Source organism: Streptosporangium sp. NPDC003464 (assembly GCF_053588315.1).
This window is the reverse complement of record NZ_JBSFPS010000019.1, coordinates 1-56049: the sequence shown is the minus strand read 5'-3', so window position 1 is coordinate 56049 and position 56049 is coordinate 1. Positions and strand designations below refer to the sequence as shown.

Here is a 56049-nt window from a genome sequence, read left to right as displayed (position 1 = left end):
CGCTATCTGGCAGAGTGAGCGACATGGCCGGGGCGAGCGGTGACGAGCGGGGTACGACGGAGCGGGTGCTCACCCTGCTCGGGCTGCTGCAGCAGCGTCAGGTCTGGACCGGCCCCGAACTGGCCGACCGGCTCGGGGTCACGGCGCGCACGGTACGGCGTGATGTCGAACGGCTGCGCGCGCTCGGCTATCCGGTGCACGCCGGCCAGGGCGTCGGCGGCGGCTACCGACTCGGCCCGGGGAAGGACCTGCCGCCGCTGCTGCTCGACGACGAGGAGGCGATCGCCACCGCGGTCTCGCTGCTCGCCGGCGCGGGTGGCGCGGTCGCCGGCGCCGGCGACGCCGCGCTGCGGGCGCTGGCCAAGCTCGACCGGGTGCTGCCCACCCGGCTGCGGCACGAGGTGCGCGCGCTCTCCGGCTCGGTGGAATCCTTCGGCGGCGGCGGCCGCACGCCGGTCGACCCCGAGGTGCTCATGACACTGGCCAGAGCCTGCCGCGACGAGGTCGAGGCCGGCTTCGACTACCCGTCCGGGAACGAGGTGCGACGGCGGCGGGTCGAGCCCTACCGCCTGGTCGCCTCCGACCGGCGCTGGTACCTCCTCGCCTATGACCTCGATCGCGACGGCTGGCGCAGCTTCCGCGTCGACCGGATGACCGATGCGACTGCGCGGACCTGGCGCTTCCGCCCGCGCGCGGCGCCCGACGCGGCGACGTACGTGCAGGAGAGTGTGGCGAGCCGGGTCTACCCGCACCAGGCGCGCTTCCTCGTGCACGCGTCGGCCGACACGGTGCGCGCGCAGATCCCGGCGTCGGCGGCCGTCGTACGACGGCGAGGGAGCGCGCTGTGCGAGGTGCTCAGCGGCGCCGGCAGCCTCGACTCCGTGCTCATGCACGTGCTCCTGCTGGGGCACGACTTCGAGGTGCTCGACCCTCCGGAGCTCGGGGGGCGCTGCCGCGCGCTGGCGGAGAGACTGCTGTCGGCCGGTGCGTCGATCTCACCGGCGCCGTGAAGTCCGGGATGCCGTCAGCCCGGCTTTCGGGCCTCGATGAGGAAGCGCTGCGAATAGGCCACGAAGGGTCCGTGGCGCTCCATGAAGTCATGGAGTTCGGCCAGCCGGTCCCGGTAGGCGTCCACGGTGAAGCCCGGGACGATCCAGATCACCTTGCGGAGGAAGTGGACGACCGCCGCGATGTCGTGGAACTCCATCCGGAGCGCTTCCTGGCGCAGGTCGACCACTTCCAGGCCGGCCGCCTCCGCCTCGGCCACGGCCCTCATCGGGCTCCGGGACGGGTGGACCGGCTGCGGTCCCATCATGAAATCGGTCAGTTCGCGGACCGAACCGGCGCCTACGTCCTGGGAGAGGTAGGCGCCGCCCGGGCGCAGGACCCGATGGATCTCGTCCCAGCGGGTCGCCACCGGGTGCCGGCCGACCACCAGGTCGAAGCGGTCGGCGGGGAAGGGCAGGTCGTCGGTGTCACCGACTTCGACGACGGTGGCGTTGAACCTGGCGAGGTTGCGGCGGGCGATCTCCAGGTTCGGCGGCCAGGACTCCGTCGCCGCCAGGAACGGTGGGGCGACCGGGATCGAGGCCAGCACTTCACCTCCGCCGGTCTGGATGTCGAGCGCGGCCTCGGCCTCCGCCATCCGTTCGGCCAGCAGTTTCGCGTAGCCCCAGGACGGGCGCTGCTCGCTCGCGCGCCCGGCGAACCAGGAGAAGTCCCAGCCCTCGGTCGGGACGGCTGAGCCCTCGGCCAGAAGATCCTCGAACGTCGACATGGGGTGAGGATGGCAGACGGCCGTGAGGTCCGCACCTGATTAGATCTTGGGCTCCGGCCGGACGGGCGAGATCGGTCAGTCGTGATGACGGAGGGCTGCTCTGCCCCTCACCGTGGTCCGGGTCACTCCACCCACTCGTAACCCGAGTAGAGGGTGCCGCCGAACCAGAGATAGCGGCCGGCGGCGTCGACATAGCGGTAGGTCTGCGCCTGCGCCTTCGTCTGGTGCCAGCCGGGACCGCACGGGGTGTATTCCTTGTACACCGAGGGTCCGGTGAGGCCGAATTCGTTCACGCCCGTCGTGCCGTAGACCCAGTCCGCGGTCGCGCACACCTCCCACACGCTTCGGGACTCGTTCCACTTCTGCACCTCCAGCCGGACCCTGGCCTGCATGACCCGCCCGGTGACGCAGTCCGCCGCGAGCGCGTAAGCCGTGGCCGACGCGATGTTCCCCGACAGCTGACCGGGTACGCGGTGGTCGATGCCCGCATCGGCCTTGACGCAGAAGGTGGCCCCCTGCTCCACCGTGACGTGGGTCTGCTGGGTGTACGCCTGCGCCGACTGCGGCACCGCCACGGTCAGCAGCAGGAAGAGTGCGGACAGCGGGCCGAGGAGCAGGGCTTTCCGTCTCGACATGGTGTCTCCGTCAGGTCGTCGGATGGTTTCCGGTGATGGATCCGGCGTGCGGCACCGGCGGCGCGGGGCGAGGCGGCCGCCGGGGAACACCGGCCGGGGAGGGCCGTCGTCCTTCCAGGCCGGCGATCGTCTTCCAGGCCGGGACCGCGCCCACGTCCCCGTTCCGCGGTCGGATCCGCTGTGGTCTTCAACCCGGAGGACCTGTCCCGGCCGGCCCCGTTGTCGCCTCCCAGACTGCGTTGCGGCCCGCTGGTCGCGGGACCCCGCAACTGTGTGATACGAGGCCCAGAAATACCCCCATTTGAGGGGTTGTGCGGACATATCCGAACGTTCATGCTCGAGCGATGGAGTCAGCCTTACGCGGCGCGGCGGCCCGGCACACGTTCGAGCGGATCCAGCGGTTGACTCGGACAGGCGTCGCCGACAGTGAGTTCCTGGCCAGACTCTCGCACCTGCTGCGGGAGATCGTCCCTTTCGACGCCTCGTTCTGGACGGGGGCCGATCCGGTGACGATGCTCGCCACCTCGCCCTCGCGGCTGGAGAACCTGGGCTCGGGTGAATACTGCGACCGGTACTGGGAGAACGAGTTCTTCGTCGAGGACGTCAATCACTTTCACACGCTGGCCGGTATGCCGACTCCGACCGCGTCCCTGTATCGCGTCACGGGCGGGCATCCGGCGCGGAGCTCCCGCTACCACAACGTGAACCTCTTACAGGGGCTCGGTGACGAGCTGCGGTGCGTGTTCCGGGCCGGCCACGACGTGTGGGGCTACATGTGCCTGTGGCGAGCCGCCGACGCGCAGCCGTTCACCCTCGGAGAGGAACACCTGATCGCCGGCCTCTCCGCTCCGATCGGCGAGACCTTCCGGCGCTCGGCGCTGCTGCGACAGGACCCGGTGATCGGGGTGCCCGACGGCCTCGGGCTGCTCATGTTCGACCGGACCGGAGCCCTCGAATCGCTCAACGAGCCCGCGGAGGCATGGCTGCGACGGCTGCCGTTCACCCGGTTGAGCCACGACGATCCCGGCGCCACCCCCATACCCGCCGAACTGCGCTCGGTGGTGAACAAGGCCCGTGCCGTCGCCGCCGGGCGTGACACGGGTATCGCCCGGGCCCGGCTGCAGGTCGGTGGCCGGTGGGTGGTGATCCACGGCTTCGCGCTGCGCGAGGTCGGCAGCGAGGTCGGCCGGACGGCTCTGGTGATCGAGTCGGCCAAGGCCGCGGAGATGGCACCCCTGATCGTCAGGGCGTATCAGCTAGGGCGACGGGAACAGCAGGTCATCCGCCTGATCGCGGCGGGCCTGACCACTGCCGAGATCGCAGCGAGGCTCTCCCTGTCCACCCACACCATCCGCGGCTATCTCAAGCAGATATTCGAGAAGGTCAAGGTGTCGACCCGCGGCGAACTCACCGCGAAGATCTTCGCTGACCACTACAAGGAGACGATGAACCCGGACTTCGCCGTCGACCTGTGACGGCCTGCCGGCGGGGAACGACCGCTCCGCCGCCGTGGTCGGCCGGTCACCCGGCCACGAGGCCCCGCCTTCCGGCCGGCCGGGGCTGCACGCCCTGGCCGGGCCCGCCGTCGATCAAGCCCCTGCGTCCTCGCCTTTCCGGCATATTCCGGCTGCCGCGGCGCGTTGATCAGATCGCTGTCGTCGGGCCAACGGCCATGTACGGGCACCAGTCCCCATGCGGCCCCTGTGCCGACGGCCCGACAGCAGCGGTCATGGGATAGTTCATTAATTGAAGCGATGCGGGGTGCGGGGGGAGTCGTGGCGGAGATGCGAATCGAGTGGCCGGACCCAGAGGGTCAGGAGATCGTGGAGCGGCTGTTCGCCGCGGATGCGGCTCTGCGCGCGCACTTTGAGCAGGTCGTCGCTGTTGTCGGGCTCACCGTGCCTCAGGCTCACACGCTGATTCAGCTGCAGGAGCCCCAGCGCATGGGGATGCTGGCCGGTCACCTGCATTGCGAGCCCTCACACGTGACCGCGATCGCCGACTCCCTTGAACAGTGCGGCTTCCTACGCAGGGAGCCGGACCCCGACGACCGCAGGGCCAAACGACTCACCCTCACGACGTCTGGGCAGGAACTCAGGGGCCGACTCCTGAACCGCCTGTTCGAGGGGGCACCGATCATCTCGGTGCTCGACGCCGACCAGCGGGCCAACCTGCTCTCGATGCTCCGTACGGCCCAGTCAGCAGCCGGCCCCCGCACCCAGCGCTGACTTTCGGCTGCGGCCGGCGACGGCTCTCGTGCCCCGCTTCCGTCAACGGCGGAGCATCCATGTGCCGGCACGGCCACGTAGTCGCCGATAAGCGAACAAGGCCAACCTAGGGCGCCGAAGTGGCTGTGGCCATCCCCGGTCATGGCACGGAACTCGCGTGCCGCCGGCCTCGGCCCTTGCCCACTCGCAGCCACGGCGGCCGGATGTGCAACCGGACAGCGAAACTCCACCGTGCCGCGTCCTCTCCGAGCCCCGACGCAGCTTGATCTCCTCCAGCTCGGCCTTGGCTGCTTTGCGTCGGAGACCACCCGGCCGCACAGCATTTCAGCCAGGTCGTCACGGCCCCGCATCCATGTTGATCTCGGCATGGATGGTGGTGGTCATCATCCAACGTGAAGAAGGCCGACAGCTCCAGCGAGCAGAACCGTGCCCGTCTTCTGAACGCACTTCACCGCCGGCACCAGCGCGAACAACGACTCTGGGCTCGCGGTCCGCTCTCACGCCCAGACGATCTCCTCGCGCCGCGCTGACCACCTCAGCCCCCCGATGCGGGCCCCTGTCTGCGCCCGGAAATAATTTCTGCTAGAACATAGTTCACTGACTGAAGCATATTGCAAGGAGATCCCGTCCATGTTCATCGTCACCGCCGCCCTGTCCGTCCTGCTGGCCCTCGCCTTCGCCGGAGCAGCATTTCCGAAGCTCTCCGGCAAGGACGCCATGGCGGCTCAGCTCCACAGGCTCGGGGTGTCGGCTGGGCTCATGCGCGTCATCGGCGCCCTGGAGGCCCTCGGAGCCGGCGGCCTGATCGTCGGACTGTGGATCGGGGTCCTCGGCGTCGCGGCGGCGATCGGTCTGGCGCTCCTCATGGCAGGCGCCGTCGTCACCCACGTCAAGGCCCGCGACACCGCCAAGAACACCACTGGATCGCTGGTTCTGCTGGTGCTCAGCGCGGTCACGGCCGCCCTCGGGCTGGCCGCCCTCTGAGGAGGCCATCGGCAGGGCCGACGCCACCGTGCCCGACTCGTCCCATCCGCCATACAGAACGAAACACCGATCAAGGACTGTGATGACCCCACCGACCATGACCGAAACCGGCCTCGAAATCGACATCCGGTTCGAGCGGCCCGCGACCGAGGTGCAGCTTCAGCGGACCGCGGCGGCTCTCCGGGAGAAGGGCCATGCCGTCGAGGTCGTCGACACCGTGGCCGAGGCCCGTGCCGTCGTCAACCGGCTGCTGCCCGCCGACAGGAGCATCTACACCGTCTCCAGCGAGACGCTGCGTACGTCAGGGCTGGACGATGACATCAACGCATCCGGCAGGTTCGACACCGTACGTCCCGAACTCATGCGGCTGCACGAGGAAGGACGATTCGACGAGATGCGCCTTCTGATCACCCATGTCCCCCAGTGAGGACTTCATGTCCCGTCGGATGGATTTCCCGCCGATGCGGGATCCGCACGGTCCCCGGACAGTCCCACATCAGAAGTACGCGTCGTTCGAAGACCTGACCCGGTCGGCTGACAGCAGAGCCTCGATCGGCGGACGGACAGGAGCCGCACCGTGTTGAGACGGGTGCCCTACAAGTGGCTGGTCGCCACCGCGTTCGTGTTCGGGCTGTTCATGGAGATCCTCGACATGACGGTGCTGAACACCTCGCTGCCCGCGCTCGGCCGGCACTTCGGCGCCGGGACCGAGACGCTGCAGTGGCTGGTCACCGGCTATCTGGTCAGCATGGCGGTGTTCATCCCCGCCTCCGGGTGGGTTGCCGACCGGTTCGGCACCAAGCGCACCTTCCTGTTCGCGCTCGCGGTCTTCACCGCCGCCTCGGCCTGGGGTGGTTTCACCGGCTCCCTCGGTGAGCTGATCGTGGCCAGAGTCGTCCAAGGCGTCGGCGGCGGGCTGCTCACCCCGGTCGGCACCGCGATGCTGTTCCGCGCCTTCCCACCGGCCGAGCGGGCCAAGGCGTCGGCGGTGCTGTCCATACCGACCACTGTCGCCCCGGCCTTCGGCCCGGTGCTCGGCGGGTGGATGGTCGACAACATCAGCTGGCGGTGGATCTTCTTCCTCAAGCTGCCGATCGGCGTGCTCGGTCTCCTCTTCGCGATGGTGGCCCTTCGCGAGGAACGCGCGGACCACCCTGGCCGCTTCGATGTCGCCGGGTTCCTGTCCGGCGGCGCCGCGCTCGCGCTGCTGCTCCTCGGGCTCGACCATGGCGCCCGAGAGGGGTGGGGCAGTGCCGCCGTGCTGGTGCCGCTGGGGGCCGGCCTCGCGCTGGCGGCCGCGTTCACCGCGATCGAGCTGGCCCGTGCCGAGCCGATGATCGATCTGCGCCTGCTGAAGGACCGGCTGTTCCGGACCGGCAACCTGCTGATGCTCCCGGCGTCGGGGGCGTTGATGGGCGCGTTGTTCCTGGTGCCGCTGCTTCTGCAATACCAGATGGGCGTCGACGCAACAGGCTCCGGCCTGGTCACGATGTTCCAGGCGCTGGGCATGATGGCGTTCCTCCCGCTGGCGGGCCGTCTGTACCCGCAGTTCGGCCCCCGCCGCCTGCTCGCGACCGGATTCGCCGTCATCGCGGTCGCTCAGGCGTTGCTGATCATGGTCGGCCCCGGCACGACTCTGTGGGCGGTCCGGCTGCCACTGTTCGCCATGGGCGCGGGCATGGCGCTCACTGTCATCTCCCTGCAGGCCGCCACCTTCGCCACGATCCCCCCCAAGGCGATCGCGCGAGCGTCGTCGGTGTTCTCCACCACACGTCAGGTCGCCAGCGCCGCCGGCGTCGCCGTGGCCGCCACCTTGCTCACCGCGCGGACCGAATCCAGGCTCGGCGACCTCGGCTCCCGCGCCGCCGATCTCGCCGGCAGGCAGGAAGCGCTCTTCGCCGCCTACCACGACATCTTCCTCGTCACCACCGGACTCGCGCTGCTCGGCTTCCTCATCGCCCTGCGCGTCCGCGACACCGACGCCATCACCAGCATGCATCCAGCCCCCGCCGCGAAGGACGTCGACTGGGCGCAGGCATCCGACGGCAAGCCTTCCGCGTAGTCGTCCTAGCGGGCGTGGCGGGAGAAGGAGCGGTAGACGAACCCGTCCTCTCGGTCTGCGGTGAGATCGGTGACGATGTGGTGGTCGGGCGACAGGGAGCAGGCGGGGTCAGTGCGGCCGGCGTCGCCGGTCAGGGCGTATGCCTGGCAGCGGCAGCCCCCGAAGTCCTGATGCCTGAGGGGGCAGCTGGAGCACGGTTCGGACATCCAGGAGGTGCCGCGGTAGGCGTTGAACGCCTCCGATTCCCTCCAGATCCACTCCAGGCTGTGCTCGCGCACGTTGGGCAGCTCGAGGGGGAGGGAGTAGGCTGCCGGGCACGGTAGCGCGCGCCCGTCGGGTGCGACGGTCAGGGAGATCGCACCCCAGCCGCCCATGCAGGGTTTGGCGATTCCGTCGAAGTAGTCGGGTACCACCCAGATCAGCTCGACATCGCTGCGGCGGCGCCATTGCTCCACCTTCTCCCGGGCCGCGGTGAGCTGGGCCCGCGTGGGCATGAGGGCGCACCGGTTGACCAGGCCCCAGCCGTAGAACTGGACGTTGGCCAACTCTATGCGCTGCACCCCCCAGGTGATGCCCAGCTCCACGATCTGGTCGATGGCATCCAAATTGTGGCGGTGCAGCACGACGTTGAGACCCAGCGGCAATCCGGCCTCCACGATCAGCGCCGCCGCCCGCTGCTTGTCGGCGAAGGACGGGCGGCCGGCGATCCGGTCTGAGGCGGCCGCGTCGGCGGCCTGCGTGGACAGCTGGACGCTGCGCACCCCGGCCCGCAGGAGTTCGGCCAGCCGCACCCGGGTGAGGCCGACGCCACTGGTGACGAGCTGGGTGTAGATGCCGGCCGAGGCTGCTGCTGCGGCGATCTCGGCCAGATCGCCGCGTAGCAGCGGCTCCCCACCGGACAGGTGGGCATGGATCACGCCCAGGGCGGCGGCCTCGTCGAACACCCGGACCCAGGTGGCGGTGTCCAGCTCCGCCGACTTCGTCACCAGGGATGTGGGGTTGGAGCAGTACGGACAGCGCAGCGGACATCCATGGGTCAACTCGGCCAACATGGCCCACGGCCCGCTCACCGTATCCACCCCTGGGCGCGCACGTCCTGCAGGAACTCTGCGACGTCCGCGAAGACCTCGGAGGGGAACCGCGCGGCGATCTCCTCGACGGTGTTGCGTCCGTCGCACAGCCCTACGATGGCGGCCGCCTCGGCATTGAGCACCACGATCCGTTCGGGCACGATCAGCAGGTCCGCCTGCCGTACCGGGCAGTGCCGCAGCAGGGCACCCGGGCTCAACGACGGACGCCAGGTCATGAGTAGGCCCGCTCGATCGCGTTCAGAAGTGTCCACAGCACCTCACACTTGTATTCCAGCGCCCTGATCGCCGCCTGCTGGTCAGCGGGGCTGCGAGCCCAGGACAACACCAGCGGCAGCGCCTGTTCGCTGTCTTTGCGCCCTTGGTCGACGCGGACCCGGAAGTACCGCAACCCATCGGGATCGATCCATGGGTAGTGTTCTTCGAACGCGGCGATCCGGGTCTTCATCAGATCCGGTGCGAGAAGCTCTGTGAGGGAAGCTGCTACGGCCTCCAGTGCGCTGCCGTGCCGGCAGAGGTTCACATATCCGTCCACGGCCAGCCGGACCCCCGGCACTACTGCCTGGCCGGACCACATCTCCTCCCTGGTGCACCCGGCGGCCTCGCCCAGGCGGAGCCAGCGCTCAAGACCGCCCTCCTCACCGACGGTGCCGTCCTGGTCGATGATGCGGCGGATCCACAGGCGGCGCAGGCCGAGATGATCCAGCTTGGCCAGGATGAGCGCATCCTTGATCGGCAGATGCCGCTGGTAGTGGAAACGGTTGAGTATCCATCCGCGCAGCTCCTGCTTGGACAGCAGCCCCGCGTGCATGCGCTGGTTGAAGGGGTGCTGATCGTGGTAGCGGCGCTTGGCCACGGCCCGCAACTCGGCCTCGAAGTCCTTCACAGCTCAATCACCATTCCTTCGGCAGCCACCTCGACGCCCAAGCTCGCGTGCAGCGGCGAATCGGGATCGAGGAGAGGATTGGTGTTGTTCAGGTGGGTGTAGAAGCAGCGGGCGTCCAACGCGGCCAGCCGCGCGCGGGTGGCCTCGATCGGCAGGTGACCCATCTGGGTGGCGGATCTGGCCGATATCCCGCTCCGGCGCGGTTCGTCATCGTCGTAGAAGGTGCCGTCGGCGAAGACCACCTCAGCTCCCGCGCCGAACTCCGCAGGCCATGCGCTCATCGCGGGCGCGTACACCAGGCCGCCGACACGCAGCCCGATCACCCATGTCCCGTCCGGGGAGCCACCGGCGTAGCGGGGGCGCTTGCCGGAGATCGGCACCGCTCTCACCTCGATGCCCGCCACGACCTCGCCGAAGTCGCGCCAGCGCAACCGCAGGTAGGGGTGCAGCATCGTCAGGGCGGAGCCGACCGCCTGCCGCACCCGCTCGGTGGCGATCACGTCCAGCTCTTCGGCCTCCCGTAGCTGCGCCAGACCGAGGGTGTGGTCCAGCTCCGCGTCGGTGAGGATCACCCCGGCCAGCGGGGAGCTGCGGCCCCGCGGGCGCAGCCACGGGCACGCCTCGATCTGCCGGCCGATGTCCGGCGTGGCGTTGACCACGTACACTCGCCCGGGCTCGACCTCCAGCGCAAGCGAGGCCTGCAGCCTGCGCCGCGAGGCGTTCGCACGTGCCCCGGAACACCCCGGACATCCGCAGTTCCACTGTGGGAGGCCGCCACCGGCTACGCTACCGAGAACCTGCACGCGCATGTGAGTCCTCAGCAGACTTACCTGTTGGCCAGGAAGTAGGCCGACATCTCCATGGACGCCTCGATGATGCGGTAGGAAGGCTTGTGCCAGGTGGTCTGCTCGCCAGGACTGCGTGGCTTCTTCGCATGGTGGCGCGGCGGTTGCCGGCGAGCCTGCGCGGGCTTGTTCTGCTCGTTCATGATCTCTTCCTTGTTTCGGCGGACGCTTCTGCGGTCACAGCCCGACGTCGGTCAAGGATCAACCGACGTACGGCACCGCCAAGATCGCGCCGGTATCGGCCAGGTCGGTGGTAGGCGCTCCGTGCAGGTCCCTCGTGATCCCGGCGGAGTCAACGGCGATGTACAGGGTCTTGCCGTCAGGACTCAAGGCCGTGTCACGGTAGCGGTTGACGGTCCGGTACAGCTTGTCCTTGATCTGCCCGTCGCTGGATGCCCGGTAGACGACGCCTTCCTTGAGCATGGTGATCACCAAGTCGTCGCCTGCGACTTCCAAGCTTGACGGTGCCAAGGTAGGCCAGCACATATAGGCGGAGTTCGGGTCGGTGCACGTCGGCGTGAGGCCGAAGTTGTAGCCGGTCTTGACGGTCGTGCCATAGGTCAACAGCGGCTTCTGAAAAGCTTTGGTGAAGGCGCTCTCCTTGGTCTGCGGCACTTGCGCAGGGATCTTGTTGGGGTCGTAGGGGAGACTGGCGCAGTCAGGCGCCTGGGCCCAGGCACCGTAGACATAGGCCTGGTCGTCTTTGTATCCGGCGATGTTGGGCCAGCCGTAGTTCTTGCCGGCCTCTACCTTGTTGAGTTCGTCGTCGGTGCTCGGCCCCTGATCGGCGACGAACAGCCGGCCGTCCTTGAAGGCCATCCCGTCGGGGTTGCGGAAGCCGTAAGCGTAGACGTGGCTACGGACCCCGTTGATCACGGGATTGTCGCCCGGGACCGAGCCGTCGGGCGCGATCCGCAGCACCTTGCCCTGGTAGGCCGCCCAGTCCCGCTTGGCGACCTGATCGCCGGTGGGCAGTGTCTGCGCGTGATTGGGGTAGCAGTAACGCTTGTCGTAGTTGTTGCCCTGGTCGCCGATCGTGTAGTACAGCATGCCGTCCGGCCCATAACGCAGGCGAGCAGACTGGTGATCGTTGCTGGAGGACAGCTCGGTGAGGATGTCATGGGCGTCGGCCAGCTTGCCGTCGGCCCAGGTGTAACGGGCGATCTTGGTCTTGTTCCCGTCCCGGCCCTTGTAGGTGTAGGACAGGTACACGTAGTCAGTGCCCTTTCCCTTGCCGAAGTCAGGATGCAAGGCCAGGCCCAACACCCCGTCTTTACCCATCGGGCTGTGGATCGCCTGGCCGGACAGATCCAGCACGGTACTCACCGTGCCAGTGTCCGGCTTGACCCGTTTAACCTTCAGCCCGCTCTTTTCCGTGAACCACAGGTAACCGTCGGGACCCATGATCAGCTCATACGGATCCTTCAAGCCCGCGGCGACGACCTTCGGCTCGGGCCCAGGGCTGGCGCCGGAGCCCGGCACTGGACTGACCACAACAGCCGCTGCAGTTGCTACCGCAGCGAAGACCTGCATCGCTCCCATGCTGGCACCCATTGCCCGCATCCACCACAATTCACCCTTAAGCGGACATTATTGGGCATTTTTGACATGCCGTTAGGCGATCAAGAGCTGCTGACGCAATGAGGTGAGGCGTCGCCGGCAGATCAGGGCGCAGGCCAGTCCGAGGAAGGCCTCGTGGATGTCGGCGCGGACCCCCCAGCGGCTGGCGCCGGTCAGGATGACGGCGAGCGGAATGCCGCCGGCGTCGGTGGTCAGGTGGTGCTCGCTGCCGGCCCGTCCGCGGCCGCCCCGCGCCCGGCCTCCGGCCCCGACCCGGACGGGCCGGCACGGAACGCCGGCTACCGCGTCACCCGCGGACGCGGCTGCCATCACGGCCACGCCGAGCCGTACGTCGCCTCACCCCGGGCCGACGCCGCGACCGGCCGCGCGTGCGGCCCCTCAACGCCATAGCCGGTCATCGGCGCAGACCTTGATCTCCGCGATCCGGCTGATGTGCCGGCCACCGCACCGGTCACCCGGCACCACCAGATGCGGGCCCTCCTCGTCGAGGTCACGGCAGTCCATGCTGACGGCCAGCAGCGCCGCGGTGTTACCGAACTCCGGGTCGATCTCCCCCCACGACAGCACCGCACGATGCCCGTCGTGGCCCAGCACCGAGACCAGGAAGCGCAGCCGGTCCTTGCGCTCGTCCGCATCGAACAGCGGCCCCGCCGCCCGCAGCACCTCCAGCAGCAGCGGCCCGCTGAAGTAGTGACGCCGCAGCCCGGAGGTGCGGCACTCGAAGCTCACCGTCAGCTCCCGCTGCGGCATCGACCGCAGCGCGGCCACGCTCAACCAGGCCGGCTCGCGCAGCGCCCCCGACAGGGGCACCCGGCCGTCGACAGCACGATCGGTCGACGTGGACTCCACAGGCTCTCCTCGTCTGATCCGCCTGATCCGCCCATACCCCCGACCACCGCCCCCCACACTCATCTGCAAGGAATTACGCTTCCTTCAGCCGCAAATGCCATGGTGATGATGTTTCTGGACTTGCTGATGCGTGTCCGCGCCTTACGCCGTGTCGCGCCACAGGCCATCCCCTGCGCCCCGACCGGCAGCGATCAAGGCGCGGCGGAACCAGCTCTAGGTCGGACCGGCACCGTCGGCGAAGTGCAGCAGAACCATCTCGACCAGTGCGGTGACATCAGCGTCGACCATCGGCTCGCCGGTCATGCCCATCCGGTGGAGCAGGGTTCCGACGACGACGTCGACGAAGAACAGGACCCGCTTCTCCGGCTCGCCGAGCGCCTCCTGGAGCGCGAGCCGGTAGGGGTCCTGCAACCGCGCGGACAGGATCTCGCGCAGGGCCGGGTCGCTGACGGCGTCACTGAACACGCCCGCGAAGGCGTCGCCCACCCCGGGCTCGCCGATCTTCGCCGCGATCCAGTGGATGGCCGAGGACATGAGCTCGGCTCGAGTAGCACCCTCCAGCGGCGCCGGGCCGAACGCGTCGAGGAGGCAGTCCACGATCAGCGCGCCCTTCGACGGCCAGCGACGGTAGATCGTCGTCTTGGCGATTCCGGCCGCGGCGGCGATGCGCTCGACGGTGGCGCGCGCGTAGCCGAGCTCGTGGACCGTGCTCAGCGTCGCGGCGAAGACCACGGCGTTGACGCCGGAGCGCGGGCGACCGGGCGGTCTGGCGGATGTGGTCACTCGGGTCATGCCCACACGATACCGTTTTGCGCTACCGTTGGTATCGATACTTGCGGTAGCGAAACTACTGGGCCGAGGAGGACACATGAGCGAGGTCACCGATACTGAGCGGCCACCGCTGGGCATCCGGTTGCTGCGCGCCCTGGGAAGGGAGCCGGACTGGTCGGCGATGACGGTCGAGGAACTGGCCGCCTTCCGTGAGGCGGAGAACCGCAAGCGGGCATCCCGCCTGGCGCGGGTGATCACCGGATTTCCGGACCGCGGCGCCGCGATCCAGTGGCAACAGGTGTCGCTGCCCGGCCGCGGGCTCCCGGTCCGGGTGTACCGGCCCTCGTCCGGGCGCGGCGGCGGGGGCGCGGGCCGGGCCGAGCTGCCGCTCGTGCTCCACGTGCACGGAGGCGGCTTCGTGGGTACGGCGGTGCAGTGCGACTGGGTGAACAGCCACCTCGCCGCCCGGCTGCCCGCGGTCGTCGTCTCGGTCGAGCACCGCCTCATCGCCCCGGAGACTCCGCTGTCGGCGGCCGTCGACGACGGCTGGGACGCGCTCCGGCACGTGGTGCGGCACGCCGCGCGGTGGGGCATCGACCCGGCGCGGACCGCCGTCTTCGGCGAGAGCTGCGGCGCGTTGATCAGCGCCCTGGCCGCGATCCGGGCCCGCGAGGCCGGCCTGCGCCTGCGGGCCCAGGTGCTGGTCAACCCCGCTGTCGACGTGACCGAGACGATGCTCGACCACGCCTCGATCACCCGGCACGCCCACAGCCCGACCCTCACCCTGCCGCAGCTGCGGCTGTTCCACCGGTTCGCCGTTCCGCCGGGAACCGATCCTCGCGCGCTGTCGCCGCTGTACGCCGACGACCTGAGCGGGCTGGCCCCAGCGCTCGTGGTGGTGCCGACCGCTGACCCGGTGGCCGATCACGGCCGCCGCTACGCCGAACGGCTGCGGGCGGCCGGGACGCCCGCGCGGCTCACCGAATACCCCGGAGCGGGCCACGCCTTCCTCAGCATGCCGGGCGTGGCGCCGCAGGCCAAGGCCGCGCGGACGGAGATCCTCGAGTTCCTCCGAGGGACCCTCGCCGGGTGACGGCCCCGGCCTGCCGGCCCGCGTGTTCCACATCATCGCCGCCATGGACGAGATGACCGTGGGTCGATCGACACCGTCGGCGGGCCGACCCGGGGAACCCGACCGTCGGCTCGACCGCCGGCCTGGCCACGACGAGATCAACGAAGACGGGAGAGCAATGACCACCACTGACCTTGCCGGGGCGAGGGAACAGTCCACACCGTCATCGGATGCCGGTCCCGCGCCGGGACAGAGCATGGCGAGGCTGCTGCGGCCTTACGGATGGAGTTTCGCCGCCGTTGTGCTCCTGCAGGTGATCGGCGCTGTCGCGGGTCTGGCGCCGCTGCTGGCGGTCGTCGAACTGGGTCGCGCTCTGCTGTCGCCCAGCCCTGTCGATCAGGGTCATGTCTGGGCTGTCGTGATCGCGGGTGCGGCCGGCCTGTCCGTCCGGCTGCTGTTCACGGCCGCGTCGTCCGGGATCGGACATATTGTCGACGGCCGGGTGCAACTGGCGTTCCGCCGGCAACTGGCCGCGCGGCTGGGGCGCGTACCGATCGGCTGGTTCTCCCGGCGCCGGACCGGCGAGCTGGCCAAGGTGGTGGGGGATGACGTGAGTGCCGTGCATCCGTTCATCGCCCACACCCCCGGCGAGCTCGTCTCCGCGTTCGTGGTGCCGCTGGTGTCGCTGGTCTACTTGTTCACCGTCGACTGGCGGCTCACACTGATCACGCTGGTACCGGTGGTGCTGGCAGTTGCGCTGGTCCCCCTGATGATGACCCCGACCCGGCTGCGCGAGCAGAAGGAGTTCGACGGGGCCATGGGACGGATCGCGAGCTCCGTCGTCGAGTTCGTCCAGGGGATCTCGGTGGTCAAGGCGTTCGGCGGGGCCGGGCGCGCCCACCGTGAATTCCTCACGGCCACAGAGGATTTCGTCGGCGTCTTCTACCGGTTCGTACGCGGTCTCTCCGGGATCGCCGCCGGGATGCAGCTGGCGCTGTCACCGCCGTTCGTGCTGCTGGCCGTGCTGATCGGCGGTGCGGCTCTGATCACGACCGGTGGCCTGGCCCCGGCCGACCTGCTGCCCTTCCTGCTGCTCGGACTGGGACTGACCGCTCCGGTGGCGGCTCTCGGCCACGGCTTCGACGACACGCAGGCCGCCCGGCGCGCGGTCGGCCGGATCCGGGACGTGCTCGCGGTGCAGTCGCTGCCGGAGCCCGCGCATCCGGTCGCACCACAGGGTCACCGGGTGGAACTGCGGGGCGTTCGATTCGGTTACGGAGCCGATCATGAGGTGCTGCGAGGGATCGACCTGGTGCTCGAACCCGGGACGGTCACCGCGATCGTCGGGCCGTCGGGAAGCGGAAAGTCCACGCTGGTCCAGCTGTTGCCGCGGTTCTTCGACCCGACTCACGGTTCGGTCGTCCTGGGCGGTGTCGATCTGCGCGAGCTCGGCAGCCGGGAGCTCTACCGGACGGTCTCCTTCGTCTTCCAGGACGTTCGCCTGCTGCGCGCCTCGGTCGCGGACAATATCGCGCTGGCGGTACCGCACGCCGACCTCGATGACGTGGTCCGTGCCGCCCGGCTGGCGAATATTCATGATCGGATCCTCGAGCTGCCGCGCGGATACGGAACGGTGATCGGTGAAGAGGCCGGGCTGTCGGGTGGCGAGGCACAGCGGATCTCGATCGCACGCGCGCTGCTCGCCGCCACGCCCGTTCTGGTGCTCGACGAGGCGACCGCCTTCGCCGACCCGCAGACCGAACAGGCGGTGCGCCGGGCCCTGGCGACGTTGGGGGGCGATCGGACGATCCTGGTCATCGCCCATCGCCTGGAGACGGTCGCCGACGCCGACACCGTCGTGATGCTGGAGAACGGGGCGATCGTCGAGCGCGGCAGGCCCGCCGAGCTGCTGGCACAGGACGGGAAGTTCGCCACGTTCTGGCAATCCCACCGATCGGCGACCGCCGACGAGATCGAGACCCACCGTGGCGTACTGCAAGGAGACGAGCCCCGATGATCCGAATGCTGCTGCGCGTGCTGGGAGGCGAGTACGCCCGGCCGGTGCGTCGCACCGTGGCCCTGATGACGGCGACCGCGGTGGTCGAGGGTCTGTCCTACGCATTACTGGTCCCCGTGCTGAGGGCACTGTTCGGGAGCAGGCCCGAAGATGCGCGGCCCTGGCTGATCGCGTTCGGGGCCGCGGTCGCGGTCTACGCGGCGCTGCGCTATGTCAGCGATCTGTCCGGTTTCCGTGTCGGGACCACGCTGTTGCGCGGCATGTATCACCGGCTCGGCGATCACCTGGCCCGATTGCCCATCGGCTGGTACAGCGCGGGCCGCGTCGGGGAGGTGTCCGTCATGGCCAGCCAGGGCGTCCTGCAGGCGATGGGCGTGATCGCGCATCTGCTGGCACCGTCCGTCTCCGCCTGCGTGACTCCCCTGACGATCGTTGTCGTGATGCTTGCCTTCAACTGGCAGATGGGATTGGCCGCGTTGGTCGCCGTACCTGTCGTGGCGGCGATCCAGATCTGGACGGGGCGCTCGATGGCCGCCGCCGACGCGGAGCGCGCCGAACGCGACCATGAGGCCACCGGGCGGGTCATCGAATATCTCCAGGCCCAGCCGGTGCTGCGCGCCGGCGGCCGGAGCGTCGAACGCTTCCGGTTGCTCGACGACTCGCTGCGGGAAGTCCAGCGCGCGTCCCGCCGTACCGTGCTGTCGGCGCTGCCCGGCACCCTGGGCTTGGCGCTCACGGTGCAGGCGATGTTCACCGTGCTGCTGGTCCTGGGCGCCTACCTCGCGCTCGGCGGGAACATCGGCGCGGCGGAGGTTCTGGCGATCCTGGTGCTGGCCGCCCGCTGCGCGGATCCGCTGCTGTCGCTGTCGGATATCGGTGGCAAAATGCGCGGCGCCCGTTCCCAGCTGGCGAGACTCGACAGGGTGTTGCGCACCGAGCCGCTGCCGGAGCCTCGCGAACCGGTCCGGCCGGTAGGCCATGACCTGGAGTTCGAGTCCGTCACCTTCCGGCACGGCGATCGCACGGTGATCGACGACGTGTCGTTGTCCGTGCCCCAGGGACAGCGGCTTGCCGTCGTCGGGCCGTCGGGCGCGGGCAAGAGCACCCTGCTTCAGCTGCTCGCGCGGTTCTACGACGTGGACGAGGGTGCGGTGCGCATGGGGGGCGTGGACGTGCGCGCCATCGACACGGAGGCGTTGACGGCGCAGATCGCGATCGTCTTCCAGGATGTCTATCTCTTCGACGGCACGATCGAGGAGAACGTGCGTCTCGGCCGCCCCGGAGCCGACGGGGCCGAGGTGCGGGCGGCGGCGACCGCGGCGGGGTTGGACGAGGTGATCGAGCGGCTGCCCGGCGGCTGGGCCACGGATGTCGGCGAGGGCGGCGCGCTGCTGTCGGGCGGTGAACGCCAGCGTGTCTCGATCGCGCGAGCGCTGCTGAAGAATGCGCCCGTCGTGCTGCTGGACGAGGTGACCTCCGCGCTGGACCCGGTGAACGAGGCGGCCGTCCACGGGGCTGTCGAGCGCCTGATGGCGGGCCGGACGGTGGTGATGGTCGCGCATCGGCTGCGGACCGTCCGACGCGCCGACCGCATCGTCTTCCTGGACGGCGGCCGGATCGTGGAGGACGGCAGCCACGACGAGCTGCTGCGCCGCGACGGCCGCTACGCCGATTTCTGGAAAATCTCCCTGACACCCGCAGCGAGTGAATGAGCCGGCATGTCGTCCGGTTCCTCTGCCGCCGGACAGTCGCCACGTCCGCCTCCAGGTCCGCGGTCACCGCCCCATGACGACCACCACGGCGCTCGCCCCCACGGCCTCGACCGGGTGGCGGGGGACGGCCACGCTGCAGCCGGGCCGGCTCGCCTTCACCGGCGACGTCGGGACCACCGAGCCGCACGCGCACGCCGCCCTCCAGATCCTCGTCGTGGCCGCCGGGACGGTGGAGTTGGCTGATGCCCACCGCACCCGCCGCCGGGTGCGGGCGGCGATCATCCCGCCCCGGGCCCGGCACACCGTGTACGGCAGCCCCGGCGCCCGGGCCGGCATGCTCTATCTCGACCCGGCCGGCGGCGCGGGCCGCCACCTGCTCACCGCCCTGACCGGGCCGCACCGCGACCGGGTGGACGGCTGGGTGGCCGCCGCCCACGCCCTGCTGCCCGCCGCTCGCGGGGCGGCGGGTACGGTCTTGGACCCGGCCGCCATGGACCCGGCCGCGCTGTCGCGCCGCTGGACCGCCCCCGCCGCAGGCCCGCGCCATCCGGCGCTCCGGCAGGCCCTGGAGTCCCTGCCGGGGCTGCTGGCCGGACCGGTCCGGCTCACCGATCTGGCCGGCGCGGTGGGTCTGTCGGCCAGCCGCCTGGGTCACCTGTTCGCCGCCGAGCTCGCCCTGCCCTTCCCGGCTTACCTGCGCTGGGCGCGGCTGCGGCGCGCCGCCGAGCTGGCCCGCGACGGCGCGGATCTCACCCGGGCGGCGCACGGCGCCGGCTTCGCCGACAGCTCCCACCTGACGCGCGTCTGCCACGAGATGTTCGGCCTGGCCCCTTCACACCTGCTCCCCATCGTCCGGGCCCCCTCCGGTCACACCTGACCACGACTGAGGGAGGTCAGCGGATCCGTCCAAGCCTCCGGCCCGGCCCGGCCGCGACGCTGATGAGCATGCTGAAATCTGTGGTCCGCTACGGCTACGTGCCGTTCATGCTGCTGGGCGTCAACGGCACCGCCATCACCCTGGCCGCCGCCGGCGCCTCCAAGCTGTGGCTGGTCGCCCTGCTGCCGGCGGCGATCGGCTGCTCGTTCGCCGCCGAGCGCGCCCTGCCGTACGAGGTGCGATGGAACAGCTCGCAGGGCGACGGCGGGCGCGACGTCGCCCACGCCGGCGTCAACGAACTGCTGCTCCTGGTCAGCGTGGCCGCCATTCCGCTGCTGGCCGCCACCGTCACCGTCGCCGACCTGTGGCCGCGCTCCTGGCCCTTCCTCCTGCAGGTCCTGGCCGCGATCCTGGTCGCCGACCTCGGCATCACCCTCACCCACTACGCCAGCCACAGGATCGGCGCGCTGTGGCGCCTCCACGCCGTCCACCACTCCGTCAGGCGCTTCTACGGCTTCAACGGCCTGATGAAGCACCCCCTGCACCAGGCCGTCGAGATGAGCGCCGGCGTTGCCCCGCTCATCATCGTCGGCCTGCCCCTCGACGTCGCCTCCGCGCTGGCCGTCACCGTCGCCGTCCAGCTGCTGCTGCAGCACTCCAACGCCGACTACCGCGTCGGAGCGCTCAAGTACGTGCTCGCGCTCAACGAGGGACACCGCTTCCACCACCTGAAGTGGGCCGGCGTCGGCGACGTCAACTTCGGGCTGTTCACCCTGATCTGGGACCACCTGCTCGGCACCTTCTCCTACGACCCCACCCGCCGCTTCACCTCCGACCAGCTCGGCATGGCAGCCAAGCCGGACTACCCCACCGGCTACCTGGCCCAGCTCGCTGAACCCTTCCGCGCCTCCGGCTCCTGCCACATCACCGACACCCCATCGACGGTAACTTACAGTAAGTGAATTATTCCGGTTGTCGGGAAAATTCTATTAGACGTATATTTGGGGCATGCAGGAGTCTCGGCGCGAACGGAAGAAGCGGCTGACCCGACAGCGGATCGTCATGGCGGCTGTCCGGCTGTTCGAGGAGCAGGGGTACGAGCAGACCACGGTGGCGCAGATCGCCGCGGCGGCGGATGTCGATCCCAAGACGTTCTCCAACTACTTCCGCGGCAAGGACGAGGTGCTCTGGGTCGACCTGGACCGGGACTTCGACGTGCTGTTCCGGGTGATCGCGGAACGTCGGCCGCACGAGAGCCCGGGCGAGGTGCTGGGGAGGATGGTCCAGGAGTACGCCGCCCACCGCCGGCCCAAGGTTCCCCGCAGGGAGCCCGAGGAGCTGTCGGCGACGGCCCGGATGATGCTGACCACGCCGGCGCTTCAGGCGAAGGGGCTGTACCTGCTGTTGGACCTGCAGCAGCGGATCGCCGGCGAGCTGCTGAAGGCCTTCCCCGGCCAGCTGGACCCGATCACCGCGGCGGCGATGACCGGATCCCTGTTGGGCGCCATCCAGCAGGCGAGCCTGATGAGCGTCCGGCTCGGCCGGTCGCAGGATGAGCTGTGGGAGGCCAGCCGGCGCGGCCTCGAGATCGCCCTGCACGGCCTGCTCTCGGTGCGGCCGCCCGCCGAGAGCCCATGACGAGGGCGCGCCCCGGCTCCGGCACCGCCGACGCCTGTGCTCCCGGGCCTGGGGAGGCAGCTGTCCTCCGATGTCCCCGACACCCCTGATGTCCCCGAGCCCGACGGTCCGCCCACCGCCCGAGGAAGACGACATCCCAATCCCACTCGCCAGGACGAGAGGACCGACCCACCGTGGAAGAGGAAACAAGGAAAGAGGAAGCAAGCGTCCGGCGGCTCGCCCGCGACGCGCGGCGCGCCCTGCGGGAGGGGCCCGCGGCGATTGCGCGGCGGCAGCGCGCCCGCCTGGCCGAGATGGTGGCCCACGCTCGCGCCCACTCGCCCTACTACCGTGAGCTGTACCGGGACCTGCCGGAGCAGGTCGACGACCCGGCGCTGCTCCCGGTCACCGACAAGAAGACGCTGATGGCCCGCTTCGACGACTGGGTCACCGATCGGCGGGTGACGCTCGGGCGGGTCGAGGCGTTCGTGGCCGACCCGGACCTCGTGGGGCACCGGTTCTGTGACCGATACCTGGTGGTCACCACCACCGGCACCAGCGGCCTGCGCGGCCTCTTCGTGCTGGACGAGCGGAACCTGGCCGTACACACCGCCGTCGGGTTGCGCACCGGCGGCGGGCTGGCGGCCCGTGATGTCGTCCGGACCCTCGCCCGCGTCGGCCGTACCGCCATAGTCACCGCGCCCGGCGGCCATTTCGCCACCGTCGCGGCGCCGGCCCGGCTGGCCCTGGACAGACCGTGGCTCGGCCGGATGATGCGGGTCTTCCCGATCAACCAGCCGGTGGCGGAGCTGGTCGACGAGCTCAACCGGTTCGATCCGGCCAGTCTCGCCGGCTTCGCGGGCATGCTCACGCTACTGGCCGGCGAGCAGGAGGCGGGCCGTCTGCGCATCCACCCGGCGGTCGTCATCCCCGGAGGTGAGACGCTGACCCCGGATGCCCGGGAGCGGATCGCCACCGCCTTCCAGGCCAAGGTCCGCGCCGCCTACGCCTCCACCGAGTGCGGCTTCCTCAGCGCCGGCTGCGCGCACGGCTGGTATCACGTCAACAGCGACTGGGCCGTCCTGGAGCCGGTCGACGCCGACCATCGGCCTGTCCCGCCGGGTCAGCTCTCGCACACCGTCCTGATCAGCAATCTCGCCAACCGGGTCCAGCCGATCCTGCGCTACGACCTCGGCGACAGCGTCCTGGTCCGCCCCGACCCCTGCCCGTGCGGCAGCCCGCTGCCCGCCGTCCAGGTGCAGGGCCGCATCGCCGACCTGCTCACCTTCCCCACCGATCGCGGCGAGCGGGTCGGCGTCTCACCCATGGCCTTCGGTGCCGCGCTGGACGTCCCCGGCGTGGAGCAGTTCCAGCTCGTCCAGACCGCGCCCACCGTCCTGCGCGTACGCCTACGGCCCGCGGCCGGCGCCGACGCCGACCGCCTCTGGCAGGCCATGCGCGACAAGGTCACCCATCTGCTCGCTGAGCACAAGGTCGCTGAGGTCACGCTGGAACGCGCGGAGGAGCCACCGCAGCGGTCGCCCGGCGGCAAATACCGCAGGATCATCCCGCTGGCCACGCCCTGACGACGTCGAGGATCCGGCTCATGCCGCACAAGCGCCCGCCGGATCTGTTCTGCGGATCCCCGCCGGCCATGGCGGCAGGCCGGCGATGGTCACGGCTGAGTGGTCCCGCCGCCTGGGGACTCAGCGAAGAGCGGAGACCTGCTCGGCGGGCACACGGCGGAGGAGTCCTTGGGCGGGCAGGATGACGGCCCTGGTCAGCCGGAGGTTCGACAGGCGCGCCAGCACGGCGGCGGCGGTCAATGTGGCGGCGACAGTGACCGCTCCGGCCAGTTCGAGGGTCAGGCGGGGACCGAAGCTGTCGCAGAGCCAGCCGAGCAAGGGGCCGCCGATGGCTCCGGCGGCGGCGCTCACCACCCCTTGGACGGCGATGACGCGCCCACGCATGTGTCCGGGGCTGCTCAGCTGGACCCGCGCGCCGAGCGTGGTATCGATGATCACGGCCCCGGCGGCGATCGGCAGGATGAGCGCGGCGAAGGTCATCACGCCCGGCATGAAGCCGCTCACGCTCTGAGCCACGCTCGTCAGCAGCGCGGTGCCGAGCAACAGCCCGATCGTCAGGCGGGGGCGTCCGGCGGCGATCACGCCTCCGACCACGGCGCCGACCGCGAAGACGGTCGACAGCAGGCCGTATCCACCCGCTCCGGCATCCAGCGGGCCGGCGCTCATGGCCGCCATGGTGACCTGGTAGTTACGTCCCAGACCGCCCAGGACCAGCGCGAGCGCCAGCAGCACCAGCAGCCGTGGCGTACGTAGCACGTAGGCGAGGCCGGTGCGTACGCCGCCCGTGTCCGCCTGGGCACACACGGACCGGTGCATCTCGGAGGCGCGCATCGCGAGAACCGAAGCGATCACGGCGGAGAAACTCACCGCGTTGAGGAGGAACAGGGCTCCCGTACCGGTGAGGGGCAGGAGCATGCCGGCCAGGCTCATGCCGAGGATGCGGCCCGCCGAGTTGACGACGGAGCCGAGCGCGAGGGCGTTGGGCAGATCCTCCGGGGGGACGACCTCGGCACCGAACTTGCCGAGCGCGGGGCCGCCGATCGCGCTGACCACACCGCCGGCGAGCACCAGGCCGTAAACGGGTGTCATCGACGTCGGGCCGCTGATCGCGACCAGCGCGAGGGCCGCGGCGAGGAACGCGTGGGCGACCTGCGTGGCGAGCACTACCCGGCGGGTGGGGAACCGGTCGGCCAGAGCGCCGCCCCACAGCCCGAGCAGGAGCGTGGGGAGCGCCTGGAGGACGAGGCTCAGGCCCACACTGGTCGCCGATCCGGTCGCGGAGAGGATCAACCAGTTGACTCCCAGCACCTGCATCCAGGTGCCGCTGACCGAGACCAGGTCGGCCCCTGCCCAGAGCCGGTAGTTGTGGTGCTGGAGGGAGCGCAGCGTCGTCGCTGACAAAGACACGACTTTGTCCTTCTTTGGGGGTTTCTCGGAGTACCGAACACCCTCCAAAGAGAGGAAGATTCCTAAATGACCGAATTGTGAGTCTAATCACGCATCCACGGTGTTTAGGATGCTTACCCATTGGAAATCCGATAGATCGCCTTTGCGGCTAGAAGTCCTCCCTGGATCGACCCGGCCGCTCACGCCGAGGATGGCGGATCCGCGTCGGGCACGGATGAGACCCTTGACCCGCCGGCCACCGGCCCGGCGGCCTGTCCGCCCCTCCGCCGCGGCGCGCGGACAGGCGGACGGGCAGACGGGCGGACGGACAGGCGACGGCTACAGTGCTCGCGGCTGCCGGTCCTCAAGGTGGGTGGCGGTCCGCCGGCCCCCGTCCGACGCCGTGTCGATCACCTCGTCCAGGACCTCGCGGGAGCGGATCAGATCGGTGATCATCCGGTCGATGCGGTCCCGTTCCGTGGTGAGCTCGGTGACCAGCCGCGGGGTGGCGATCTCGGACGGGCCCCCGTCCGCGTCCCGCATGCAGGGGAGCAGCTGCGCGATCTTGGCGCTGTGCAGTCCCGCGGCGAAGAGCTCCTGGATGCGGATGACCCGGTCGACCGCGCCGGCGGGGAAGTCGCGGTGGCCGCCGAGAGTGCGCTCGGCCGTCAGCAGCCCCTGCTTCTCGTAGTAGCGCAGCGAACGCTCGCTCACCCCGGTGCGCCGGGCCAGTTCGCCGATCCGCATCTCCCACCTCACATGCCGACCCAGGACTTGAACTTGACACTGATGGCAACTTCTACCGTATCGGCATGACGGAGCGCCACCGCTGTCACCGCATCCGCCCGGCTCCCCCCGCCTGGCCGAGCCCGTCATCGACGATCACCGATCTGCCCGAGGAATCCATGTCTGTCTCCCCGTCGTCCACGGACGCGCCCCATCGGCCCCGCCGCTTGGGGTGGACCCTGGCCCTGCTGGCATTCGCCCAGTTCATCATCGCCATCGACTACAACATCGTCTACGTCGCGCTGCCCGAGATCGGGCGGGAGCTCAACTTCTCGGGCCAGAGCCTGCAGTGGGTGGTCAGCGCGTACGCGGTCACGCTCGGCGGCTTCATGCTGCTGGGCGGGCGCGCCGCCGACCTGCTGGGGCGGCGCCGGGTGTTCGTCCTCGCCCTCGTCCTGTACGCCGTCTCGTCGCTGGTCGGCGGGCTCGCCGAGAGCCCGGGACCGCTGATCGCGGTGCGCGCCGTACAGGGGCTGGGCGCGGCGCTGCTGTTCCCCGCCACCCTCTCCCTGGTCAACACCACCTTCGCCGAAGGCCCCGAGCGCAACCGCGCCCTCGCCGTGTGGGCCGCCATGGGGGGCAGCGGCCTGGCCGCGGGCGCGCTGCTCGGCGGCGTGCTCACCGACGTCTTCGGCTGGGAATCGACCTTCTACATCTTCGTGCTGCTGGCCTGCGCGGCCCTGCTGGCGGCGTTTCCGCTCCTGCCCTCCGACCCGGCCCGGGACGGCGCCGCGCGGGAACGCCGCTTCGACCTGCCCGGTGCGCTGACCGCGACCGCCGGAATCACGCTGCTGGTCTCCGTCCTGGCGCAGGGCCCCGAGTGGGGCTGGACCTCCTCGCCCACCCTCACCGCCTTCGGCCTCGGCGTCGCGCTGCTCGTGGTGTTCGCCGTGATCGAGTCCCGTAGCCGTGACCCGCTCATGCCCCTGCGCATGTTCACCAATCCCAGCCTGGTCGCGGCCATGGCGATCACCGCGGTGTTCGGAGCGGGCCTCGGCGCCCATTACTACCTGCTCACCGTCTATCTCCAGGACATCCTCCACTACGACCCCCTGGACGCGGGGCTGGCGTACCTGCCGCTGACGCTGCTCAACATCGTCGGCACCAAGGTCGCCGAGCGCCTGGTCACCCGGGTGGGCATGCGCGCCGCCCTGTCCACCGGCCTGCTGATCGGTACGGCCGGCATGGTCCTGCTGGCCCTCGCCGTCTCCCCCCACTCCCCGTTCGTCGCCGTGCTGCCCGGCATCATGGTGGCCGGGCTGGGGATGGGCATCGTCTGGACCTCGATGTGGATCGCCGCCGGCAACGGCGTCGCGGCGAGCGAGCAGGGCGTCGCCTCCGGGATGGCGTCGGTGACCCACCAGACCGGCCTGGCCGTCGGCACCGCCCTCATGGTGGCCATCGCCAACGCCGGGACCGGCGGTCTGAACGGCGACGCGCTGCGGCGGGAGCTCACCCAGGGCCTGACCATGGCGTACTACCTGGCCGCCGGCGTGACCTTCCTCGGCGTCCTGGTCGCCGGCGTCGCCCTCGCCCGCCGGCCGGACCAGGCCCCCGGCCGGCCCCGCCACGGAAGCGAGGTCACCCCGCCCGACGCCTCCCGCCCCGGACGGCGGTGAGGCGAGGGTGAGGCGAGCAAGGTGCGCGCGGCGGTCAGGGGGTGTGGCGGCCGGAGGTGCGGAGCAGGGGCGGGCGGCGGGCCCAGGTGGCCCAGCGCCAGAGCCACTCGAGGGGCCCCTGACGGTATCGGCGCAGCCAGAGGGTCGACCACAGCCACTGGACGGCGAGGATGGCGGCGGCGATCAGCACCACCGTCGTCAGGGACCAGCTCTGCGGCGGACCGCTCAGGACATGGTTGACCGCCAGCACGAGGACCGTGGCGGTCAGGTAGTTGGTCAGCGCCATCCGGCCCAGCGGCGCGAAGACGGCCTGCAGCACCGGCCGGAGCGGCGTCCTGAGCAGGACCAGCAGGGCGCAGATGTACACCCCCGCGAGCAGCAACCCGGCCAGGGCGAATGCGCGCGCGGAGCCGGGGTCGCCCGGGTCGCCGCTCTGCCACCGCAGGGCAGGCACCGCCCCCGCCGCCAAGGCCAGGCCCAGCACGGCCGGCACCCAGGTGGAGCGCTCGATCCGGTCGATCACCCCGTACCGGGTCAGCGCCGAGCCCAGCAGGAACAGCCCGGGCACCAGCGCGAAAGAGCCGCCCCCGACGATCAGCGGGACCGCGAGGAGCACGGGGGCGAGGCCGGCCACGGCCCACCGCGGCAGCCAGGTCGAGGGCAGCAGCACCAGCAGGCCGACGACGGCGTAGACGGCCAGGATGTCGCCCTCCCACAGCAGCACGTGGTGCACCAGGCCGGCCCCGAGCAGCACCGCAAGCCGGCGCAGCAGGAGCAGCCGCGGGCGGGCGGCGCGGTCGGTGACGGAGCTCAGCAGCAGCGAGAACCCGATGCCGAACAGCAGGGAGAAGATCGGGAAGAAGCGCTGCTCGACGAACAGCCCCATCCACGCCCCCTCCACCCCCGCCCCCTCCGCCGCCGGATGCCGCACGACGACCCTGCCGAGGTTGGCTATCGGCTGGATGTTGACCAGCAGGATCCCGCACAGCGCGAACCCGCGTACCACGTCGAGCGCGGCGATGCGCGGCCGGCCGGGGGAGGCCGTCGCGGGACCTGCCGGGCCGTCGTCCCGGCGCGGGCGACGGGGACGACGGTCCTCCCGGGGCCGGTCCTCCTGGGACGGGCCAGGAGGCGGGCCAGGCCGATGAGCAAGTCCCGCGGGATGCGTCTCCGGCAGTCGGTCAGAGCCGGGCGGTCGCCGGACCGCCTGCTCGGGTCCCCGGGTGTCGGCACCGGAGGGAAGGTTTTCCTGTGGCATGGGCTCATCCTGCGGATCCGGCCCGGTGCCGGTATCGGTCGAAAGCCGGGTTGCACCGTGCACGACCGTACTTTCGGCCGGTTCAGCGCCGAGCGGAGATCTCCTAGCCTGAGCGGCGTGAACATTCGGGGATGGCCGGCCCGGCCGACCAGGTCGGCCCGGATCGCGGCCGACATCGGGCTCGGCGCCGTGTTCGCCGCGGCGCTCGCCTTCCAGGCGTCCCGGATCGCCGGCAGCTGGGGCGGTGACTACTGGCGGTTCGGCTGCGCCGCCGGGGCGGTGGTGTGCATGATCGCTCTGATCCGCCGGCGCGGCCGGGCGTGGGCGGCGTTCGCGGGCCTGTCCGTCGCGGCGGTCGCCGTCCTGGCCGCCCGGCTCGCCCAACTGCCCGGCGAGCCCAGTCCCGCCATGGCCCTGGGCCTGTCCGTGCTCACCGGCTCCGCGATCAGAGCGCTCCCGGTCCTACCGGCCTGCGCCGTCGCGGCCGGAGGGGCCACGGTGGCCGCCGGTGGCCTGCTCGCCGCCCACGTGTCCTCCTCCAACCCGGCCGTGGCGGTGCTGAACGGCGCGGGATGGCTCGTCTCCCTCGCGGTCGGGCTGTGGCCGCGGCTGCTCGACGCCCGCCGCCGGGCCGTCGCCGAGCGGGTGCGCCGCACCGAGCGCCTGGCCCTGGCCAGGGAACTGCACGACGTCGTCGCCCACCACATCACCTGCATCGTGCTCCAGGCCCAGACCGCCCAGCTCGTGGCCCGCAAGCACCCGGAGAAGATGGAAGGCTCCCTGGCGGACATCGAGGCCGCCGGCTCCGACGCGCTCGCCGCGACGCGCCGCGTCGTCGGCCTGCTGCGCGAGGCCGACGACGCGGTCCCCGTCATGCCCGGGCAGCTCAGCGACCTGGTCGAACGCTTCGACGGCCACGGCCCCGCGGTGCGCCTGCGGCTGCCCGCCGACCAGCCGGTGTGGCCGCCCGAAGTGACCAGCACCGTCTACCGGGTCGTCCAGGAGTCGCTGACCAACGTCTCCCGCCACGCCCCGCACGCCCGCTCGGTCACCGTCAGCGTCGACCAGGATCGGGACACCGTCACCGTCGAGGTCGTCGACGACGCCCCGCCGACCCTGGCCCGCCACCACCCCCGCGGCGGGTACGGCCTGGCCGGGATGCGCGAACGCCTCGAGGCTCTCGGCGGCACGCTGCGCGCCGGCCCGCGCCCCGGGGCCGGCTGGTCCGTGCTCGCCACCCTGCCCGTCCCCGCGCGCGGACGCCGATGACCATCAGGGTCCTGCTGGCCGACGACCAGGCGATGATCCGCGGCTGCCTGCGGCTCATCCTCGAAGACCAGCCCGACATCAGCGTGGTCGCCGAGGCCGCGGACGGCGCCGAGGCGGTCGACCTGGCCCGGAGACTGCGCCCGGAGGTGTGCCTGGTGGACATCCAGATGCCCCGCCTCGACGGCATCGCTGTCACCCGCGCCCTGGCCGGCCCCGGCGTCCCCGACCCACTCAGGGTGATCGTGGTCACCACCTTCGACCTCGACGAGTATCTCTACGGCGCGCTACGCGGCGGGGCGGTCGGCTTCATCCTGAAAGACGCCGGCCCCAGGCTGCTCGTCGAGGCCGTCCGGGCCGCCCATGCCGGCGACGCCCTGATCTCGCCGTCGGTCACCCTGAGACTGCTGCGCCGCCTCGCGTCCGCCGGGGCGCCGGCCGGCCGTGGGCCCGCGCATCCGCTGTCCGAGCGGGAGACCGAGGTCGTCCGGGCCATCGCCAGAGGCCGGACCAACCAGGAGATCGCCGCCGAGCTGTTCATCTCGCTGAGCACCGTCAAGAGCCACACAACCGGCATCCAGGCCAAGCTCGGGGTGCGCAACCGGGTCGAGATCGCCGCCTGGGCCTGGAAGAACCGCTTGATCGGCACCACATAGCACCGGCGAGGACACCGCCCGGGTCCACCGCGTGCGCGAGCGCCGCGCTCCCCCGGACGGCCCGGACGCCCGCGCGGGCCCGATCACGCTCCCCCGGACGGCCCGGACATCCGCGCGGGCCCGATCACGCTCCCCCGGACGGCCCGGACATCCGCGCGGGCCCGATCACGCTCCCCCGGACGGTCCGGGCCAGCCGGATTCGAGGAGGTCGAAGACGGCGTTCATCGCGGCCCGGGGGTCGGGTTCCATGCCCGCGAGGTCGGGGATCTCCAGGACGTAGCGGGCCAGGGCGCGGACGGTCATGTCGGAGGGGTCTCGGCCGCTCTCGGCGGCGATCACTCCGGCCAGGGCGCCCTCGCCGGCCGTCCAGAGCTTGCGTGAGTAGTCCCGCAGGGCGGGCGTGCTCATGATCAGGTCATGTTTGCGCTGGAGCTCGGGCGCCAGCCGGGTGGTGAACGGTCCCCGGCCGGACATGAACCGGCGCAGGGCCGCCAGCACCGGCTGGCCGGGGGGCCGGTCCCGGACCGCGGTGACCAGGCCGTCGCGCCGTTCGGTGCCGTCGTCGAAGATCAGCGCTTCCTTGCCGTCCGGCACGTGCGCGAACAGGGTGGCTATGGAGACGTCCGCCTCGTCGGCGATCTGAGCCACCGTGACCCCGTCGTATCCGTGCGCGGAGAACAGCCGCAGTGCCGCGTCCGCCAGGGCCTGACGGGTCTGTGCTTTCTTGCGCTCGCGGCGCCCCATCGTCGTCGCCATGCCCCCATCCTACCCGGAACCCGTAACGCGTCTTAATCTATAGTGATTATAGTTTCGTAGTCAGTTCAGATTCGCTCCGCCCTGCCTGGATCCGTCCTGCCTGGAGGGGTGAGTCAGCCACAGACCGTGTTTCTTCAGTCAGGAGGTGCCGCCATGGCAACCACGGCAACGGCCCGTCCGACGGGCACCCCCTCCACCCGGCGCATGTGGGCGATCCTGGGGCTGGTGCTGCTCGCCGACGCCCTCGACATGATCGACTCCACGGTCACCAACGTCGCCGCGCCCACCATCACCGCCGAGTTGCACGGCGGCGAGGGCTTGATCAAGTGGCTGGGGTCGACCTACATGCTCGCGATGGGCGTCCTGCTCGTGGTCGGCGGCCGGCTTGGGGACAAGTACGGCCAGCGCACGATGTTCCTCACCGGCATGGCCGGTTTCACGATCGCCTCGGCGGTGGCGGGGCTCTCGCCCGACCCCGCGCTTCTGGTGGTCGCCCGCGGCGCGCAGGGCGCGTTCGGCGCGCAGGGCGCGTTCGGCGCGCTGATGATCCCGCAGGGTATGGCGATCATGACCAAGACGTTCTCGCGTGACATGCTCACCAAGGCGTTCGGGCTGTTCGGCCCCCTGCTCGGCGTCGCCTCGGTCGGCGGCCCGATCCTGGCCGGGTTCATCATCGACGCCGACCTGTTCGGCCTGTCCTGGCGGCCGATCTTCCTGATCAACCTCGTGCTCGGCACGCTCGGTCTCGTCATGGCCGTCAAGCTGCTCCCCCACGACGGCGGCGACCCGTCCACCGTCGTGGACGGGCTGGGCTCCGGGCTGCTCGCCGCCACCATGTTCGGCCTGCTGTTCGGGCTGGTCGAAGGCTCGACCAGCGGCTGGACCGCCGTCCCCGTCCTCTCGACCCTCCTCGGCCTGGTGTTCCTCGCCGCCTTCGCCCACCGCCAGAGCACCGCCGCCGACCCGCTGCTCAAGCCGTCCCTGCTGCGCAACCGCGGCTTCAGCTCCGGCCTGCTGGTCGGCCTGATCGTCTTCGCCGCCACCACCGGACTGGTCTACGTGCTCTCCCTGTTCATGCAGGAAGGGCTGCGCGCCTCGGCGCGGGAGGCGTCCCTGGGCCTGCTGCCGCTGACCCTGGGCATCATCATCGCCGCGGGAGCGTGCATGGCGCTGATCAAGAAGATGGGCCGCAACCTCATCTTCGTCGGCCTGTCCGTCATCCTGGCCGGCTGCGGCTGGGCGCTCGTCCTGGTCGTCGGCTCCGGCACCGACCTCAGCCTGGCGGCCCTCGCCCCCGCCGTCTTCCTCACCGGCCTGGGGATGGGCGCCTGCTACGGCACGGTCTTCGATGTCGCCCTGGGCGACATCGACCCCGACGAGGCCGGAAGCGCCAGCGGCTCACTGTCGGCGGTCCAGCAGCTCGCGGCCGGAATCGGATCGGCGGCCGTCACCTCGGTCTTCTTCCAGTCCGCCGCCTCCGGCCTCGGCCACGCCATGAAGATCAGCCTCATCGTCGTCCTGGCCGGCACCGCCGTCACCGTCCCGGCCGTGATCCTGATGCCCAGGCGAGCGCCGGAAGGATCTCAGCACTGACGCCCCGGGCCGCGCCGGAAGCAGGCGTGGCCCCTCCCCGACCACTCCCCCGACCCGAACCGTCCTGACCACTCCCCCAACGCATAGGAGCCCGCCATGTCCTCCCTCCGTGCCCCCGCCCCCGCCGAGGTCCAGTCATGACGTGGGACGTCCACCGGCCGCCACCTGCCGAGGGCAAGAACTATCTGGTCACCGGCGGCAACGCGGGTATCGGGTATTTCGTCGCCGAGCAGCTCGCCCGCACCGGGGCCACCGTCGTTCTCGGCAGCCGGGACACGGCGAGGGCCGGAGCCGCGATGGCCTCGATCCGTTCGCGCGTCCCCGGCGCGCACGTGCGCCATCTCCGGCTGGACCTCGCCGACCTCTCTTCGCTCAGAGCCTCCGTGGACGCGCTGGAGCTGGACGGTCTCGACGCGGTGGTCCACAACGCCGGCGTGATGCTCGACCGCCCGCCGCGCCGCGAGACCAAGGAGGGCAACGAGCTGATGTTCGGGACCAACCACCTCGGGCATTTCGCGCTGACCTGGTGGCTGGCGCCCCTGCTTTCGGCCGTGCGCGGGAGCCGTGTCGTCACCACCGGCAGCTTCGTGGGCAAGTCCGTGGACCTGGACCTCGACGACCTCCAGAGCACACATGACTACCGGCCGAAGCGTGCCTACGCCCGGTCGAAACTGGCGCAGATGCTCTTCGGCCTCGAACTCGACCGCCGCCTGCGCGCCGCCGGCGGCGCCACGCTGAGCGTGGTGACCCATCCCGGCGGCGCGATCGACTCCCTCACCCCCTCGCGTCCACCGGTGCGTGTCCGGACCGTCGGCGAACGGCTGCGCGGCCTGCCTGCCGGCGTTCTCCTCCAGGGCAAGGAGGCCGCCGCGTGGCCTGCCGTCCGGGCGGTCCTCGACCCGTCCGTCCGCGGCGGCGGGCTCTGGGGACCCCGGGTGTTCGGGATCCGCGGCGCGCCCAGGCTCGAACCCGTCCGGGGCCACCTGGCCGACACCGAGCTCGCGGCGCGGCTGTGGGCCGCCAGCTGTGACCTGACCGGTGTGGATCCCGGCTCCGCCCCCTGGTAAGGGGCGCAAGGGTGACCGCGGGCCGGCGTGCGCCGATCAACGCCGCCGGCGGCGAGCAGGGGCCCGCGGAGCCGGGGCCCGGCTTCACGGGCACCGACCGGGCTCAGGACGTACTGGTCGAGAACTCGAACCTCGGCGAGGACCGGCTCAGCACCGCGCTCTCCGGTACGGCCCGCCAGATGCCGTTCAGCTCGTCCGCGAGCACGGACGTGAGTTCCCGGACGTCCGCGGCCGCCGAACCGTGCATCGCCTCCGCGATGATCAAGACCGTGGTCGTCGTGTCCCGGATGGCGGAGTAGCCGCTCTGCCGGTTCGTCCACCGCCGGGCGTGGGCCCGCCCGGCGGCGTCGGCGAAGATCACTTCGCGCGCGTCGGGGTTCTCCGTCTCACCCGAGAAGGTCAGGTAGCTCTCCTCCCCGCTCGCGTGCCGGACTTCGAGACTCCCGGCGATCCTGGTGACGTCGAAGACGCCCACCGGGATCGCGAACGCGAGCGAGACCGCGTTGCACAGGTCGATCAGGGGGTGGATCCGCGGGAGGACCCGCTCCTTCTTGAAGCGCCGCAGCAGCGACTCCGAGGCGCATCGATACTGGGTGGGTCTGAGGCCCATCCTGGAGAAGGCCCGCCGCCACGCCTGGATCTCGGGGAACTCGCTCTCCGGGCCCGCGGCGAGCCGCGCTCCGGCGACGGTGCCGAACTCGGCGACCCGAGGGCCGACGGAAGCCTCCCCGGTGATGCCCGTGGCAAAGACGGCACCGGCGACGAGCTCCGGATACTCCGCCCAGATCTCACCCGAATGCTGGAAGTACATGTGGTTGAGCCCCTTGTCACGGACTGGATCTACTGATCGGCGAAAGCGAGTCTGGCGCCGAGCGCGACGAAGGAGCCGGCGAAGACCCGGCCCATCCAGATCATCACCCGGGGCCGTGCGGTCACGTGGTCCCGCACCGAGGCGGCGAAGATGCCGTAGGCGGCGAAGACGACGAACGTGATCAGCATGAAGACGGCGCTCAGCTCCACCATCCGCAGCGGGGAGCCCGGCTCGCCGGCGCTCACGAACTGCGGCAGGAACGCGAGGAAGAAGACGGTCAGCTTCGGGTTGAGGACGTTGATCAGGACGCCGGAGAGGATCACCCTCCCCGCCGGGCGGGGAACGGCCTCCTGGTTCTCCACGACGGCTGCGCCCTTGTCCTTGAGCGTGGCCCACGCCATGTAGAGGAGATAGGCCACGCCTAGATATTTCAGGACCTGGAACGCCGGCGCGCTCGTCCGCAGCAGGGCCGCGAGACCGGTGACCGTCGCCACCGCGTGCGGAACGATGCCGAGGGTGCATCCGAGCGCGGCGACCACGCTTGCGCGGCGGCCTCGGGAGAGGCCGGCCGACAGCGTGTAGACGACGCCGGTGCCTGGTGTGGCGACCACGACGAGCGTGGTCACCAGGAACGCGATGCTCATGGCGGGTCTCCTAACCGCGCCGGCCGGACACGCCGGCGCGGTGGGGCAGGCCGGCGGGGGGCCGTTGCGCCGCCGCCCCCGCGGCCTGGGCCCGGGTCAGGAGGTCCGCGTAGAGGCCGGCCGCGAGCGGCCGCGTGCCCGCGCCGCGGAGCGGGCCGCGGAGCGGGCCGCGGGCGGGGAAGGTTTCGAATCTGTCCACGCCCTCATCCTGCTGCCACAATGGCCTTATGAGTAGGGCCAAAACAAGTCCAGATGACCGGTCCATAATCTCCGGCTCCGACTTCCTGCAGCTGAACATCGGCGACGCGCCGGCCGGCGGCCGCTCCGACTGGCTGGCCGCGCAGCTACGGCTCGCGATATCGGACGGCCGCCTGCCGGTGGGCAGCAGGCTGCCGGCCACCCGGGTGCTGGCCGGAGAGCTACGGGTGTCCCGTGGCGTCGTCACCGAGGCGTACCAGCGTCTGAACGAGGACGGGCACGTCACCGGGCGCAGGCGGGGCGGGACGGTCGTCGTCGCCGCTCCGGCGGCGGCGCCGGGGGCCGTGCCGCCGCCCGCACCCGCCGGTCCGCCGCCGAGGGGGGCGGTCTTCACCACCGCGCCCGGCCCGGACGTCTTCGACTCGTTGCGGTCGGCTCCGGCCCGGATCGACCTGTCGCCGGGGGTGCCCGACCTGGCCGCGTTCCCGCGGGCGGCGTGGCTGCGCGCCGAACGCTCGGTGCTCGGCGGCCTCTCACCCTCCGACCTCGGATACGGAGATCCCCGGGGGACGGCCGCGCTGCGTCTGGCCGTCGCGAACTGGCTGGCCCGTAACCGCGGGATCAGGGTGGATCCGGGCGAGGTGCTCGTCGTCGCCGGCGTCGCCCAGGCGCTCGGACTGCTCGCGCAGGTGCTCCGCCATGACGGGATCTCCCAGGTGGCGGTGGAGGATCCCGGCTCGCTCGGAGCCCGCCAGCATCTGCGCAACTGGCAGCTGGACACCCCGCCGATCCCGGTCGACTCCGAAGGGGTCCGTGTCGACGAGCTGCGCGCCCAGGGTGCCCCGGCCGTCCTGCTGACACCGGCGCACCAGTTCCCGACCGGGGTGGTGCTCGGCGGCGAGAGGCGTCGCGAGCTGATGCGCTGGGCCGACGACGGCGGTCTGATCGTCGAGGACGACTACGACGCCGAGCACCGCTACGACCGGCCCGCCGTCCCCGCCCTGCGGTCGATGCTCGCCGACCGCGTCTGCTACGCCGGGAGCGTCTCCAAGCTCCTCGCCCCCGCGCTGAGAGTGGGGTGGATGCTCGCGCCGGCGAAATACTACGACGCCCTGGTGGCCGCCAAGCGCTACGCCGATCTCGGCAACGCCGTACTGCCGCAGCTGGTCCTGGCGGAGCTGATGGGATCGGGCGAGATGGAGCGCCAGCTACGTTTCCTCCGCAGGCGTCACCGCCGCCGCCGGGACGCGATGATCGATGCGATCAGGACCCACCTCCCGGGCGCCGTCGTGCACGGCGCCGCGGCGGGCCTGCACCTGATGATCACCTTTGCGGCCGGGTTCGCCGATGTCGACCTCGCCGCCGCGTCGCTCGCGCGGGGGGTGAAGACGCAGCCGCTGTCGTGGCATCGCCAGCGGCCCGGTCAGCCGGGGCTCGTCCTGGGCTACGCCGCGAGCGCGCCGGCCGACATCGCCGAAGGCGTGGCGACCATCGGCGACGTCCTGCGGGGACTGTCGTGACCGCGGGGCGCCGTCCGGTCCGGGCCCCGCGCCCCGGCCGCGGTACAGGTGTCGGTCCCCGCCGCCAGAGGCCATGAACCGGGTGGAACGGCTCCGGCCCACCATGCGGTACATTGAAATGACCGAATGGTGTATTAGACCGACCGACGGGAGGTGGCACGGTGACCATGGCGGATGCGGCACTGCAGGCCGTGGCGCGCAACGTGCGGGAGGCGCGGACGCGGGCGGGGCTGTCCCTGGAGCAGCTGAGCGCGCGCGCCCAGGTGAGCAAGGGCGCGCTGGTGGCCCTGGAGAAGGCCCAGGGCAATCCCAACCTGGCCACGCTGGTGCGGCTGGCCGACGCGCTCGGCCTGCCGATGTCGGCGCTGGTGCAGGGATCCTCCGCCGGCAGTGTGCAGATCGTCGAGGCCGCGCAGGTGACCCCGCTGTGGACCGGTGAGCACGGCGGGCAGGCGCGGCTGATGCTGACCGTGCCGGGCCCGGCGCCCATGGAGGTGTGGCGGTGGCGCCTGCACCCGGGCGAGACCTATCCCAGCCACCCGCACCCGGCCGGGGTCCTGGAGACCGTCAGCGCCGTCGACGGGGAGATGGTCCTGGTGGTCGACGGCACCGAGCACACCTTGGTGGCCGGGGCGACCGCCGCGTTCGCCGCCGACGTCCCCCACGCCTACCGGGGAGCCGGCACCGGGCCGTGCGAACTGGTCATGACGGTCACCCTGCCCGCCATCACCCGCGCGTCCTGACGGCGCAGGGCCCGGCCGGGCCCTGCGGTCGGACCGTCCCCCGGGCCGGCGCCCGGCCCGGAGGCTCCACCTTCCGACCCGCCCGTACTCCCCGACCTTCCGACCCACCCGTACTCCCCGACCGCCCGCCTTCCGTATGCGGCGGTCGCTCCACCACACCCTCTGCGGTCATTCCAATGGACCGCTTGGTCGCTTCACTGATATCGGAGGTATGCCGTGCTCGCGCTGGTCCTGGCCCTGGGCAGTTCCCTGGCCTACGGCTGCGCGGACTTCCTGGGGGGCCTGGGGGCCCGCCGGGCCCACGTCCTGCGCACCGTGATGATCGCGGCCCCCGCCAGCCTCGTCGTCGAGCTGGCGCTGTGGCCGTTCCTTGGCGCCTCCTGGTCGGCGCAGGCCGTCGGATGGGGCGCGCTGTCGGGTGTGGCCTCGGCGGCGGCCTTCGCCCTGCTCTACCGCACCCTGGCCGTCGGCCCCATGAACATCCTGTCGCCGATGACCGCGCTGGTCTCCGCACTGCTACCGGTCGCCATCGGCCTGGCCCAGGGCGAGCACCTGAGCGGACCGGCCATCGCCGGCATCCCGCTGGCCCTGGCCGCGGTCGTCCTGGTCAGTGCCGGTCCCGGCACGCGCGCCGCCCGTCCCTCAAGGTCCGCGCTGCTCCTGGCCGTCGGCGCGGGCACCGCTATCGCCGTCCAGCTCATCTGCCTGGACCAGGCCCCCGCCGACAGCGGGCTGGCCCCGCTCATCACCGGCCGCGCGGTCTCCTCCGCCGTGACGATCGGCGCGGCCCTCGCCCTGCGCGGACGCCTGGGCCCCGGACGGCCCTCCCTGCCGCTGTCGGCCGGCGCCGGGGTGCTCGACTCCCTGGCCAACCTCGCCTTCCTGCTGGCCGCGCGTAACGGCGACCTGGCCGTCGTCGCCGTCATCACCGCCCTGTACCCCGCGGGCACCATCCTGCTGGCCCGCACCGTACTGTCCGAGCGTGTCCACCGCGGCCAGCTCGCCGGGCTGGGCACCGCGGCCCTCGCCGTCGGCCTGCTGGCCCTGAGCTGACCCCGCCCCGCGGGCGGGCACGAGCGCCCCGCCCCGGCCTCCGACCGATGACCTGCCACCGAGACCGGAAGATAGGGTTTTCGCATGTACGTCCCGCATTTCAACGCCATGGACGACCTCGACGAGGTCCGCGCGCTGGTCACCTCGGTCGGATCGGCCGAGCTCATCACCGTGGGGGACGACGGATACCCGCTGGCCACCCTGCTGCCGGTGATCTGGGACGAGGACCGGCTCGTCTTCCACATGGCCCGCGCCAATCCGCAGTGGAGGTCCATCCAGGCGCACGCTCCCGCGCTCGCCGTAGTCACCGGCCCCCAGGCCTACGTCTCCGCCGCCTGGTACGCCTCCAAGGCCGAGCACGGCCGGACCGTGCCGACCTGGAACTACTCCGCGGTGCACTTCACCGGCCGCCTGCGGGTCCACCAGGACGCCGACTGGCTCCTGGAGGCCGTCACACGGCTCACCGACCGGCACGAACAGCGCCGCGACCGGCCGTGGGCGGTCGGCGACGCCCCCGAGCAGTACATCGACAGGCAGCTGCGGGCCATCGTCGGCATCGAGTTCGCCATCGAGAGGATCGAGGGCAAGGCCAAGCTCAGCCAGAACAGATCCGATGCCGACTACGCCGGGGTCATCGAAGGACTGCGTCGCGAGGGCGGCGGCCGCGAGCACCAGGTCGCCGACTCCATGGCCGAGCTGCGGTGACCTCCAGGCCCCACGGGCCACGCCCGCACCCCGGCCCAGCGGGCAGGCCGCCACGGCCGGGTCTCCCCGGACGCCGGCCCGCCGCGCCGGCGGCGGGTCGCCGGCCGGGGCGCGCGAGGACCACGGCCCGCCCGGGGCGGCTTCCGCCGTCTCGGTGCTCCCGGTAGGAAGTGCTCACGGACGAGCGCCACGGCCCTGCCGGGGAAGTCGTTGACACGGACGCCGATCTCGCCGATCTGCTCGCGCACGCCATGCGGCCGGCTCAGCCACTCGACCCGCTCGTCGGTGCTGTCACCGGGCAGGAATCTCTTGTTCATCAGGCTGAGCCCGGCGCCGGTGACGAACACGACCTCGGCTCCCCCGCCGCCTGAGCCGCTCCGCGCGCACGGCGCAGCCGGCGAACAGCGACAGCATCTCGTCGGCGGTCAGTTCCAGAGGGCAGGGAGAGAACCGGACCTCGAGGCCGAGGTCGGCGGCGTGCGCCGCCGCGAGCTCCATCCGTTCCGGATCGCCGCCCATGACGCGGACCGCGGTGCAGTGCAGGTCGTCACGGATGACGCGCAGCTCGCGCCTGACCGTCTCGGGGTCGAAGAGCTTGTGGCCGATCGCTCCGTTGTGTACGAAGCCGGTGTCGTAGCTGATGCCTCTGGCTCGCGTGTCGTTCCTCCTCCCCCGGCCGATCCGCGGGGCTTGGCCGAGCCCACGAACCAGCGTGCCGCTCGCAGTGGAAACGAACAAACAGCACGATTCCCACCAACTCTATGCTCGTTCGGAGTCGAGCCAGGAGGGATGTCAGTGTCGAAGCTGGATGAGGTCGGTGCGTGGTTGCAACACCGGTTGCCTGACCTGCTCACCGAGAACCAGGTGCCCGGAGCAGCCGTAGCGGTCTGCGCCGGTGATGAGACGGTCGAGGCCGCGGCGGGGATGCTGAGCACGGTTACCGGCGTCGAGGCCACGGTCGACACCCTCTTCCAGATCGGCTCGATCACCAAGGTGTTGACCACGACGCTGGCCATGCAGCTGGTCGACGAGGGGGAGCTGGACCTCGACGCTCCGGTGCGGGCCTATCTCCCCGAGTTCCGGATCGCCGACGAGCGGGCAGCGGAGCGGATCACCGTACGGCAGCTGATGTGTCATGTCGCGGGTTTCGAGGGCGACATCTTCACCGACACCGGTAAGGGCGACGACTGCCTCGAGAAGTATCTGGGCACTCTGCACCAGGTGCCGCAGCTGTTCGAGCCCGGCGAGATGTTCTCGTACAACAACGCCGGCTACTGCGTGCTGGGCCGGATCGTCGAGGTCGTCCGGGGGCAGCCGTTCGACATCTGCATGAGGACGCACCTGTTCTCGCCCCTGGGCCTGACCCATGCCGCGAACGATCCGTACGAGGCGATCGTCCACCGCACGGCGGTGGGACACATCGAGCGGACGCCGGGTGGCCCGCTTGAGCCGACCCCGGTCTGGGCGTTGGCGCGCTCGAACGCGCCGGCCGGGTCGATGCTGGCGATGCGCCCTCGCGACCTGCTGACCTTCACCCGCATGCACCTCGCCGGCGGCCTGGGGCCGGACGGCACCCCCGTCCTGAGCCGGGCGGGCGTCAGGGCCATGCAGCAGCCACAGGTCACGCTGCCCGACATCAACCAGGGCACCGCCTGGGGCTTGGGGTGGGAGCTCTTCGACCTTCCGGGCGGCCCGGTCTTCGGCCACGACGGTAACACCATCGGCCAGTCGGCGTTCCTGCGCGCGGTGCCGGGGCACGACGTGGCGGTGGCGATCCTCACCAACGGCGGCCTGCCACGGCGGGTGCACGCCGAGATCGCGGGCCGCGTGCTCCACGAGCTCGCCGGTGTCGAACTGCCCGGGGAGCCGATGCCCGATCCGGCCGCGCCTCCGGTGGACGCGTTCCGGTATGCCGGCACGTACATGTCGAGCACGTGTGAGACCGCGGTGAGCCAGGACGAGCAGGGACGGCTGTGGTTGGAGCGCATTCCCATCGGCATCACCGCCGAGCTGGACGAATTGCCGTATCGGACGGAGTTGGTCGCCTGGCGCGGCGATACGTTCCTGCCGGTCGAACCCGAACGCGGCGCTCGCGCGCCGCTCGCGTTTCTGGGTGACGACGGAGCGGGACGCGCGGTGTATCTGCACACCGGGCGAGCCGACCGGCGGGTGAACCTGTGAACGCCCCGGCGCCATCGCCCGTGGCGATCAGTTCGTCCGGCCGGACGAACGCCGACGTGAAGGTTCGATGAACGCAACGAACACCACCGGGGGCCCGCGTCCCACTATCGTCGGGTGGATTTGGAGAGTACCGCCGTGAGCACGGCCGATGGTTCCGAGAACGCGCGCGGGCCCGCGGATGGCGATCGTGTGCTGAGCATCCGCGACCTGTCGGTCGAGATCCGGCGCGGCGAAAGGGTCGTCCGCCCCGTCTCGGACGTCAGCCTCGTGCTGAACCGCGGCGAGACCCTGGGCATCGTCGGTGAGACCGGATCCGGCAAGTCCATGACCGGTCTCGCGATCATGGGCATGCTGCCGGCCGGCGGCCGGGTGACCGGCGGATCGATCGTCCTGGGCGGCAAGGAACTCGTCGGGCTTCCCGCGGCGCAGTACCGGGCCGTCCGCGGCAACGACGTCGCGATGGTGTTCCAGGACTCGATGACGGCGTTGAACCCGACCCGGCGGATCGGTGATCAGGTCGCCGAACCGGTGCGGCTGCACCATGGCGCGTCGAAGCGGGCCGCGCGTCGAAGCGCCGAGGAGATGCTCGCCCTGGTCGGGCTGCCGCGGCCGGCCGAGCGGCTGGACGACTATCCGCACCAGCTCTCGGGCGGCATGCGGCAACGCGTGATGATCGCGATGGCGCTGGTGTGCGAGCCGCGGGTCGTCATCGCCGACGAGCCGACCACGGCGCTCGATGTCACGATCCAGGCGGAGATCCTCGAGCTTCTCGATGACCTCAGGTCCCGGCTGGGCATGTCGATGATCCTCATCACGCACGACATGGGGGTGATCGCCCGGCATGCCGACCGCGTCGGGGTGATGTACGGCGGACGCGTGGCCGAGACCGCCCCGACGCCTGTGCTCTTCAGCCGGACGCGGCACCGCTACACGCACGCGCTGCTGTCCTCGATCCCTTCGCTCACCCATGACAGGCGTGAGGAGCTCTTCAGCATCTCGGGCGCGCCGCCGGACCTGACCGTGGCTCAGGTGGGCTGCCCTTTCGCGCCGCGCTGTGACGCCGCGACGGATCGCTGCCGCGAGGAGCGGCCGGCACCGTCGGTGGCGGAGGACGGCCATGCCTACGCGTGCCGGCATCCGGTCTCCGGTCCGACGGCCAGGGTCCGCTCACGGTTCGCCACCCCGCAGGCGGTCCTCCCCGAGCAGGGAGCGGTGCCGCGGTTACGCGTCGTCGACCTCAGACGCGAGTACCCGGCGGGCGGCGCGGGGTTCCTCGGCGGGCGCCGAACCGTGAAGGCGGTGTCCGGCGTGAGCTTCGAGGTGGCGGCCGGTGAGACGTTCGGGCTCGTCGGAGAGTCGGGCTGCGGCAAGTCCTCCCTGGGCAGGATGCTCGTGGCCCTGGACCGGCCCACCTCCGGTGAGGTGATCTTCGACGGCGAGTCGGTCACCCGGATGAGCGCACGCGCGTTCGGGCCGCGCCGTACCCAGCTGCAGATGATGTTCCAGGACTCGAACGCCTCCCTCGACCCCCGGATGCGCATCGGCACGATCCTGCGTGAGCCCCTGGCGATCCAGGGCGTCGGAAGCCGCGCCCAGCGGACCGTCCGTGCCCGCGAGTTGCTGCACGACGTGGGTCTGCCCGCGAGCGTCATGGAGCGCTACCCCTACGAGCTCTCGGGGGGACAGCGCCAGCGGGTGGGCCTGGCCCGCGCGCTCGCCCTGGACCCGAAGGTGCTGGTCGCCGACGAGCCGGTCAGCGCGCTGGACGTCTCCATCCGCTCCCAGGTGCTCAACCTGATGCGCCGCCTCCAGCTTGAGCGCGGGCTCAGCAGTGTGGTGATCTCACACGACCTCGCGGTCGTGCGGTACCTGGCCGACCGGGTCGGCGTCATGTACCTGGGCAAGCTTGTCGAGGTCGGCACGGCCGAGGAGGTGTACGGCGCCGCCGCCCACCCCTACACCGCGGGGCTGCTCGCGGCGGTCCCGGACGCGGACCCGGAGGCGCGACGGCCGGAGGGGACCGCGAGGGTGCGCGGCGAGCTGCCGAGCCCCATCGATCCGCCCAGCGGCTGCCGGTTCCGCACCCGGTGCGCGCTGGCAACCGACCGGTGCGCCGGGACGGAGCCTCCCTTGCAGGCGGTCACCGGCACCCACCAGGTCGCCTGCCACCACCCGTTGCGGAGAGGGGATTCGCACTCATGACTTGGTACGTGGTCCGACGCCTGGCGATCTCCTTCCTCGTCCTGCTCGGGATCTCCGCGGTGGTCTTCTTCCTCCTGCACCTGGTTTCGGACAGTCCGGGGCGCGTCGTCCTGGGCCAGCGCGCCTCGCCCGAGGCGGTGGCGGACTTCAACCGCCAGCACGGGTTCGACCGCCCGGTCGTCGTGCAGTACGTCAGCTACCTCGGCCAGCTCGCGCAAGGCGACCTGGGCAGGTCGTACAAGTTGAACGAGGACGTGGGGACCCTGCTGCGGCAGAACGCCGGCCGCAGCGCGATGCTCTCGCTGGCCGGACTGGTCCTGGCGCTGGTGATCGCCGTCCCGCTCGGCATCCTGCAGGCGGTCAAACGCAACCGCGTCGTCGACCGGGTCGCCACGGCGGCCTCCTACGTCCTCTACGCGACGCCGTCGTTCCTGCTCGGTCTGATACTGATCGCCGTCTTCAGCCAGAGCCTGCCCGTCTTCCCGGCCGAGGCCTCCCAGTCGCACTCCCCCTGGGTGGTCCTCACCGATCCGCGAGCGATGGCGCTCCCCGTCATCACGCTGGCGGTCACCAGCGTCGCGATCTTCGCCCAGTACCAGCGCTCCTCCGCCCTGGACCAGCTCGGTCAGGACTACATCAGGGTCGCGCGGGCCAAGGGGCTCCCGGAGCGACTGATCTTGACGCGTCACCTGCTGCGCAACGCCTGTCTGCCGCTGATCACACTGGTCGGCACGCTCGTCCCCACGCTCCTGGCGGGCAACCTGATCGTCGAGTCGCTCTTCAACTACCCCGGGCTGGGCCTGCTGTTCCTCAACAGCCTGCATCGCGAGGACTACCCGGTGCTCCTCGCCTACACCCTCATGGGCGGCATCCTGACCGTGGCCGGCAACTTCGTCGCCGACCTCGCGGTCGCCGCCGCCGACCGCCGAATCGAGCTGAGAAAATGACCTCACACGCCGCGGACGCCGAGATCACGCCGGCGAGGAACCCGGTCTCGGCGCTGCGCCGGCTGCGACGGCATCCGCTCGGTCTCGCCGGCGGGCTGCTCCTGGTGCTCATCGCCGGGTTCTGTTTCCTCGGCCCGCTGTTCCACCCCACCAACCAGACCGACGTGGACCTGGTCAACGCGGCCCTGCCCCCTGGCCCCGGCCACCCGCTCGGGACGGACCCGAACGGGTTCGACGTGCTCGGGCGGCTGATGGCGGGCGGTCAGGTGTCCTTGCAGATCGGGCTCCTCGCCGCGCTCTTCGCGACCGCGATCGGCACCGTCTACGGCGCCGTCGCCGGACTGGCCGGGGGCGTGGTCGACGGGTTCCTGATGCGGCTGGTCGACGTCATGCTGTCGATCCCCTTCCTGTTCTTCGTCCTGATCCTGTCGGCTCGCTTCCACGCGGACACGCTGTCGCTGAGCCTGGTCATCGGCGGGTTCTCCTGGCTCCTGTCGGCCCGGCTGGTCCGCGGCGAGGTCCTGACGCTGCGGGTACGGGAGTTCGTGCTGGCCGCACGGGTGATGGGCGCGTCCCGCCGGCGGATCATCCTCACCCACCTGATCCCGAACGCGCTCGGTGTGATCATCGTCAACATCACCTTCCAGGTCGCCGACGCGATCCTCGTCGTCGCCGCCCTGGGGTTTCTGGGCTTCGGCATGACGTACCCCACCGCGGACTGGGGCAGTCAGCTCGCCGGCGGCGTCACCTACATCTCCGCCGACTATTGGTGGCTGATCTATCCCGTCGGCGGCTGCATCATCCTCACTGTGCTGGCGCTCAACCTGCTCGCGGACGCGCTCCGCGACGCGGTCGGGCGACGGGCGGACTGAGCACCGTCTGCGCACCTTCGATTCACTTCACATGCAGGGAGCCATCAATGACGCACGTGTCCGGTAAGCAGCTCGCCGCGGCGCTCGCCGTGATCGCCGTGCTCGCTACGGCGTGCACCGGCGGCGGGGGGTCGACCAAGGACGTCGCCGGCAGCTACGCCACCCCGCCGAAGCAGACGGGCACTCCCAAGGACGGCGGGACCGCCACGGTCGCGTTGACCCCGGGACTCAGCCCCAACTACATCTACCCCTACCCGCCGGCGTCCGCCAACGGGACCGTCATCGCCCGCGGGCTGATGTGGCGCTCCCTCTACCGGCCCAGCGGAGAGGGCGACCAGATCACGGACGCCGGGCTGAGCCTGGCCGAGCAGCCCGCCTACAGCCCCGACCGCAAGACCGCGACCATCAAGATGAGGGACTACAAGTGGTCCAACGGCACTCCGGTCACGGCCGATGACGTCGTCTTCTCCCTCGCGCTGCTCAAGGCCGCGCTCGCGGAGAGCCCGGCCAACTGGAGCTTCTACACCCCGGGCCAGTTCCCCGACGGAGTCACCGCGGAAGCCACCGCGCCGGACACGCTCACTCTCAAGCTGGAGACCGCGTACAACCCGTCGTACCTCCTGTCCATGCTGACGCTGCTGTACGTGATGCCCTCCAAGGAATGGAACATCGCCCGCTCCGGAGGGCCGCACCTGGACTACACGCAGCCGAAGCACGCGAAGGCGATCTACAAGTACCTCACGAAGGAGTCCGAGTCCCAGTCCACGTTCGCGAGCAACCCGCTCTGGCAGGTGGTCAACGGCCCGTACCGGCTCAAGAGCTTCGACTCGACGACCGGCTCGTTCTCCCTGGCCCCCAACGAGTCCTACAGCGGTCCGGGCGAGTCGCGGCTCGACCAGATCGATTTCAAGGCCTTCACCTCCGCCGCCGCGGTGCTCAACCAGTTCAAGGCCGGCAACCTGACCGTCGGCACGCTGGACTCCAGCTTCATCACCCAGATCGACGCGCTGAAGGCGAAGGGGTACAACGTCTACGGCGCGCCCGCGCCCGCCCGCTTCGACTCGCTGACCGTCAACTTCAAGAACACCGTCAACAACTTCGACAAGGTCATCGCGCAGGCGTACGTCCGGCAGGCCCTGCAGCGCCTGATCGACCAGCAGGGGTACATCGCCAGCAGGGGCATCTACAACGGCGCCGGTTCCCCGAACTACAGCACCGCGGGCAACGGCTCTCCCTATCCCCCCGAGTTCGGCGACAAGGCGCCCTATCCGTACGATCCCGCCGCCGCCGGGAAGCTGCTCACGGACAACGGCTGGAAGCTGGTGCCGGACGGCTCCACCACCTGTGAGCGCCCCGGCACCGGGCCGGGCGAGTGCGGTGCCGGCATCCCGCGGGGGCAGACGATCAGCTTCACCCTGGCCTCCGCCAACACCCCTGCCTACGTCGGCGCCCGCGACATCGCGTTCGCGTCGGCGGCCAAGAAGCTCGGCGTCGAAGTCAAGATCGTGACCAAGTCGCTCAACTACATGTACGCCAACTACGGCAACACCTTCGCCCCCGCCACCAAGAACGAGTGGGCGATGCAGGACTTCGGGCCGCTGTATCTCGCGGCCGGGTACCCGAGCAGCAACACGGTGTTCAACACGGAGGGCAGCTTCAACCTGGGCAGCTACCGGAACGCCGAGGTGGACAAGTCGATCAACGCCTCGACGTTCGGAGCGGACGCGAAGGCCCTCTCGACCGAGGTGACCCGCCTCGCCGAGGACCTGCCCGTGCTCTTCTTCCCGACCCCTCACACCCTGGTGGTGTGGAAGGACACCCTGTCCGGTCCGCAGTCGTCGTTCAACGCCCTGCTCAGCTTCCTGTACACCCCGGAACTATGGTATTTCCACAACTAGTGCGCGAGCTGGTCGGCGATGCGCGAGTGGTGGCCATCGGCGAGGGCGCGCACAACATCACCGAGTTCTACGAGCTCAGGGACCAGCTGTTCCGCATCCTCGTCCAGGAGCTCGGCTTCTCGGCCTTCGTGATGGAGTCCGGTTTCGCCGAGGGGCTGGCCGTCAACGCGTGGATCCATGGCGGGCCGGGGCAGGTCGGGAAGGTCGCCCGCGACGGCATCACCTACCGGTTCGGCGAGTGCGAGCCGATGCGGCGGCAGCTGCGCTGGATGCGCCGCCAGAAGGTCGGCTTCTACGGGATGGACCTTCCCGGCTCCTCCACGTCACCCGGGCCCGCCGTACGGGCCATTCTCGACCGGATCCCGGGCGACGAGGAGCTCCTGCGCCTGAGCGATCTGGGGGGCCGGACGGAGGCGGCAGTCCGCTATGCGGCCATGCCCGTCGCCGAACGCACCCGGCTGCTCGACGGCCTCCGCGCGCTGGTCGAGCGCGCCTCCCTGGTCGACGACGAGATCGTACGGCGGTGCGCGGCCTCGCTCCAGGCCTTCGTCGAGGAACTGGATCCGCCTTCGGCCGGGCCGTACCCGAGAGAGGTGTTCATGGCGGACACCGTGAAGTGGGTCCTGGAGCGAGAAGAGCGCATCGTCGTGAGCGCCCACAACGCGCACGTCCGGCGCACGCCGTTCCTGGACCGGCCGATGATGGGCGGCCTGCTCGCCTCCTCGCTGGGAGCCGACCTCGTCGTCATCGGGATGACGTACGGCTCCGGTCCGGAGGTCCGGTTCACGCAGCGCTCCCCGCGCCCGTTCGACTGCGACGTCTCCCTGGAGGAGCGGAGCCTGCCGCCGAACTGCGTCGAGTCGCGGCTGGACCGCATCGGCCGGCCCGTGGCCGTCGTGGACCTCCGCCGTGTGCCGGGCGACTTCTTCGACGGCATCGACGGCACGCTGGCCGGCGGCGGGATCGACCCCGTCGACGACTTCCCGGCGGCCTACGACGCGCTCATCCATGTCCGCCACGCCACCCGCATCCCCGGCGCGTTCGAGCGCCTCCGCGCGGAGTTCGAGGAGTCACCATGACCTACCCGCCCACCCGCACCGTCGAGGTCTTCGAGGACGTCGCGGGCGTCCGCGTGCCGGATCCGTATCGGTGGCTGGAGGAGGAGACCCCCGAGGTACGGCGATGGCAGCGGCGGCAAGCCGATCTCGCCACCTCCGTCGTCCACGACGGACAGGACCCGGAAGCCGTCCGGGACCTGGTCCAGGCGTATGACAGCGGGTCCCGCCCGGCCCTGCCGAAATACGCGGCCGGCCGCTGGTTCCGCGCTGTCGGGTCCCTGATCGTCGTCGCCGACCAGCCGTACGGCCCCGGACGGCCGGTGATCGACCTGGCCGGGTTCGGCAGCGAGCGGAACCCGGCGTTCCTGTCCTGGCTGGCGCCCGCGCCGGACGGCCGCGTCCTGGCCCTGGGCATCTGCACCGACGGCAGCGAGCACAACACCATCCGGCTCATCGAGGTGGCCTCGGGGCGGGTGCTCGACGGCGCGCCCGAGCAGGTCCTGCACAGCGCGTGGGCCGGCGGTGTCTCGTGGCTGCCCGACAGCAGCGGCTTCTACTTCTTCGCCCTCACCGGCACACCGCAGGAGTTCCGGCAAGAGGTGTTCCTCCACCGGAACGGCGGCACCACCGTGGAACCCATCCCGGTCGGCGAGGGTTCCCGGGAGTACACGCTCGTGCAGATGTCGCCGGGCAGCCGATGGGCCGTCGCCAGCCATCGGGTGGGCAGTCCGATCCCGGTCGCGGTCCGCGACCTGTCCGGGTCCGGTACGGCGTGGCGGCCTTTCGTCACCGCATGCCCCGGAACGATCGCAGGCCACGTCGTCGGCGACCACTACATCGCCGTGACCGACGTCGGGGCTCCTCGCGGGCGAGTGGTCGCCATCCCGCTCGACGCGGCCGATCCCGACGACCCGGCGGGGTGGACCGAGCTCGTCCCCGAGGGCGACACGGTGCTGCGGTCCCTCACCCCGGTCGGTGAGCACCTGTACCTCAGCGAGTTCGACCAGACGTTCGCCAGGGTCCGGATCATCGATCGTTCGGGCGCCACCACCGGCGAGGTCCCCCTCCCCGGCCGCGGCGCGCTCGCCGCTCCCTTCTTCGCGCTGACCGCCCTGGCCGTCGGGACTCCCGCGGACGACTTCGTCTTCGCCTTCTCCACACTGACCAGCTCCTGGGGCGTCTACCGGCACCGCCCCGGCGACACGGGGATCGAGACGCTGTCGGCCCCGACGGTCACGCTCGACGCCGAGCTGGAAGCGGGGTGGGCCATCGCGTCTGACGGCGTCGCGGTGCCGTACCACGTGGTGCGCCCGTCCGGGAGCGACCCGACGCGGGCGGCGCCGACACTGATCTCCGCGTACGGCGCGGCGAACGTGCCCCTCCTGCCCCAGTACCAGCCCGACCTGGCCGCCTTCGTCGCCGCCGGCGGCGTCCTCGTCCAGGCCTACCTGCGCGGGGGCGGTGAGTTCGGCCGGGACTGGTACCTGGCCGCGCACCGGGACAAGCGCCACGTTCGCGACGCCGACCTCGTCGCGGTCGCCGAGCACCTCATCGCCAAGGGCCTCACGACCGCCGACCGGCTCGCGTTGACCGGCGGGTCCGACGGCGGCCTCATGTGCGGAGTCGCCGTCACCACACGGCCCGACCTGTGGCGTGCCGTACTCCCGCGAGAGCCCCTGCTGGATCTCATCGGCGGCACCCGCGACCCCTACCTCGACTTCGTCATCCGCAAGGCCTGGGCGGACCCGGACGATCCGGCGGAGGTCCGCCGGCTCCTCCGGCTGTCGCCGTACCAGCTGGTCAGCCCCGGCGTCTTCCCGGCGGTCTACATCCAGGCCGGGGCGGCCGACCCCCGGTGCCGTCCCTGGCACGCACGCAAGTTCGCCGCACGGATGCAGGCCGCCCAGAAGGGAGAGGCGCCGATCCTGCTGCACGTCTTCGACAACGCCGGCCACGGCGCGGCGACCGCCCATGACATCGCGATCACGCAGGACACCGAATGGTTGGCGTTCCTGGTCAAGACCCTCGGCCTGCGGGGCCGTCTCAACCGTCCGAGGCCGACCTGATCGACATCAGGCGCAGCTGCAGCATGGCCGACAGGCGCGCGTTCGGGTCCTTGAGGTCGATGCGGCCGACCTCGGCCGCGCGGCGCAGCCGGTAGCGGAACGTGTTGGGGTGCACGTACATCGCGGCGGAAGCCACCACTACGTCGCCGAAAGCGTCGAGCCAGGCGCGCAGCGTCTCGACCAGGCTGCTCTGCTGCTCCTTGTCATAGGCGGCGATGCGCGCGACGGAGCCGCTGGGGATGTCTCCGCGCGGAACGAGATCGGCGAGCTCGAGCAGCAGCGCCTCGATGTGGACGTCGTCCAGGAGGGCCACCTGCTGCCCGCCGGCTCCGGACCTCAGGACGCGCAGTGCCCGTTCGGCCCCCGAGCGCGATCGGGCGAGCGCCGAACTGTCCGTGGCGAGCTGCCCCACCCCGACCAGCGGGCGCAGCCGGGAACCGACCCGGGTCAGGAACTCGGTGGCGATCCAGGCCGCGCGTTCCTCGCCGTCCTGCCGGTTCTGCGGAAGCGGGAGGATGCCGTAGGCGACATCGCCGATCAGCGCCGCGGCGGCGCGCGGGTGCACGGCCGACAGGTGCATGGCGAACGCGTCGGCGAGCCGCTTGCGTTCGGTGGCGAGCTGCGCGGGCAGGGGATGCTCGGTCGGCGAGCCGACGACGGTGAGCGCGAGGACGACCGCGGGCTCGTCCTTCAGGCCGAGGCGGCGGACCGCCTCAAGCGACCCCGGTCCGCTCTCCAGGGCGGTGCTCAGCAGCTCCGCGCGCAGCCGTCGCTCCCTGTCCGAATCGGCACGCTGCCACACCATGTGCATCGCGACGAGCTTGGACGCCTCGTAGAGCGCTTCGCCGCGTTCCTCGCTCAGGGGCTCGGGAACGACCACCCAGATCGTGCCGAGGATCTCGTCCCCGGCGCGCACCGCGATCGCCGCGCGGGGCAGCTCACCCGTCTCGGGCAGAGGCGCCACGAAAACGGGCCTGTCGCTGCGGTAGATCGCCTGGAACACCCCGCGCTCCTCCAGGATGCGGGTGTAGTGCTCGGGAACCTGCCGACCCAGGATCGTCTGGACCCGCGACGGGTCCGCCTCCTCCTGCCGGCTGGAGAAGGCCAGCAGGCGCGAGTTGCGGTCCTCGATGGTGACCGGGGCGTCGAGCAGCGCGGCGATGGCGTTGGCGACCGCGAAGAGATCACCGGACCGGATCCGGCCGAGCGTGTGGGCATCGGCCTCGTCCAGGCCGCTCTCGGCCGTCAACGCCCGGAGCATCCCCGCCAGGTGCGTCCACGACGCACCGCGGGCGAACGCGAGGACCGCCACCCCCGATTCGCGGGCCGCCGTGACGAGCCGCTCATCGGGGACGACAGGCGCGCGGACCACCAGCCCGGCGGCATCGCGCCGCCCGAGCCGCTGCACGACCCGCGCGATGTCGGCGGGGTCGTGCAGGCCGACGCCCATCACCAGCGCGTTGCTCGGCAGCTCCGGCTCGTCAAGCGGGTCGTAGATGACGACGCCGCCGATGTCACCGGCCAGCTCGATGTCGCCGCAGACCACGTCGAGCAGCGTGGCGCCGAGTTCCTCCAGGACGCGTGCGAGGCTGGCTCGCGGGAGGCTGCTCACGGGGACAAACACGCGCCCGAAACTAGCGCAGCGCGGGTGGGTCGTCGTTCGTTCCGCATGACGAAATGATGCCACTCCCGTCCGTCGAACGGGACAACCCTATTAGGGGTTAATGGGCAACCATTTCTTCGTGACCGTGACGGCGTCCAGGACCTCCGGGATCGGGGCGACGCCGAGCCCCGGCCCGGTCGGCACGGCAAGGTGCCCGTCCTCCAGGCGGAACGGCGGCGTGATGTCGGTTCGGTAGTAGCGGTCGGACGCCGACGTGTCGCCGGGCAAGGTGAACCCGGGCAGCGCGGCGAGCGCGACGTTGGCGGCACGCCCCAATCCCGTCTCGAGCATGCCGCCGCACCAGACCGGGACATCGTGCGCCACGCAGACGTCGTGGATCCGCCTGGCTTCGAGGTAGCCGCCCACGCGCCCCGGCTTGATGTTGACGACCCGGCAGGCTCCGAGCGCGATCGCGTCGGCCGCGGCGCGAGCGGAGACGATCGATTCGTCGAGACAGATCGGTGTGGCGATCTGCGCGGCGAGCTCCGCGTGCCCGATGAGGTCATCCTCCGCCAGCGGCTGCTCCATCAGGAGGAGGTCGAACGGGTCGAGCCGGGCCAGGTGCCGGGCGTCGCCGCGCCGGTAGGCGGTGTTGGCGTCGACCTGCAGCAGGATGTCGCCGAACCGTTCACGCACGGCGCGGACCGGCTCGACGTCCCAGCCAGGCTCGATCTTCAGCTTGATCCGCCGGTAGCCCGCGTCCAGGTACCCGGCAACCGTGTCGAGCAGCGCGGGGATCGACTCCGCGATCCCCACGGACACCCCGCACGGCACCCTGTCGCGGACAGCGCCGAGGGCGTAGCCGAGAGAGACGCCGCGCGCGCGGAGATCCGCGTCCAGAACCGCCATCTCCAGCGCGGCTCTGGCCGTACGGTGGCCCTTGAACCGGGCCAGCGCGGGGGCGACCTTGTGCGCGTCCAGATCCTGGACATCGGCCAACGCCGGGACCAGGAAACGGCTCAGCACGTCGGCGGCGGCGTGCGTGTACTCCGAGGAATACAGCGGCGCTGTCCCCGCTCCGCATTCGCCCCACCCCTCGGCCCCGTCGGTGACGACGCGCAGCACCAGTGCCTCTCGCACGGTCTCCGTGCCGAACGACGTCCGGAAGGGCGCCACGAGCGGCACCCGGACGGTGCGGATCTCGACCCCGGTGAGCTTCACTCTGCCTCCTGCCTGTCCACGATGTACCAGCCTGTACGGTCGAAGCCGCGCACCCGCGCGCCCTCCACGAGCAGCTCGCCGAGAACGTCCCGTACCGCCTTCCGCCACTCCGCGGCACAGGCCGGGTCGCTCTCCCGCAGAGCCTCGATGTCGTCGGGGACGCCGATGAGCACGGTGCGCGCGTCGGCACGGCCGGCGACCGGCCCTCCCCCGGCGGAGACGCTCAACGCCACGGCCGCACCCGCTCCCGCTTCTGTCACCCTGGGCCGGCCTGCACAGGCCGCCTCGGCGTCGGGCGATTCCAGCCGCCACCGGACCAGGACCCGGTCGGTGTCGTCGCTGCGGTTGATGTCGTCGTCTATCGGACCGTAGAAGTTCGGCAGGTACTCGGCCGGATCGGCGGCCAGCTTGGCGATGTTGAAGTACGCGTTGCGCCGTATCAAAGGGTCGTACGTCCAGCAGATCTCGCTGACGCCGCGCAGCATCGCCCAGGCACGTTGGTGCAGCTTCAGTGCGAAACCGACATTGCGTCCCTGCATGCGCGCCAGCACCCCGGCGATGTGACTGTGCAGGGCCCCGCGCGCCGGCGGGGAGAAGAAGCCGAAGCAGGCGCCCACCAGTTCGCCCTCGTCGAAGGCGCCGCTCACGTAGCTGCCCGCCTTCGTCATCGCGCGCAGCAGGTCGGCGGTCACCGGAGGGCTGCTCTCGCCTGTGCGCCAGATGCGCTCGTACAGGCGACGGACGGCCTCGAGCTCGCTGACGCTGTCCAGGAGGCGGATGTCGACGCCCGCGGTGCGCGCGACCGCCTCGGCGGCGGCGCACGCCGCGTCGACGGACCGGGACTCGCGACGGTCGCGGATGAGATCAGTCACGCCGGTCATGGTTCCAGCCGGATCGGCCCCGCAGCTGGTCCGACAGCACGGGACGACGGGGCCCGATTCGTTCGGACGGACAACCCGCCTCCGCCAGCAGCTCGGCGACCAGCGCGGTGAGCAGCCGCGTCCGCCCCGTCAGCTCCGCCACGAGCACGTGCTCGTCATCGGCGTGCGCGCCGCCGCCCACCGCCCCCAGCCCGTCGAGGGTGGGCGTGCCGACGCCCGCGGTGAAGTTCCCGTCGGAGGCGCCGCCGACGGCGACCGAGGTGAGCGGGCCGACCCCGAGATCGTCCGCCAGCCGGCGTGCCCGCTCGAACAGGTCCTTCGAGGCCGTGGCCGGGAGCGGCGGCCGATTCGGGCCGCCCCTGACCTCCACACCGGCGCCTGGCAGCTCCGGCCGCAGGCCCCGCATCGCCGTATGGACGCGGTGCTGTTCGGCGGCTGCCCATACCCGGACGTCGACGTCGAAGCGCGCCGACCCGGGAACGGTGTTCGCCGTGGTGCCCGCCTCCAGCCGGGTCGGCGTGACAGTCGTGCCCAGCGCGGGATCGCCCAGCCCCGCCACGGCCATGACCTGGCGGGCCAGCTCGACCGACGCGTTCACGCCGCGCTCCGGCTCCAGGCCGGCGTGCGCGGCCCGTCCCCGCACCAGCACCTCGTAGCGCGACACGCCCTTGCGTTCGGTCTTCAAGGCCCCGCCGGGCCCGGCGGCCTCCAGTACCAGCGCGGCCGCACACCGGCGGGCCTCGTTCTCGATGAGCTCCCGCGACGAGGGCGAGCCCGGCTCCTCGTCACCGGTGACCAGCAGGGTCACGCCGTCCAGGTCGTCCAGTGCGGCCAATGCGTGGAACGCCATCACCAGGCCCGCCTTCATGTCGAAGCATCCCGGTCCGCGCAGCACTCCGTCGCGGACCTCGAACGGGTGCCGCTCCAGCGAGCCGATCGGCCAGACCGTGTCGTGGTGACCGATCAGCAGCACTCGCGGGTCGCGGCCGAAACGCCAACGGACATGGGTGCGGCCGTCGATGACGATGCGTTCCGCCTCGGCTCCCAGGCGCTCCGCGCCGGTCTCGGCGACCGTCTCGGCGCTACGGGCGACCGCGGCCAGGTCGTCGGAGGGGGACTCGCAGGACACGAGGCGTTCTATATCGGCGATCATCGCGGCTTCGGCGCGGGGTTCTGTCACGGTGGATACCTCCCGATGCATCGCTCAAGCATCGTGGGTCGCACCGCGAGCGGACCTGTCCTGTCCGACAACATTGACGCGTGAAGTTGGGTTGCGGCGATGAGGTCGGGCCTCGGTGCGACCGCTCCGTTCAGCAGACGGGGCGGTCAGCGCCGGGCGGGGCGGTTCACGACGTGGCGCCGTCGTGGGCGACGGTGACGACGATCTTGCCGACCTGGCCGTTGGCCTCCATGTAGCGGTGGGCCTCGGCGATGTCCGCGGCCTCGTAGCCCAGCGTGGAGGGGAAGATCGGCTGGTAGAAGTAGGCGCCTTCGCGGTACATGATCTCGGCCCGGCTCAGGCCGCACCCGCCTCCGTGACGGAGGCGGCCATCACGGCCGGCAGCAGGCCGGGAAACCGCTCCTCCATCTCGTCCGTGCGCAGCGTGTTCATCTTCGTTGTCCCTACGTGATACTGGCGGATCACGCCCGCCTCGCGCAGCACGTTGAAGTGATGTGTCAGCGTCGACAGCTGTTCCGAGCCGACGTCGCGCTCCCGTTGCACCGACTCACCGGCCGCCGGGACGCCGGCGTCGCCCCGCGCCGGGTGACGCCGGCGCGGGTCCCGGCCGTGATCTCAGCTCGCCACCAGGGCGCCGGGGACGGCCCGCACGCCGGTCACCACGCCGGCCCGCAGCTCCAGCCGGGTGCCGGTGAACGCGGCCCGCATGCGCCGGTCGTGCGTGACGACGACCAGCGCGCCCGCGTAGTGGGCCAGGGCCTGCTCCAGATCCTCCACCAGCGCCGGGGACAGGTGGTTGGTCGGTTCGTCCAGCAGCAGCAGGTCGGTCCGGCCGCACACCAGCCGGGCCAGCTCGATCCTGCGCCGCTGGCCGACGGAGAGCGTCGCGACCGGCCTGCCGAGGTCGGCCGCACCGAAGAGCCCCAGCTCCAGCAGCTCCTCGGCGTGCTCCTGCGGGCTCCCCGGGCGCCCGGCCGCGAAGGCCGCCAGCACCGTGCGCCCGCCGTACCCCGCGCTGTCCTCCTGGCGCAGGTGACCGACGCGGGCCGGCAGGCGGACCGAGCCGGCGTTCGGGGTGATCTCCCCGGCCAGGACCCGCATGAGCGTGCTCTTACCCGCCCCGTTGGGCCCGGTGACGAGCAGCCGCTCGCCCGGCTGGACGCGCAGCGACTCCACGTGCAGGCGACCGTCCACGCGTACGCCGGACACCGGCCGCGGCGAAGTACCGCTCCGCCTCCTGGGCGATGGCCGCCTTGAACCAGGGAGGGATGACCAGCAGGGGGCGTTTGACG

Annotated in this window: 55 protein-coding genes; 29 read left to right on the top strand and 26 right to left on the bottom strand. The window is 71.1% G+C overall.

Annotated elements, in window-relative coordinates:
• Window positions 1-23: 23 nt before the first annotated feature.
• Window positions 24-1010, top strand: a complete 987-nt coding sequence (locus ACWDS7_RS07135) for a helix-turn-helix transcriptional regulator (protein WP_451928505.1) — start codon at window positions 24-26, stop codon at window positions 1008-1010.
• A gap of 14 nt (window positions 1011-1024) precedes the next feature.
• Here ACWDS7_RS07135 and ACWDS7_RS07130 read toward each other — a convergent pair whose 3' ends face one another.
• The gene (locus tag ACWDS7_RS07130) at window positions 1025-1777 is read right to left on the bottom strand and encodes a class I SAM-dependent methyltransferase (RefSeq protein WP_451928504.1); all 753 of its coding nucleotides are present in this window, start codon (window positions 1775-1777) and stop codon (window positions 1025-1027) included.
• A 122-nt stretch (window positions 1778-1899) separates the two neighbouring features.
• On the bottom strand, window positions 1900-2412 hold the full coding sequence (locus tag ACWDS7_RS07125; protein ID WP_451928503.1) for a hypothetical protein: 513 nt from the start codon (window positions 2410-2412) through the stop codon (window positions 1900-1902).
• 344 nt (window positions 2413-2756) lie between these two features.
• Between ACWDS7_RS07125 and ACWDS7_RS07120 the strand changes: the two genes are divergently transcribed.
• The 5 genes from ACWDS7_RS07120 (at window position 2757) to ACWDS7_RS07100 (ending at window position 7686) form a co-directional block, all read left to right on the top strand.
• Complete coding sequence (locus ACWDS7_RS07120; protein ID WP_451928502.1) at window positions 2757-3887, top strand: response regulator transcription factor; 1131 nt, start codon at window positions 2757-2759, stop codon at window positions 3885-3887.
• 309 nt (window positions 3888-4196) lie between these two features.
• A complete protein-coding gene (locus ACWDS7_RS07115; RefSeq protein WP_451928501.1) occupies window positions 4197-4640 on the top strand; it encodes a MarR family winged helix-turn-helix transcriptional regulator in 444 nt (147 codons plus the stop codon).
• A 630-nt stretch (window positions 4641-5270) separates the two neighbouring features.
• Window positions 5271-5624, top strand: a complete 354-nt coding sequence (locus ACWDS7_RS07110) for a DoxX family protein (RefSeq protein WP_451928500.1) — start codon at window positions 5271-5273, stop codon at window positions 5622-5624.
• Between the two features lie 97 nt (window positions 5625-5721).
• Entirely contained in the window at window positions 5722-6051 is a 330-nt protein-coding gene (locus tag ACWDS7_RS07105; protein ID WP_451928499.1) for a hypothetical protein, read from the top strand.
• A 150-nt stretch (window positions 6052-6201) separates the two neighbouring features.
• A complete protein-coding gene (locus ACWDS7_RS07100) occupies window positions 6202-7686 on the top strand; it encodes an MDR family MFS transporter (RefSeq protein ID WP_451928498.1) in 1485 nt (494 codons plus the stop codon).
• 5 nt (window positions 7687-7691) lie between these two features.
• Here ACWDS7_RS07100 and pqqE read toward each other — a convergent pair whose 3' ends face one another.
• The 9 genes from pqqE to ACWDS7_RS07055 all read right to left on the bottom strand — a co-directional run bounded on the left by pqqE (window position 7692) and on the right by ACWDS7_RS07055 (window position 13727).
• Window positions 7692-8726 (bottom strand): pyrroloquinoline quinone biosynthesis protein PqqE, encoded by a 1035-nt coding sequence (pqqE, locus tag ACWDS7_RS07095; protein ID WP_451928497.1) that lies wholly within the window; start codon window positions 8724-8726, stop codon window positions 7692-7694.
• A gap of 26 nt (window positions 8727-8752) precedes the next feature.
• Entirely contained in the window at window positions 8753-8974 is a 222-nt protein-coding gene (gene pqqD / locus ACWDS7_RS07090) for a pyrroloquinoline quinone biosynthesis peptide chaperone PqqD (RefSeq protein ID WP_451928496.1), read from the bottom strand.
• A 14-nt stretch (window positions 8975-8988) separates the two neighbouring features.
• A complete protein-coding gene (pqqC, locus tag ACWDS7_RS07085; protein WP_451928495.1) occupies window positions 8989-9660 on the bottom strand; it encodes a pyrroloquinoline-quinone synthase PqqC in 672 nt (223 codons plus the stop codon).
• On the bottom strand, window positions 9657-10469 hold the full coding sequence (gene pqqB / locus ACWDS7_RS07080; protein WP_451928494.1) for a pyrroloquinoline quinone biosynthesis protein PqqB: 813 nt from the start codon (window positions 10467-10469) through the stop codon (window positions 9657-9659). Before pqqB ends, pqqC begins: the two co-directional genes overlap by 4 nt.
• 17 nt (window positions 10470-10486) lie before the next feature.
• Entirely contained in the window at window positions 10487-10648 is a 162-nt protein-coding gene (pqqA, locus tag ACWDS7_RS07075; protein WP_451928493.1) for a pyrroloquinoline quinone precursor peptide PqqA, read from the bottom strand.
• 58 nt (window positions 10649-10706) lie between these two features.
• Window positions 10707-12038 carry a glucose/sorbosone family PQQ-dependent dehydrogenase gene (locus tag ACWDS7_RS07070; protein WP_451928492.1) on the bottom strand — a complete coding sequence of 444 codons (1332 nt, stop codon included), beginning with the start codon at window positions 12036-12038 and terminating at the stop codon, window positions 10707-10709.
• An 81-nt stretch (window positions 12039-12119) separates the two neighbouring features.
• Window positions 12120-12395 (bottom strand): hypothetical protein, encoded by a 276-nt coding sequence (locus ACWDS7_RS07065; RefSeq protein WP_451928491.1) that lies wholly within the window; start codon window positions 12393-12395, stop codon window positions 12120-12122.
• A gap of 69 nt (window positions 12396-12464) precedes the next feature.
• The gene (locus ACWDS7_RS07060; RefSeq protein WP_451928490.1) at window positions 12465-12935 is read right to left on the bottom strand and encodes a hypothetical protein; all 471 of its coding nucleotides are present in this window, start codon (window positions 12933-12935) and stop codon (window positions 12465-12467) included.
• 213 nt (window positions 12936-13148) lie between these two features.
• The gene (locus ACWDS7_RS07055; protein ID WP_451928489.1) at window positions 13149-13727 is read right to left on the bottom strand and encodes a TetR/AcrR family transcriptional regulator; all 579 of its coding nucleotides are present in this window, start codon (window positions 13725-13727) and stop codon (window positions 13149-13151) included.
• A 76-nt stretch (window positions 13728-13803) separates the two neighbouring features.
• On the opposite strand from ACWDS7_RS07055, the gene ACWDS7_RS07050 reads away from it, so the two are divergent.
• The 7 genes from ACWDS7_RS07050 to ACWDS7_RS07020 all read left to right on the top strand — a co-directional run bounded on the left by ACWDS7_RS07050 (window position 13804) and on the right by ACWDS7_RS07020 (window position 22587).
• Complete coding sequence (locus ACWDS7_RS07050; protein ID WP_451928488.1) at window positions 13804-14799, top strand: alpha/beta hydrolase; 996 nt, start codon at window positions 13804-13806, stop codon at window positions 14797-14799.
• 235 nt (window positions 14800-15034) lie between these two features.
• Window positions 15035-16795: an ABC transporter ATP-binding protein gene (locus ACWDS7_RS07045; RefSeq protein ID WP_451928487.1), complete on the top strand. Its 1761-nt coding sequence runs from the start codon at window positions 15035-15037 to the stop codon at window positions 16793-16795.
• Window positions 16792-18507, top strand: coding sequence for an ABC transporter ATP-binding protein (locus tag ACWDS7_RS07040; RefSeq protein WP_451928486.1), 1716 nt, complete (start codon window positions 16792-16794; stop codon window positions 18505-18507). Before ACWDS7_RS07045 ends, ACWDS7_RS07040 begins: the two co-directional genes overlap by 4 nt.
• A 73-nt stretch (window positions 18508-18580) precedes the next feature.
• Window positions 18581-19384, top strand: coding sequence for a helix-turn-helix transcriptional regulator (locus tag ACWDS7_RS07035; protein ID WP_451928485.1), 804 nt, complete (start codon window positions 18581-18583; stop codon window positions 19382-19384).
• 68 nt (window positions 19385-19452) lie between these two features.
• Complete coding sequence (locus ACWDS7_RS07030) at window positions 19453-20346, top strand: sterol desaturase family protein (RefSeq protein ID WP_451928484.1); 894 nt, start codon at window positions 19453-19455, stop codon at window positions 20344-20346.
• A gap of 46 nt (window positions 20347-20392) precedes the next feature.
• Entirely contained in the window at window positions 20393-21022 is a 630-nt protein-coding gene (locus ACWDS7_RS07025; protein WP_451928483.1) for a TetR/AcrR family transcriptional regulator, read from the top strand.
• A 173-nt stretch (window positions 21023-21195) separates the two neighbouring features.
• Complete coding sequence (locus ACWDS7_RS07020) at window positions 21196-22587, top strand: hypothetical protein (RefSeq protein WP_451928482.1); 1392 nt, start codon at window positions 21196-21198, stop codon at window positions 22585-22587.
• A 120-nt stretch (window positions 22588-22707) separates the two neighbouring features.
• Here ACWDS7_RS07020 and ACWDS7_RS07015 read toward each other — a convergent pair whose 3' ends face one another.
• The gene (locus ACWDS7_RS07015) at window positions 22708-23994 is read right to left on the bottom strand and encodes an MFS transporter (RefSeq protein ID WP_451928481.1); all 1287 of its coding nucleotides are present in this window, start codon (window positions 23992-23994) and stop codon (window positions 22708-22710) included.
• 318 nt (window positions 23995-24312) lie between these two features.
• On the bottom strand, window positions 24313-24720 hold the full coding sequence (locus tag ACWDS7_RS07010; protein WP_306870488.1) for a MerR family transcriptional regulator: 408 nt from the start codon (window positions 24718-24720) through the stop codon (window positions 24313-24315).
• Window positions 24721-24785: 65 nt separating this feature from the next.
• On the opposite strand from ACWDS7_RS07010, the gene ACWDS7_RS07005 reads away from it, so the two are divergent.
• On the top strand, window positions 24786-26378 hold the full coding sequence (locus tag ACWDS7_RS07005) for an MFS transporter (RefSeq protein ID WP_451928480.1): 1593 nt from the start codon (window positions 24786-24788) through the stop codon (window positions 26376-26378).
• A gap of 34 nt (window positions 26379-26412) precedes the next feature.
• Here ACWDS7_RS07005 and ACWDS7_RS07000 read toward each other — a convergent pair whose 3' ends face one another.
• Complete coding sequence (locus ACWDS7_RS07000) at window positions 26413-27384, bottom strand: DUF418 domain-containing protein (protein WP_451928479.1); 972 nt, start codon at window positions 27382-27384, stop codon at window positions 26413-26415.
• A 369-nt stretch (window positions 27385-27753) separates the two neighbouring features.
• Here ACWDS7_RS07000 and ACWDS7_RS06995 point away from each other — a divergent pair, with 369 nt between their 5' ends.
• Together ACWDS7_RS06995 and ACWDS7_RS06990 are read left to right on the top strand one after the other, a co-directional pair.
• On the top strand, window positions 27754-28905 hold the full coding sequence (locus ACWDS7_RS06995) for a sensor histidine kinase (RefSeq protein WP_451928478.1): 1152 nt from the start codon (window positions 27754-27756) through the stop codon (window positions 28903-28905).
• Window positions 28902-29558 (top strand): response regulator, encoded by a 657-nt coding sequence (locus ACWDS7_RS06990; protein ID WP_451928477.1) that lies wholly within the window; start codon window positions 28902-28904, stop codon window positions 29556-29558. Before ACWDS7_RS06995 ends, ACWDS7_RS06990 begins: the two co-directional genes overlap by 4 nt.
• A 165-nt stretch (window positions 29559-29723) precedes the next feature.
• Here ACWDS7_RS06990 and ACWDS7_RS06985 read toward each other — a convergent pair whose 3' ends face one another.
• Window positions 29724-30314, bottom strand: a complete 591-nt coding sequence (locus tag ACWDS7_RS06985) for a TetR/AcrR family transcriptional regulator (protein WP_451928476.1) — start codon at window positions 30312-30314, stop codon at window positions 29724-29726.
• A 153-nt stretch (window positions 30315-30467) separates the two neighbouring features.
• On the opposite strand from ACWDS7_RS06985, the gene ACWDS7_RS06980 reads away from it, so the two are divergent.
• Both ACWDS7_RS06980 and ACWDS7_RS06975 read left to right on the top strand, forming a co-directional pair.
• Entirely contained in the window at window positions 30468-31907 is a 1440-nt protein-coding gene (locus tag ACWDS7_RS06980) for an MFS transporter (protein ID WP_451928475.1), read from the top strand.
• 137 nt (window positions 31908-32044) lie between these two features.
• Window positions 32045-32974 (top strand): SDR family NAD(P)-dependent oxidoreductase, encoded by a 930-nt coding sequence (locus ACWDS7_RS06975; protein WP_306870469.1) that lies wholly within the window; start codon window positions 32045-32047, stop codon window positions 32972-32974.
• Between the two features lie 103 nt (window positions 32975-33077).
• Here ACWDS7_RS06975 and ACWDS7_RS06970 read toward each other — a convergent pair whose 3' ends face one another.
• The 3 genes from ACWDS7_RS06970 to ACWDS7_RS06960 are packed head-to-tail and all read right to left on the bottom strand — an operon-like array spanning window position 33078 to window position 34628.
• Window positions 33078-33785 carry a B3/B4 domain-containing protein gene (locus ACWDS7_RS06970; protein ID WP_451928474.1) on the bottom strand — a complete coding sequence of 236 codons (708 nt, stop codon included), beginning with the start codon at window positions 33783-33785 and terminating at the stop codon, window positions 33078-33080.
• Between the two features lie 29 nt (window positions 33786-33814).
• Window positions 33815-34429 carry a LysE family translocator gene (locus tag ACWDS7_RS06965; protein WP_451928473.1) on the bottom strand — a complete coding sequence of 205 codons (615 nt, stop codon included), beginning with the start codon at window positions 34427-34429 and terminating at the stop codon, window positions 33815-33817.
• A gap of 10 nt (window positions 34430-34439) precedes the next feature.
• Window positions 34440-34628 carry a hypothetical protein gene (locus tag ACWDS7_RS06960; RefSeq protein WP_451928472.1) on the bottom strand — a complete coding sequence of 63 codons (189 nt, stop codon included), beginning with the start codon at window positions 34626-34628 and terminating at the stop codon, window positions 34440-34442.
• A gap of 28 nt (window positions 34629-34656) precedes the next feature.
• Here ACWDS7_RS06960 and pdxR point away from each other — a divergent pair, with 28 nt between their 5' ends.
• From pdxR to ACWDS7_RS06940, 4 genes are all read left to right on the top strand, one after another.
• On the top strand, window positions 34657-36147 hold the full coding sequence (gene pdxR, locus ACWDS7_RS06955; protein WP_451928471.1) for a MocR-like pyridoxine biosynthesis transcription factor PdxR: 1491 nt from the start codon (window positions 34657-34659) through the stop codon (window positions 36145-36147).
• A 167-nt stretch (window positions 36148-36314) separates the two neighbouring features.
• On the top strand, window positions 36315-36890 hold the full coding sequence (locus ACWDS7_RS06950; protein WP_451928510.1) for a helix-turn-helix domain-containing protein: 576 nt from the start codon (window positions 36315-36317) through the stop codon (window positions 36888-36890).
• Window positions 36891-37106: 216 nt separating this feature from the next.
• Entirely contained in the window at window positions 37107-37943 is an 837-nt protein-coding gene (locus tag ACWDS7_RS06945) for an EamA family transporter (protein ID WP_451928470.1), read from the top strand.
• An 84-nt stretch (window positions 37944-38027) separates the two neighbouring features.
• Window positions 38028-38648 (top strand): FMN-binding negative transcriptional regulator, encoded by a 621-nt coding sequence (locus ACWDS7_RS06940; protein WP_451928469.1) that lies wholly within the window; start codon window positions 38028-38030, stop codon window positions 38646-38648.
• A 291-nt stretch (window positions 38649-38939) separates the two neighbouring features.
• Here ACWDS7_RS06940 and ACWDS7_RS06935 read toward each other — a convergent pair whose 3' ends face one another.
• The gene (locus ACWDS7_RS06935) at window positions 38940-39386 is read right to left on the bottom strand and encodes a hypothetical protein (RefSeq protein WP_451928468.1); all 447 of its coding nucleotides are present in this window, start codon (window positions 39384-39386) and stop codon (window positions 38940-38942) included.
• 57 nt (window positions 39387-39443) lie between these two features.
• Here ACWDS7_RS06935 and ACWDS7_RS06930 point away from each other — a divergent pair, with 57 nt between their 5' ends.
• The 7 genes from ACWDS7_RS06930 to ACWDS7_RS06900 all read left to right on the top strand — a co-directional run bounded on the left by ACWDS7_RS06930 (window position 39444) and on the right by ACWDS7_RS06900 (window position 49872).
• Window positions 39444-40829: a serine hydrolase domain-containing protein gene (locus ACWDS7_RS06930; protein WP_451928467.1), complete on the top strand. Its 1386-nt coding sequence runs from the start codon at window positions 39444-39446 to the stop codon at window positions 40827-40829.
• Window positions 40830-41018: 189 nt separating this feature from the next.
• Entirely contained in the window at window positions 41019-43031 is a 2013-nt protein-coding gene (locus tag ACWDS7_RS06925; RefSeq protein ID WP_451928466.1) for a dipeptide ABC transporter ATP-binding protein, read from the top strand.
• Complete coding sequence (locus ACWDS7_RS06920) at window positions 43028-43978, top strand: ABC transporter permease (protein WP_451928465.1); 951 nt, start codon at window positions 43028-43030, stop codon at window positions 43976-43978. The genes ACWDS7_RS06925 and ACWDS7_RS06920 overlap by 4 nt, the downstream gene beginning before the upstream one ends.
• On the top strand, window positions 43975-44850 hold the full coding sequence (locus ACWDS7_RS06915) for an ABC transporter permease (RefSeq protein WP_451928464.1): 876 nt from the start codon (window positions 43975-43977) through the stop codon (window positions 44848-44850). Before ACWDS7_RS06920 ends, ACWDS7_RS06915 begins: the two co-directional genes overlap by 4 nt.
• Window positions 44851-44897: 47 nt before the next feature.
• Window positions 44898-46748, top strand: coding sequence for an ABC transporter substrate-binding protein (locus tag ACWDS7_RS06910; RefSeq protein WP_451928463.1), 1851 nt, complete (start codon window positions 44898-44900; stop codon window positions 46746-46748).
• The gene (locus ACWDS7_RS06905) at window positions 46748-47827 is read left to right on the top strand and encodes an erythromycin esterase family protein (protein ID WP_306870439.1); all 1080 of its coding nucleotides are present in this window, start codon (window positions 46748-46750) and stop codon (window positions 47825-47827) included. Before ACWDS7_RS06910 ends, ACWDS7_RS06905 begins: the two co-directional genes overlap by 1 nt.
• Window positions 47824-49872 (top strand): prolyl oligopeptidase family serine peptidase, encoded by a 2049-nt coding sequence (locus ACWDS7_RS06900; protein ID WP_451928462.1) that lies wholly within the window; start codon window positions 47824-47826, stop codon window positions 49870-49872. Before ACWDS7_RS06905 ends, ACWDS7_RS06900 begins: the two co-directional genes overlap by 4 nt.
• On the opposite strand, the gene ACWDS7_RS06895 is transcribed toward ACWDS7_RS06900, so the two are convergent.
• The 7 genes from ACWDS7_RS06895 to ACWDS7_RS06865 form a co-directional block, all read right to left on the bottom strand.
• Window positions 49850-51496 carry a PucR family transcriptional regulator gene (locus tag ACWDS7_RS06895; protein ID WP_451928461.1) on the bottom strand — a complete coding sequence of 549 codons (1647 nt, stop codon included), beginning with the start codon at window positions 51494-51496 and terminating at the stop codon, window positions 49850-49852. The genes ACWDS7_RS06900 and ACWDS7_RS06895 overlap by 23 nt on opposite strands.
• A gap of 90 nt (window positions 51497-51586) precedes the next feature.
• The gene (gene menC, locus ACWDS7_RS06890; RefSeq protein WP_451928460.1) at window positions 51587-52696 is read right to left on the bottom strand and encodes an o-succinylbenzoate synthase; all 1110 of its coding nucleotides are present in this window, start codon (window positions 52694-52696) and stop codon (window positions 51587-51589) included.
• Window positions 52693-53568 (bottom strand): GNAT family N-acetyltransferase, encoded by an 876-nt coding sequence (locus ACWDS7_RS06885; protein ID WP_306870429.1) that lies wholly within the window; start codon window positions 53566-53568, stop codon window positions 52693-52695. The genes menC and ACWDS7_RS06885 overlap by 4 nt, the downstream gene beginning before the upstream one ends.
• Window positions 53561-54757, bottom strand: coding sequence for a M20 family metallopeptidase (locus ACWDS7_RS06880; RefSeq protein WP_451928459.1), 1197 nt, complete (start codon window positions 54755-54757; stop codon window positions 53561-53563). Before ACWDS7_RS06880 ends, ACWDS7_RS06885 begins: the two co-directional genes overlap by 8 nt.
• 166 nt (window positions 54758-54923) lie before the next feature.
• Window positions 54924-55079 (bottom strand): hypothetical protein, encoded by a 156-nt coding sequence (locus tag ACWDS7_RS06875; RefSeq protein ID WP_451928458.1) that lies wholly within the window; start codon window positions 55077-55079, stop codon window positions 54924-54926.
• 14 nt (window positions 55080-55093) lie between these two features.
• Window positions 55094-55300, bottom strand: a complete 207-nt coding sequence (locus ACWDS7_RS06870) for a helix-turn-helix domain-containing protein (protein ID WP_451928457.1) — start codon at window positions 55298-55300, stop codon at window positions 55094-55096.
• Window positions 55301-55372: 72 nt separating this feature from the next.
• The coding region (locus ACWDS7_RS06865) for an ATP-binding cassette domain-containing protein (RefSeq protein ID WP_451928456.1) at window positions 55373-56049 on the bottom strand (677 nt) is incomplete at its 5' end.

Excerpts from the sequence above, each read along its gene's own strand:
- ACWDS7_RS07135 (WP_451928505.1), top strand. The coding sequence starts at position 24 with ATGGCCGGGGCGAGCGGTGACGAGCGGGGTACGACGGAGCGGGTGCTC.
- ACWDS7_RS07130 (WP_451928504.1), bottom strand. The coding sequence starts at position 1,777 with ATGTCGACGTTCGAGGATCTTCTGGCCGAGGGCTCAGCCGTCCCGACC.
- ACWDS7_RS07125 (WP_451928503.1), bottom strand. The coding sequence starts at position 2,412 with ATGTCGAGACGGAAAGCCCTGCTCCTCGGCCCGCTGTCCGCACTCTTC.
- ACWDS7_RS07120 (WP_451928502.1), top strand. The coding sequence starts at position 2,757 with ATGGAGTCAGCCTTACGCGGCGCGGCGGCCCGGCACACGTTCGAGCGG.
- ACWDS7_RS07115 (WP_451928501.1), top strand. The coding sequence starts at position 4,197 with ATGCGAATCGAGTGGCCGGACCCAGAGGGTCAGGAGATCGTGGAGCGG.
- ACWDS7_RS07110 (WP_451928500.1), top strand. The coding sequence starts at position 5,271 with ATGTTCATCGTCACCGCCGCCCTGTCCGTCCTGCTGGCCCTCGCCTTC.
- ACWDS7_RS07105 (WP_451928499.1), top strand. The coding sequence starts at position 5,722 with ATGACCGAAACCGGCCTCGAAATCGACATCCGGTTCGAGCGGCCCGCG.
- pqqB (WP_451928494.1), bottom strand. The coding sequence starts at position 10,469 with ATGCGCGTGCAGGTTCTCGGTAGCGTAGCCGGTGGCGGCCTCCCACAG.
- pqqA (WP_451928493.1), bottom strand. The coding sequence starts at position 10,648 with ATGAACGAGCAGAACAAGCCCGCGCAGGCTCGCCGGCAACCGCCGCGC.
- ACWDS7_RS07070 (WP_451928492.1), bottom strand. The coding sequence starts at position 12,038 with ATGCAGGTCTTCGCTGCGGTAGCAACTGCAGCGGCTGTTGTGGTCAGT.
- ACWDS7_RS07065 (WP_451928491.1), bottom strand. The coding sequence starts at position 12,395 with ATGGCAGCCGCGTCCGCGGGTGACGCGGTAGCCGGCGTTCCGTGCCGG.
- ACWDS7_RS07055 (WP_451928489.1), bottom strand. The coding sequence starts at position 13,727 with ATGACCCGAGTGACCACATCCGCCAGACCGCCCGGTCGCCCGCGCTCC.
- ACWDS7_RS07050 (WP_451928488.1), top strand. The coding sequence starts at position 13,804 with ATGAGCGAGGTCACCGATACTGAGCGGCCACCGCTGGGCATCCGGTTG.
- ACWDS7_RS07045 (WP_451928487.1), top strand. The coding sequence starts at position 15,035 with ATGGCGAGGCTGCTGCGGCCTTACGGATGGAGTTTCGCCGCCGTTGTG.
- ACWDS7_RS07040 (WP_451928486.1), top strand. The coding sequence starts at position 16,792 with ATGATCCGAATGCTGCTGCGCGTGCTGGGAGGCGAGTACGCCCGGCCG.
- ACWDS7_RS07035 (WP_451928485.1), top strand. The coding sequence starts at position 18,581 with ATGACGACCACCACGGCGCTCGCCCCCACGGCCTCGACCGGGTGGCGG.
- ACWDS7_RS07030 (WP_451928484.1), top strand. The coding sequence starts at position 19,453 with ATGCTGAAATCTGTGGTCCGCTACGGCTACGTGCCGTTCATGCTGCTG.
- ACWDS7_RS07025 (WP_451928483.1), top strand. The coding sequence starts at position 20,393 with ATGCAGGAGTCTCGGCGCGAACGGAAGAAGCGGCTGACCCGACAGCGG.
- ACWDS7_RS07010 (WP_306870488.1), bottom strand. The coding sequence starts at position 24,720 with ATGCGGATCGGCGAACTGGCCCGGCGCACCGGGGTGAGCGAGCGTTCG.
- ACWDS7_RS07005 (WP_451928480.1), top strand. The coding sequence starts at position 24,786 with ATGACGGAGCGCCACCGCTGTCACCGCATCCGCCCGGCTCCCCCCGCC.
- ACWDS7_RS06990 (WP_451928477.1), top strand. The coding sequence starts at position 28,902 with ATGACCATCAGGGTCCTGCTGGCCGACGACCAGGCGATGATCCGCGGC.
- ACWDS7_RS06985 (WP_451928476.1), bottom strand. The coding sequence starts at position 30,314 with ATGGCGACGACGATGGGGCGCCGCGAGCGCAAGAAAGCACAGACCCGT.
- ACWDS7_RS06980 (WP_451928475.1), top strand. The coding sequence starts at position 30,468 with ATGGCAACCACGGCAACGGCCCGTCCGACGGGCACCCCCTCCACCCGG.
- ACWDS7_RS06975 (WP_306870469.1), top strand. The coding sequence starts at position 32,045 with ATGACGTGGGACGTCCACCGGCCGCCACCTGCCGAGGGCAAGAACTAT.
- ACWDS7_RS06970 (WP_451928474.1), bottom strand. The coding sequence starts at position 33,785 with ATGTACTTCCAGCATTCGGGTGAGATCTGGGCGGAGTATCCGGAGCTC.
- ACWDS7_RS06965 (WP_451928473.1), bottom strand. The coding sequence starts at position 34,429 with ATGAGCATCGCGTTCCTGGTGACCACGCTCGTCGTGGTCGCCACACCA.
- pdxR (WP_451928471.1), top strand. The coding sequence starts at position 34,657 with ATGAGTAGGGCCAAAACAAGTCCAGATGACCGGTCCATAATCTCCGGC.
- ACWDS7_RS06950 (WP_451928510.1), top strand. The coding sequence starts at position 36,315 with ATGGCGGATGCGGCACTGCAGGCCGTGGCGCGCAACGTGCGGGAGGCG.
- ACWDS7_RS06940 (WP_451928469.1), top strand. The coding sequence starts at position 38,028 with ATGTACGTCCCGCATTTCAACGCCATGGACGACCTCGACGAGGTCCGC.
- ACWDS7_RS06920 (WP_451928465.1), top strand. The coding sequence starts at position 43,028 with ATGACTTGGTACGTGGTCCGACGCCTGGCGATCTCCTTCCTCGTCCTG.
- ACWDS7_RS06915 (WP_451928464.1), top strand. The coding sequence starts at position 43,975 with ATGACCTCACACGCCGCGGACGCCGAGATCACGCCGGCGAGGAACCCG.
- ACWDS7_RS06910 (WP_451928463.1), top strand. The coding sequence starts at position 44,898 with ATGACGCACGTGTCCGGTAAGCAGCTCGCCGCGGCGCTCGCCGTGATC.
- ACWDS7_RS06900 (WP_451928462.1), top strand. The coding sequence starts at position 47,824 with ATGACCTACCCGCCCACCCGCACCGTCGAGGTCTTCGAGGACGTCGCG.
- ACWDS7_RS06875 (WP_451928458.1), bottom strand. The coding sequence starts at position 55,079 with ATGTACCGCGAAGGCGCCTACTTCTACCAGCCGATCTTCCCCTCCACG.